This is a genomic window from Enterococcus sp. ZJ1622 (assembly GCF_011038845.1).
Taxonomy (GTDB): domain Bacteria; phylum Bacillota; class Bacilli; order Lactobacillales; family Enterococcaceae; genus Enterococcus_B.
The window spans coordinates 57672-115342 of the sequence record NZ_JAAKDW010000004.1; the positions used below are offsets into that span (position 1 = coordinate 57672).

Here is a 57671-nt window from a genome sequence, read left to right on the forward strand (position 1 = left end):
TTCTATCATAGGGGAAAATAAAAGTATAGCTTACTCCTAATCAATTCTACCATCACTCCGTTGTCAAACGATCGGTCAATAAATGCAAGATCAGGACTGTCCTTTCTCCTGACCTATGATTTCCACGAAAAGCAGCAGCTGTCAAAAAGCTACTTCCTTACAATTCCGTCAATACTTCTTCTGCTAAACTTGGGTTTTTCCCTTTTCCCTTTCCTATCAAAATAAAAAGTTGGAAGGTCGCAAAAACGAAACTGCTTCCCTTCATGTAGGCAAAATAGCGCCCTTCCCATCGTGTCACATATTTTACTTTTTCTTCATAAGCCGATTGGAAGGAATAAAAGAAATTGCCATAGCTGTAAATGATGTGCATGACTTTTTCCTCAAAGAAAGAAAAATCTGTCTCTCCTACATTTGCCAACGGTGCTAAACCGAGATTTGCTTCATGATACCCTTTTTTCTGATAAGTAACAAATAGATTTGCCAATAAATAATCCGCTAGTTCTCTCGGCTGATCAGGAAGTATACGCAAAAGGTCATAGCCGATTTGTTCATCGTCGATCGGTTGTGAAGTGATGAAACCAACGATCTGCTGTTCTTTTCGCACGACACCAACGCCGCTAGACAATACATACGCCTCATCGAAACGTCCTACGGAAAAATGTTTTTCCCGAGCACCTTGCAGCCATTTTTTCGAGACATCGCTGATGGAATGGAACAGCTCTTCCGGCAGTTTCTCATACCATGTGAAATGGTACCCTTCATTTTCTAGACGCTGATGCTCTAGCTTCTGATTCGCCCAAGGCAGCGTTTCAGCTATCAGATCGACAAGACCAGCCTCGCCGACTTTGGTGAAATGGAAACCGACTTCATGCAAGAGGACGACATATTTTTCCGATACTTTGTAAAAAGCAAGCTGGTATCATAAACAATCCGCTCTTTTCATGAAGGCATTCGTTGCAGCACGGACCATCTGAGGATTGCCAATCGGATCGCCCAAAACAAAACATTTGTTTCCTTTGATCTGGTAGCCGAAAACCACTTGGTCTTGATCATTTTCTTTGTAATAAAAATAACTATATCCCGACAATTGGAGATAATGACTGGCTGGCGTACCGCCAAATTTGTTCAGCAACTTCTCAAACCGTTCCTTCTCAAAGTCTTGCCCTAACTGTTCTGTGTTATCCGCAAGGTACTGATAAAGAGCGACTAAAGCCAGTAAAGAGATCCCTAGTCCGATCAAGCCCGAAAACCAGACATCATCTGATGGGAACAGCACGAATCGGCTAGCTGTCACTGTCCCTTTCCACAAACTGCCGTTATGATAGCCTGCGATGGCATACACAATGAATAAAAAACCAAAGAGACAGGCATCAAATAGCATCGCTCCCCAGGAATAAACGAATTTTTTCCGATAAAATTCCTTACGCGACAGCCACACAGCTAGCAAGATCAAAATATAGACGAGGATCAGCTGCCAGGAAAGCGTTCGACTGATCGTGTTTAAGATACCGAATGACAGTACGGCAATCGTCGGCAGGAATGCTTTTTTCACTTTTACCGAAAGTGCCCTAGCTAGCCCAAGAAGCAGGAAGCCGACTAACAGGTTCAGTGTCTGGTCCAGAAAATTGAATGAAAAAGGTAAAAGAATCTGGAACAAACGACTGACCGCCGACAAATTCGTGATCGTGGATAACAACACCATCATGATACCGGCAAAATAGACAGCTGTCACCAAGATGACATGAGCCACTTTCTGGAAAAACAGCCGTGGAATGTTATCAAGAAATCGATTGACCTTCACACCTGTATGAGTGAGGAACAAAACGATCCCTGTAAGAAACGGCACGACATAGTAAAACAGCCGATAGTACAGCAGCCAGACAACGGCGATATCCTGTGGAACAGACAACTGGCTCATCCCTAAGATCATCAAGACATCGAAAGTCCCCATCCCACCAGGCACCATCGTCAGCATACCGATCAGTGTAGCGATGATGAACATCGGGTAGATTGAAAGAAATGAGATATCGATAGCCATCAAACGACCAATCAGCAAGAAAACAGCGAGTGCCCCTGTCCATTGTCCGAATGAGGCAACTAGCAGACCGACCAAGCCTTTGGGATAAAATTCTGAGAATAGCGTTTTTCTTTTCAGATAAGCAAAAAAGAAGATCACAGGCGCTACGAAGCTCCCGCCAAGCAGCCAGATCCAATAGCTTCTAAAAATGCTTTCTGACTGGATGAAAAACACGTCGATAAATGTCACCAGTGACCAGACGGACAATCCAGTCAGCATGAACAAAGCGACTTTTGAAACAGTGGCTAAGACCATCTTCCGGTTCGTTTCTTTTCCGTAAAAGCTTGCTCGGAGACTAGCGCCCACCACACCGCCGAATCCGGCTAAATTATTGATGGTGTTAGTGACCCAGGCAGCAAGGAAAAAATCCTGCCGCTTGATCTTAGGTTTCCCTTGTTTTTCTAACACTCGGATCGTCACCCAATCGTACAAAAGCATCGGCACTACACCTAAGAGACCAATTAGGATCATCAGCAGGATCGTTAGATGGCTCTGCTGGTTCATGGTTTGCCAGATGGCTTGCCAGCTCATTCCATGAGCAATATTTGCGACTTGATTCGCAACAAAGACTAAAACCGAGCCAAAGAAAATCAGCTTTAAAATCAGGCTGTGGTTTTTCATCCATTGAAGTATCAAGTGGATTTTATTTTTCACATTTTCCCCTTCCCCACATTTAAACTTTCCAGATATATCTCAATGTTATCTTATTTACTTTCTTTTTTCCACTTTTGGCGTATTTCTTTACTTGCGCTTCTTTAGAAAGAAAGTTATTCTATGGCTAAAAGGAGAGGATACCATGAAAATAGGATTCATTGGAACAGGAAATATGGCAAAAGCGATCATCACTGGACTGATCGAAAAGAAAACTGTCGCTAAAGAAGAGATTTTTGTCTCAAGCGGACATTTCGAGAATGCTCAGCGATTTGCTAAAAGCACAGGTGTCACTGCTTGTCGGACAAATCTGGAAGTCGCCGAAAAGGTTGACATCCTTTTATTAGCAGTCAAACCTAAAATCATCGATGCAGTACTGAATGAATTACAGGATTTCAGTCAAACCCGATTGTTTATTTCCATCGCTTCCGGGAAATCACTAGAAGATTTGACTACAGCATTGCATGCGCCTGATGCAGCAGTTGTTCGTGTCATGCCAAATGTCAATGTCAGTGTAGGTGCGGGTGTTTCTGCCATCTGCAAGAATGAAGCAGCAACTGACGAGCAGCTTGCACAAGCAACAAAGATTTTTGAAGCAATCGGTAGTGTATATCCTTTGGCAGAATCGGATTTCAGCACATTTATCGGACTTGCCGGCAGTTCTCCTGCATTCATCTATATGCTGATCGATGCCATGGGGCGCACGGGTGTGCTGAATGGCCTTCCTAAGAAAACAGCGACTGAGATTGCAGCAAAAGCGATCATGGGGTCCTGTCAAAAGTTCTTGTCTAGCGAAGAAAACCCATGGGAACTTGTGGATCAAGTCTCATCACCAGGCGGAACAACGGTAGCAGGTGTCGTTGCGCTGGAAGAAGCTGGTTTTATCCCTGCAATCATCAAAGGGATCAACGCAACGATCGAAAAAGATATCGAGATGCTCAATAAAAAATAAGCGTAAAAAAACACGTGATCAAACGGCTCTGCCGTATTGATCACGTGCTTTTGATTTGTTGTCGCATTTATTGGACGATCCGTTTTATTTTGCGTAATCGGTCGCTCTTGTTTCGCGGATCACGATGACTTTAATATGTCCTGGATAATCCAGTTCTTCTTCGATCCGTTTTCTGATGTCACGCACTAATCGCACAGCATCCAGATCGGAGATTTCTTCTGGTTTGACCATGACACGTACTTCGCGTCCTGCTTGTACAGCAAAACTGGATTCTACACCGGCAAAGCTGTTGGAAATATTTTCCAAGCTTCTCAAACGACGGATATAGTTTTCCAAAGATTCGCTTCGTGCACCCGGACGAGCTGCCGAAAGTGCATCTGCAGCTGCTACAAGGACTGAGATCACAGATGTTGCTTCTACATCTCCATGGTGAGAAGCAATGGCATTGATCACCACTGGATTTTCTTTGTACTTCGCTGCTAGCTCTGCGCCGATCTCCACATGGGAACCTTCGATCTCATGATCCAGCGCTTTACCGATATCATGCAGCAGTCCTGCACGTTTTGCCAGTTGGATATCTTCTCCTAATTCAGCAGCTAATATCCCTGCTAATTTCGCTACTTCCACGGAATGTTTAAGGACATTCTGACCGTAGCTGGTTCTGAAGTGCAATCGACCAACGATCTTGATCAAATCAGGATGAAGGGTATGTGCGCCCACTTCAAATGCTGCTTCTTCCCCATATTCGCGGATGCGTTCATCCATTTCTTTGCGAGATTTTTCGACCATCTCTTCAATACGAGCCGGATGGATACGTCCATCTTGTATCAATTTCTCCAATGTCATTCGTGCGATTTCTCTTCGGATAGGATCGAAACCGGAAAGCACGACAGCTTCAGGCGTATCATCAATGATCAGATCGATCCCTGTCAGTGTTTCGAGTGTTCGGATGTTCCTACCTTCCCGACCAATGATGCGACCTTTCATCTCATCATTCGGCAATGTCACAACGGAAACCGTCGTCTCGGAAACCTGATCTGCTGCGCAGCGCTGAATCGCTAACGACAATAAGTTTTTCGCTTTTCGATCGGCTTCTTCTTTTGCACGCTGTTCAGATTCTTTCACCATTAGAGTCAGCTCATGATTCAACTCTTCTTCAGTCGATTTCATGATTACTTCTTTTGCATCCTCTTTTGATAAACCAGCAATTTTTTCTAGTTCTTTTTGTTGATCTTCAATCAATCTTTCAACGTCTTTTTCTCGCTCTTCAATTAATTGCTGTTTTGAACTAAGTGCCTCTTCTTTACTTTCAAGTGAGTTCTCGCGTTTTTCCAACGAGTCATCTTTTCGATTCAGTGTCTGTTCGCGCTGAATCAATCGATTTTCTTGAGATTTTAATTCTAGTTTGCTTTCTCTCAGCTCACTTTCAACTTCAGAACGGTATTTCTGATTTTCTTCCTTAGCTTCTAACAATGCTTCTTTTTTTAGAGTTTCTGCTTCTTTCTTCGCACTATCGATAATACCAGCAGCTGATGATTGTGCACCAGCGATTTCTTTCTCATGACGTGACTTCGCAACCAAAAACCCTAAACCAAGACCGACAATTAAACCGATGATAGCGAGGAGAATGTTGAATCCCATAAAATCCACCTCCATACTATCTTTTTCATTTTTATCATCTATACAGCTTCTATGATAAATTATTCTAAACTTGTCAATATGCGTGTTTGCATAGGTGTACAAAAACATGCACAACTTTATTCTAATGTTTGTACCCCACAGTGTCAACTTTAAATAAACAAAGAAACTGCTTTCCTGATATTCACAAAACGATGGTTTTACAAAATGAAGAGAAAGTGATATGGAGAAAACACTAAATTCTATCTGTTATTTAGGAAAAGTCCTAGAAAATCTTCATCGTCAATAGGCCGCTTCTATCCTATTTGTGTTTTATATCTTTTCCACTTTTTCTGCAACCCAAAAAAGGATAGGACGCATTCAGCCCTATCCTCTCCAATCGCCGAACAAACGGCTAGGTGTTCTTTTATAAAAAATTATGCTTCGTCTAATGGAAGCTCTTCTTGTGCTTTTTCTTCTTCTGGTGCTTCGATTTCTTCGCCGATACCATAAGCTGCACGTACTAATGCAGAAACTTCTGCCATCATTTCAGGGTGGTTTGCCATGTAGATCTTGGCGTTCTCGCGACCTTGTCCGATACGGTCTTCTTTATAAGAATACCAAGCACCGCTTTTATCCACGATGTCTTTTTCTACAGCCATATCCAGCAATTCACCTTCTTGAGAGATCCCCAATCCGTACATGACATCGACTTCAGCGATCTTGAAAGGCGGAGCTACTTTGTTTTTGACTACCTTGATCTTTGTTCGGTTTCCGACGATATCCGTACCTTGTTTCAATTGTTCCGCACGACGGACTTCCAAACGGATCGTTGCGTAGAATTTCAATGCACGTCCACCAGGGGTGATCTCTGGGTTCCCGAACATCACGCCTACTTTTTCACGGATCTGGTTGATGAAGATAGCGATCGTTTTTGTTTTATTGATTGAACCTGAAAGTTTACGTAATGCTTGAGACATCAAACGTGCTTGCAGACCAACATGAGAATCGCCCATTTCGCCATCGATCTCTGCACGAGGTACCAAAGCGGCAACGGAATCCACTACCACGATATCGACCGCACCACTGGATACTAATGCATCAGCGATCTCTAAGCCTTGTTCTCCTGTATCTGGTTGGGAAAGGAGCAATTCATCGATATTAACACCTAATTTTTGCGCATATTGCGGATCTAACGCATGTTCAGCATCGATGAAAGCAGCAGTCCCACCGTTTTTTTGCACTTCTGCGATCGCGTGCAACGCGACTGTTGTCTTCCCTGAACTTTCTGGACCATATACTTCGATAATTCGTCCTCTAGGGTAGCCACCTACGCCTAAAGCGACATCTAATGCTAACGAACCGCTTGGGATCGTGGAAATCTGCTGATCGATCTTCTCGCCCAGTTTCATAATAGAGCCTTTACCATAGCTCTTTTCAATTTTTTTCAATGCAGCGTCTAAAGCTGCTTTACGATCATCTGCCAATACGATAATCCTCCTTATTTTCACAAATCAGAGCAACATTTCATTACACTTATAATATCGTTTTTGAAGAGAAAAAGCAAGAGAAAACCGAACAAATATTCGCATTTATTTCTTTCTTAAAAGTTGGCGTCTCAACAGATCAAATCCTTGCATCACGGCACTTTGTCTGATAGATGCTCGGTCTCTCGGGAAGAGGTATTCTTGTGAGATGACCTCGCCATCTCTTGATGCTACAGCGATCCAGACGGTACCTACAGGTTGGTTTTCCAGCATATCTGGTCCTGCTACTCCTGTAAAGGAAATGCTGTAGTCTGTATCTGCCAGCTTTCTAGCTTGGGTCGCCATCTGTTCTGCACATTCTCTGCTTATTGTTCCATAGGTGGCTAATAATTGGGGATCGATAGACAAGAAGCTTGCTTTCGTTTGCTCGGAATAGGTGATGAATCCTCCAGGGAATACTGATGAAACGCCCGGTATATCACCCAAGGCTGCTTGGAAGGATCCAGCGGTCAAGCTTTCTGCAGCAGTCAATGTCTGTCCGTTTTCTTTGAGAAGTCCGACTACGACTTTCGCTAAAGAATTGTCATCGCCATACCCATAGAAATATTCGCCTACTCGTTCCTGGATCTTTTCTTCCAGTGCAAGCAGTGCCTGGTTTCCAGCATGGGGATCAGTAGTTTTTACTGTCAGACGCAACGTGACTTCGTTTGGTTTGGCGTAAGGTGCGATCGTCGGATTGATCTGTGTTTCGATGAGATCTTTCAGTTCTGTGACTAAGCGAGATTCTCCGATTCCGTAAAAACGCAAGACCTTGGAAATCAGCTTTTCTTCTGATGGGAAATTCGCTTCGATGAGCGGACGCGCTTGTTCGATAAACATCGGCTTCAATTCACTTGGAGGCCCGGGCAATAAAAGATAAGAATGTTCGTCTGTCTGATAAAAGGTCCCTAATGCAAGACCTGTCCTGTTCGGCAGAGGGATACCGCCTTCGATGATCTGTGATTGCTGCAGATTGTTTTCAGTCATTTTGCGCTTCGTTGTTTCAAAGAAAGCCAGAAGCTTTTTATACCCTTCCGTATTCTGGATCAATTCTTTCCCCAGATGGGCCGCTGTAGTTTCTTTTGTCAGGTCATCTTCTGTAGGCCCTAGACCACCACATAAAATGATGAGCTCACTTCTGGTTTCTGCTAACTGGATCAGTTCCTCCAGACGCTTCTGATTGTCTCCTACCACTGTCTGATAGTAAACATCTATCCCAAGATCAGCTAATTGTTCGGATAAAAACGTTGCATTGGTATTCACCACCTGACCAAGTAAAAGTTCGGTTCCGACAGCGATGATTTCTGCTTTCATAAATGATCTCTCCCTTATATATAATACGCTAGTTAACGAAATATTTTTTTAGTGTCAAAAAAGAAGGTGAGAACTTTGCCTCAAACGGCTGCACTCTCTCACCTTACATCTAGGACTCGGGCATCAAAAGCCGACTTACATCGACCCTTTGAAGACACCGCTGTTTTTCATGAAATAATCTACTCCTGAATAGATAGTAAAGACCAGGCAGGCATACAGCATGATCTGATCTAAAGGCAGATTGATCAGGTTGAACGGGATATTGCTGATGAAAAGCAAAATGATTGCAACCATTTGAGTAGCCGTTTTTACTTTGCCCGGCCAAGCTGCAGCCATCACTTCGCCATGTTCGACAAGCAGCAGTCTTAAGCCGGTGACTGCTAGCTCACGACAGACGATAATCGCAACGACCCATCCAGGGGCTCTGCCTTGACCGACTAGCATGATAAAAGCAGTCATCACCAGCATTTTATCGGCTAACGGATCAGCAAATTTCCCAAAGTTTGTGACGAGACCTTGAGAGCGGGCAATCTTCCCATCTAACCAGTCCGTGATACTTGCTAAAGCAAAAATAACTGCACCTACTAGCTGTGTCACAGCCACAGTTGTTGTTCCTACTGTCAACTGCCCCCAATCCAGTGGCAGACCTACGACTAAAATAAAAATGGGGATCATGCAAATCCTGAGTACTGTTAATTTATTTGGTAAATTCACACTATCGACTCCTTTCTTCCCTATTCTACGTGACTCTTTCTAAAGTTTCCACCGATATTATTTACTTTTTCCTAACGAACGGTCAATAAGAACGCTTTATCGGAAAAAATCTAGAACCATCGCCCTTTTTCTCCCTGTTCACTCGGCAATGACAGACAGAAAAAAGGCTGGGATTTCGGATATCGTCCCAGCCTCTGACTATTACATATTTTGAATAAATGGTCGTATCACTGACAGCTGATCCATAAAGATCACTCAGCGTATTGCAAGGCAAGACTGACGTTTTTAGGGCTCAGGTTGTTTTCACCGGCATTCACCGGGATCTCTTCGCCATTTGCCTTGACGGTCGCATTGCTTGCAGCACCGATCGTAATCACCGCATTTGTTGCCGTTTCAGGTAATGGGGTACTTTGCGTTTCATTCGCCGCTAAAGTTGCTTGGTACACGTAGGCATTGTCTACCTGGACGCCGATCCATACACGATCCTTTGCTGTAAATTCAAGTGTGACAGGCTTCTTAGCCTCGGTGATATTCACTGAGATCGCACTGCCAGTGTCTTCCCCAGGGGCGATCGCCATCTTTTTTTCTTCCGTCGTCGATTCGGTCACAGACTCAACAGTCGAAGAGGCTGCCGTACTGCTTTCTTTCGCGGAAGAAGAAGTCTGCTCGACTGTCCCCTCTACTTTCAGTGAAGAAGCAGTGTCGCCGATGATCGGGTCGGATTGTCGATCCTGCCAAGTCATGTAACCTACGACCACGACGATCGCTAAAGCGACTAATCCTAATAAAATGACAGGCAGACTTGTCCAGAATTTACTTGGATGAGCTTCTTCCTGATGCAATGCTTTTCGTGAGCCATTCACCGTTTCAGGTTCGGGCCGGTCAACGATCGCGCCGTCATCTGTCAGCTTTCTTTTGCCATCAAAAACATCAACTAAATGATCACCATCTTCTCCTACTGCTTCTGCGTATTGTCGAATAAATGCACGAACATAGTATTTTCCCGGAAGCTGGTCAAAATCATCATTGTCGATTGCTTCCAGATAACGTTTTTGAATTTTCGTGATCTGCTGTAGTTCATCTAAAGATATTTTTTTATTTAAACGGGCTTGCCGTAGTTTTTCTCCGATGGTTTCAAAAGCCACTCGTTCATCTTCTCCAGTCTTTTTATTCTAGCCTGCTTTTTCAGGCCGTGCTATTGTATTGCATAGCAGGTTTTTCTTCAAAATAGTCGGTTTCTTGATTTTTATCTAACACCGACCTTCTTTTCAACTTACTTAAGAATACCACAAAAGGAAAGGTTCAAGAATCACATTCCCTCAAGTCTAAAATGAAATTTAAAACTTTTCCTGTTTCTTAAGCATATGTCAGTTGATGATCTGAGTTCATTACTTTTCTGTCGGTTTCATGAAGAATTCGCTGAACGCTTCTTCTTTGATGAACGCATGTCCCGCTGCCAAGATATCCTGCAATTGGATCGATTCAATGATCTCAGGCAAATCGAACAGCGTCCGATCACCAAAAAGACTCTGAGTAAACTGGTTTGCGATATATTCGATCGAATTCAAGGATTGGAAATATTGTCCTAACATTTTTTTCTTCAGCAAAGCCAAGTTTTCTTCCGTCAGCTCAGGATCTGTGGCAAAGCCGAGGATGATCTCTTTGACTTTTTCAGCTGCTTTTTCCGGTTCGTCTGTATCCCCGCTGAAATCAGCAAAATGGAATTCGCGATCCAGACTGAATTCAAACCCGAAACTGTCGTCGATCAACCCTTCATTGTACAGTCTCAAATAATTTTGCGAAGTATTCCCCAAAATCAGCTGGAATAGCAGATTGACAGCTGTCTTGTAGCGGAGAAGCTCAGTTCCTTCTTCTGGCAGTTCATCTAGTCCTTTGATACCTAACACGAATTTTTCTCTGGTGATTGCTGTTTCCAACGTATCTTTAGCAATGATGTCATTCGTATTCTCAGGGAAAAAGCGTGTCACTTCCTGTGCTGGTGGAAATTCTTTCGCTTCCTGATTTTCACGAATCAGCGCCATGATCTTTTCCGGTTCCATTTTCCCTACCACGAACAGCACCATGTTGCTAGGCTGATAAAAAGTGCGGTAGCAAGTATACAAGTCGTCCGCGGTGATTTTGTCGATACTTTCTACCGTTCCTGCAATGTCGATATGCAGCGGATGATTGGGGTACAAGTTGTTCAGGATACCAAAAAACAGACGCCAATTCGGATCATCTTCATACATCTGGATCTCCTGTCCAATGATCCCTTTTTCTTTATTGACCGTTTCTTCCGTAAAATAAGGTTGTTGGACAAAATCCAATAACGTGACTAGATTCTTTTCTACTTGATCAGTCGTTGAAAAAAGATAGCTTGTTTTTGTAAAACTCGTAAATGCATTAGCGGAAGCTCCTTGCTGTCCGAATAATTGAAAGACATCTCCTTCTTCTTTTTCAAACAGTTTGTGTTCCAGAAAATGGGCGATGCCGTCTGGTACTTTGATTCTTTTGTCTGTACCATAAGGGATGAACTCATTGTCGATTGATCCGTAATTCGTGCTGAACAAGCCGTACGTTTTATGATAATCGTTTTTCGGCAAAAGATAAACAGTCAATCCATTAGGCAAGACTTCGTGATAAAGGGTTTCGTTGATTTGACTATATTCTGTTTTATTCATTTGTATTTCCTCCAGCTAAAAAGAAGATTGCCTGTAATTCCACTTGTTTTGCCACCTTCTGGATATCTTCGATCGTGACGCTTTCCATACGGCTTAGCCACTCTTCATCCGTCAAACGCGTTTCAGGCAGCCACTGATCCAAATAGGCCGTCTCGACAGCGGCTTGCGGAGAATCTAGGGACAACAGATACTGGTTTTTCAGCATCGCTTTTGTCTGATTCAATTCCATTTCCGTTACCTCACCGTTACGCAAGCTTTCCAGCTGTTCATGGATGAGATGGAGGACCTGGTTCCGGTTCTTCCCGTCGATCCCAGTCTGCACGCTCATGAAGCCGCGGAATGTATCGACATTGCTAGAAGCATAATAGGCCAAGCTTTCCTTCTCACGAACATTCATGAATAGTTTCGAATGAGGGAATCCGCCAAACAAGCCGTTGAAGACCATCAAAGAAAAACGTTCCAGCTGATCGTAATAGATATTCGTTTGATAAGCTAAATTCAGTTTTGCTTGGACGACAGGCTCTTGGATCTGACGTTCTTTGATGATATTCACCTGTGGCTGTGAATAAAAGATTTCAGGATGTGCGGCTTCGCGATCTGCAAAAGGAAGCTGTTCTAAGGCTGTTCGTGCGGCTTCAGGATCGATATCCCCTACGACGAAGAGATCAATCTGATCGTTTGCCATCATTTCCTGATAGTAAGAAGCTAAAGAAGCAGTCGTTATTTTTTCAAGGTCTTCGATCGTACCGAAACTTGGTATCCGTTGTGCCGGTTCCTGCTCGAAGTATAAGTCCTGCAAGGCTAATGAAGCCATTGTCTGTTTGTCTTCATTCAGACTTTCGAGATACAGTTTCAAGTTGGTCTTTTCCAAATCGAAGGTCTGCTGATCGAATTGCTTGTTTTGGATATTCGGATAAAAAAGGACCTCTTTCAAAAATGCCACCGATTGAGCGAAAATATCAGAATCCTTGACGTATTCGCCATTCACAAAACTGATTCCAGCATTTACCCAATGAAGATTTCCCTTCTTTCTTACGGATAATCCGAAGTTCGCACCATAAAGCTCTGCCAGTTTGGCGCTCAACTGTGTCTGGTCAGGATAGTGTAAGCTGTTCGTTTCCAGCATGCTGCTGAGAAGGGATCGTTTTGTGATCACTTCTTTTTGGAGACGTGTGGTGAATCGGACAAAAATCCGGATGGTTTTATATTGCTTTGTCTGCAAGACATGAAGGTTCACACCTTCTGCCAATTTGTAGGTCATATGAAAGACTCCTTTTTGTAGCGGTTATTTAACTTATCTGAATCCCTGCTGTTTTGCTGACGGACGAGAACCGACCGCAGGATTCATTCATCTGATGTCCAGAAGAATCACTTGGTTCACAAACACCAAGTAAAGTTTCACTTTATAGTATAGCATAGAAGTGATGTATCTAAAGGATAAGAAAACTAAAAGCGTCTATTGGTTTTCTAATTTTTTATTCTTCGTTATACTAATATCATCACGAAGAAAAGGAGGAATTTCATGTTCAAGGAATTCAAGGAATTCATCATGCGTGGCGATGTGTTGGATCTTGCTGTTGGTGTCGTGATTGGGAGTGCATTCACTGGGATCGTCAACCAGATCGTCCAAGGTTTGATCACACCTCTTGTAGGCTGGGTCGTAGCTTTGATAACAGGCACTTCTGATTTGGAAGGCGCACTTTCTATTCTTGACTGGTCACCGACAAAAGGTGTGACTTTCGCATTCGGTGATGTGATCAGTGCAATCATCACATTTATCATTACAGGTTTTGTTTTATTCTTAGTCGTCAAAGCCGCCAATCATGCGAAAAATCTGCGTGCGAAAGAAAAAGAACAAGAAGAAGCTGCCGCGCCTACTGCTGAAGAGTATCTTAGCGATATCCGCGATCTTCTGGCAAGACAAGTGGCAGAAGACAATAGTCGACCTGCAGCTCAAGCAACAAAATCCTCAGACGCATCAAAGTAAATCCAAAAGCGCAGGACAACGTTGTTTAAGCAGATTCAGACATAAAAAAGAGGTTGGGATTTCGTTCGTCCCAACCTCTTTTTTTATTTCTCTTGTTTTTTTAACCCTTGTCTTCTTAAGCTTTTCGCATATCGATGTGCGGGATGTCATCTTCTAAATAAACATCAGAGACAGCTTCAAATCCGAATGATTCATAAAAAGAACGCAGATATTCTTGAGCACCGATCAGGATAGGCATTTCAGGATATTTCTCTTCGATCGTCTCGATAGTCTGTTGGACTATTTGTCGGCCCAAGCCATCTTTACGATACTTCTGGTTCACTAACACACGACCAAAGTGGATCGCATCTGCTTCTTCATAGATACGAGTATAAGCCAAGATCGTTCCGTCTTCATCTTCCAGATACGTATGCCATGCCCACTCATCGACTGCATCGACTTCCTGATACGGACAATTCTGTTCTACGACGAATACAGCGATTCGTTCTTGTACGATGCGGCAAAACTCCAATGTTGTTAATTCATCCAATTTCTTCACACGATATTCCAATACACTGATGCCTCCTGAATTTCTTTTTTATTTAGCATACCGATTTGCCTACAAAAAAGCAAACGAACCTTTATGTATCTCTTAGGCTCGTTTGCTTTTTAAACTGCTTCAGTTAAAAATTCGATTTCGACTGTCCGAGTAAGTACATCAGAATAGCTGTAGGATACTCGTTCAAAAGAATTTTCTTCAGGATCCAGATCAACGACGAATACTGAAGAGTAGGTTTCTGTTAAAACGCCGCGGCGTTCTGTTTGACGCTTTCTTCCTGTCTGAGCAACCAACATAATCGGGCTGCCGATACGACCTTCTAAATCTTTTTTGATTGTAGCTAAAGTTGTTGGCATACAGTTCACCTCAACAACTACTATAACATAGATCCTAAAAATTTTCAAGTTTACCATATAAAAAAAAGAAATGCAATAAAAATAATCGTGAGAAATGTTAATATTTTTCTAAATTATTCCTCATTATAATTCCTCAAGTGTTTTTTTATTTTCATCTTCACCCGGCTATAAGCACTTTTTACTTGTTTCGGCTCCATGGATAGCAGCTCTGCCATTTCGTCAAAACCGGCTCCTTGCATGTAGTGATGAAAGATCTGGGATTCTTTTCTAGAGAAACTGACTTCACAGTTTTCGATCGCTTCTTTTATCAGAAGATGCTGTACTGCCCACGGTTCCTGGGCTGTGATCTCTGCTAAAAAATCCGGGCCTTCTGTTTCGATTTTCTGTTCCATGGAAAGCTCGTCTTTCTGATCTCTGCGCTTCAAGGCATTTTGTTTGCGCAGCAAGGAATAGATTTGATTGCTGATGATGCTTTTATAATAGCTTCCAAAGCTCACTCCTTTGTTATTTTCATAAGTTCTCAAAGCTTGATACAAAGCGATCCTCGCTTCTTGTTCCCAATCCTCGCAACCATAATTTCTTAAATAGTATGCGCTTTTCAAGCGTAATAAGAGCGGAAAATATTTTTGATACAGGGTAGCAAATGCTTCTTCATCACCATCACGTGCAGCATGCAACAACTCCTCAGACATAAAATAATTCCTCCATAATTTCGATTATGGAGGAATCTTAACATCAATGTTTCCATTGACTAACCGTATACTAATGTTATTTATCTTTTCCCATTAAATCGTCCAGTTTTTGGGACAATTTTTTTAATTGTTCCTCACTCCAAGGAGAATTTCGTCGAAAATCGACAAAATGCATATCCCTGTTTTCTTGAGCGATCGTTTTTTCTGTTTTTTTAATCGTTTTGTACAGTTCATAGGCAGAGGTCCGCAGAGCGCCTTGGGAAAAGACCATCCACTGTTCCGCCAGATCACTGGTCGCAACCGTTACCTGTGTCAGCCGATCGTTCAGTTTACCGGCAATCCGCTCGATATAACTGTCTGCCGTCTCATCTTCTTTGGTGAAGACGACTTCCAGCTGATATCTCCTGTAATTTTGCTGTATCCCCGGGACTAGCTGTGCATCAAAAACGACGATCACTTCGATCCCTTCATACTTTGCATAATTGGACAAGCGGTGCAGCAGTGTTTCTCTTGCATCTGCCATTTTGTCCTGTTTTTTGAGCAGAACCAATTCTGGCCATGAGCCGATCATATTATATCCGTCTACGATTAGCAGCTGCTTCTTCATGCGTTATTCCCCCTGACGCTGAGTAAACGCCTGATACATCAAAAGCCCTGCTGCCACACCGGCATTTAGACTCTGGACATGTCCGACCATCGGAATGGTCAGTAATTCATCCATTTCCTTTTTCAATCCGGGGCTCATGCCTCGCCCTTCATTTCCTATCACTACGGCAATCGCGCCTTTCGCATTCCATTGTTGGAAGTTGGTTCCAGACATATCTGTGCCGAAAATCCAAAAACCTGTTTCTTTCAACTGCTGCACTGCTTGGACAAGATTCGTCACACGAGCGACAGGAACGTATTCTACTGCACCTGTCGATGTTTTCGTCACGATCGGGGTGATTCCTACAGCCCGATGTTTTGGGATGATGACGCCGTCGACACCACTCGCATCTGCTGTCCGTAAAATCGACCCAAAATTATGCGGATCTTCAATACTGTCCAAAATCAGAAAGAAAGGTGTCTCACTCTTTTCTTTCGATTGCTCGATCAGCTGGTCCAACGAAAGATATTCATAAGGTGTGATAGCTAATACGACACCTTGATGCACACCATGGTCGCTCAATGTCTCTAATTTCTGTTTAGGCACCCATTTGACAGGTACTGCTTGTTCTCGAGCGATCTCCTTCAGTTCTTCCACTTTTTCTCCGCGTGCATCTTCTTGAAGAAACAGTTTATTGCCTCGTCCTTGCTGTAAAGCTTCCACTGCTGCGTGATGACCGAAGACGAAATTGTCATCTACGACTTCCTCTTTGTCTGCATATACGGGCTTTTCGCGTTTTGGCTGTTTGTTTCGATTAAATTTTTCTGTTGTTTTTTTGCCTTCGAAACCACGTTTATTCTGATTTTTACGATTTTTTTCTCTATTCATTTTTCTCACCGACTTTCTGGATACACCAGTTGATTAGTTCTTCCATCCGTTTTGTTTGTTTCGTCAAATGCAGATAGCCCATCAGCGCCTCGAAACCTGTCGCGATACGATAGGTGGTGATATCTGCGTTCTTTGCTCCTGTGTGGCTTTTGGCGTTGCGGCCTCTGCGGTAATAAAGCTCTTCTTCTTCGGTCATCAGGTTTTCTTCCAGCATTTTTTTGATCAAATAAGCCTGCGCATTCGCAGAGACATAGTTTGTCGCTGCACGATGCAGTTTATTTGGTTTTGTTTCGCCCTGATCGATCAGAAAATCCCGGATATAGATCTCATAGATTGCATCACCGACATAAGCTAAAGCCAAACCATTCAATTGCGTGTAATCTCTCATGCTTCTCTTCTCCAACGGGTACCTTGTGGTGTGTCATCCAATAAGATCCCTTTTTCTTTTAATAAATCCCGAATCTCATCGCTTCGCGCAAAATCACGGTTCTTTCTTGCCTGTGTCCGTTCTTCGATCAGCTGCTCGATCTCTTCGTCTAGCAATTCTCCAGCGGTAAATAAAATACCGAAAATCGATAGCCATTGGGTAAACAACTCTTCTCCCTTAGCCAATACCACAGTAGATACCTCTTTTTGTTCCAGATACGTATTCAACCATTTGGCTAACTCGTAGACAACAGTGATCCCGTTTGCTGCATTGAAATCATCATCCATCTCTTCTATGAAACGTTTCTCTAACGCCGCTAAAGCGTCAAGATGATCGGTATCATCTGGCAGAGTATCTGCGGTATTTTGCTGACGGAATTTCAAATTATCGAAGGTATTTCGCAAGCGTTGGAGATTCGTTGCTGCATCTTTCATGGTCGTCTCACTGTAACGGATCGGACGGCGATATTGAGTCGTCGCCATGAAGAAACGCAAGACTTGCGGATCGACTTCTTGGATCATTTCATGTACTGTGATGAAATTCCCTAACGATTTACTCATCTTCTGGTCGTCTTCTCCGATCGTCACATACCCATTGTGCATCCAATAATTAGCAAATTTTTTCCCGGTTTTCGCTTCGCTTTGTGCGATCTCATTTTCATGGTGCGGAAATTCCAGATCTTGTCCTCCGCCATGGATATCGATCGTTTCCCCTAGATGTTTGGTTGCCATGACTGAACATTCGATATGCCAGCCTGGTCGTCCCTTACCCCAAGGCGAGTCCCATGAGATCTCTCCTGGTTTTGCTTTTTTCCACAACGCAAAATCTAAAGGATCTTCTTTTTGCTGCTGCTCTTCTCCTGTACGCTGGCTCGCACCGACTTCAAGCTCGTCGACCGACTGATCACTCAGCTTTCCGTAATTTTCAAAGCGACGGGTGCGGTAATAGACATCTCCTTCTGATTCATAGCCGTATCCTTTATCAATCAGTACTTGGATAAATGAGATGATATCCGGCATGTGGTCCATGACCCTTGGATGCAGTGTCGCTGGTTCAACATTCAAAGCTTTCGTATCTTCTTCAAATGCTTGGATAAATCGGTCTGCAACTTCTGGAGCAGTTATCCCCAACTCATTGGCAGCTCGGATGATCTTGTCATCGACATCGGTGAAATTCGAAACATAGTCCACTTGGTAGCCGCGGTATTCAAAGTAGCGACGAATTGTGTCAAAAGCAATCGTGCTGCGGGCATTACCGATATGGATATAATTGTAAACAGTTGGTCCGCATACATACATGCCGATGCGGCCTTCTTGTATAGGGACAAAGACTTCTTTCTCTCGTGTGAGTGTATTATAGATTTTTATCATTCTGATCTCCTTACCTTTTCTCCTTTTATTCGAACTACTTTTGCTGGAACGCCAACTGCGGTAGCATCATCTGGGATATCTCTCAGCACTACTGCGCCAGCACCAATTTTTGCGTTTTTACCGATAGTTACCGGTCCTAATATCTGTGCATTTGCTGAGAGCATCGCACCATTTTTGACTGTGGGATGCCTTTTCCCGGTTTCTTTACCTGTCCCGCCCAATGTCACACCATGAAATAAAACCACGTCGTCACCGACCTCCGCAGTTTCACCGATCACGATCCCCATTCCATGATCGATAAACACGCCTGATCCGATCCGTGCACCTGGATGGATCTCTACTCCCGTGATAAACCGCCAAAACTGCGCATTGATTTTTGCGAGCAGAAAAAGACGGTGTCGATACAAAAAATGTGACACACGATGCCAAAACAACGCATGGAAACCCGGATAAGTCAAAACGATTTCGATTGTCGAACGTGCTGCAGGGTCGTTTTTCTTTGCAGCAGCAATCGCACGTGTAAACCATCCCATTCTCTCCACTCCTTTCTTTCGCTTTTTATGTACGAATCACTTGTCTAAAAGGTAAATAAATAAGCGTCTTTTAAATAAGTTTCCTTATCAAAAGACGCTATTTGCGTGGTCCCACTTTTCTTCATAATCAAATGATTATCTCTGGCAGTTAACGTCTGCTGCACGTTCTTCGCTACTTTCCCACTTTTTTCGCAAAGCTGCATCGGTTTTGCCGAGCACACCTTTTTCGTGTTTTCGCGAAGACCACTCCCAGAGGCATTTCAACAGCTGATCATTAACGGCTTGCACCAACCGCCGTCTCTCTTGAAAATGATCAACTGTCTACTTTTTTCTGTTCATTGCGTTTCGTTTGTATTTAGTTCATTGCCTGGTTCAGATGTGCCAATGATTTTTCACGGCCGAGCAGTTCGATCGTTTCCGGCAATTCAGGCCCATGCATTTGTCCGGAAACAGCGACACGGATCGGCATGAAAAGATTTTTTCCTTTTACACCTGTTTCTTTTTGGACAGCTTTGATCGCTGCTTTGACAGTTGGTGCATCAACGATTTCCATTTGTTCCAATTGTGCTTTGAAAGCCGTTAGGACGGTTGGAACCGTTTCGCCTGCGAGTACTTCTTTGGCAGCATCGTCTAATACTGGATGTTCATTGAAGAACAATGTAGACAATCCAACGATCTCAGCAGCATAACTCATTTGCGGCTGGTACAAACGGATGATTTTTTTCACCCATTCGATCGTTTTTTCGTCTGGATTTTCATTTACTCGTCCATCTGCAATCAGATAAGGCAAGCACATATCCGTTAATACGTCCAGATCCATTTCTTTGATGTAATGGTTGTTCACCCATTGTAGTTTTTTCGCATCAAAAGCAGCTGGTGATTTGCTTAGACGTTTCGGATCGAACATCTTGATCAGTTCGTCTTGGTCGAAGATTTCGTCTTCCCCGACAGGAGACCAGCCTAACAAAGCGATGAAGTTGAACATTGCTTCTGGCAAGTAGCCCAATTCACGGTACTGTTCGATGAATTGCAGGATAGATTCATCACGTTTGCTTAGTTTTTTCCCTGTTTCACTATTGATGATCAGCGTCATATGCCCAAATGTCGGCGCAGTCCAGCCGAATGCTTCATAGATCATCAATTGTTTTGGTGTATTAGCAATATGGTCGTCGCCACGCAATACATGCGTGATTTTCATCAAGTGGTCATCTACTGCAACGGCAAAGTTGTACGTTGGCATTCCGTCACGTTTTTGGATGACGAAGTCGCCGCCGATGTTATCTGATTCAAAGGAAATATCGCCTTTGACCATATCTTTAAACGCATATTCTGTGTTGCGTGGAACGCGGAAACGAACGACGGATTCTAATCCTTGCGCTTCTTTTTCAGCTTGTTCTTCTGGTGTCAAGTTAGCACAAGTACCAGCATAATGAGGCATTTCGCCGCGTGCGCGTTGTGCTTCGCGTTCTGCTTCTAATTCTTCTTCAGTACAGTAACATTTGTATGCCCGATTGCTGGCAAGCAGCTGATCGATCAGGGGCTGATAAATTTCTTTACGTTCGGATTGACGATAAGGACCATATTCTCCAGGATTTTCAGGAGATTCATCCCAATCCATTCCTAACCATGCTAGGTTTTCCAGCTGGCTTTTTTCACCGTCTTCAATATTGCGTTTTTGGTCAGTGTCCTCGATACGAATAATGAAGTCTCCATCATTGTGGCGGGCAAACAGATAGTTGAATAATGCAGTTCGTGCATTCCCAATATGCAAATGCCCAGTTGGACTTGGTGCATAGCGTACGCGTACTTTCGTCATTTTCTTCCTCTTCTTTCAAACTAGACTTTGACTAACAGCAAAAAATCCGTCAGTTTCGACCTTCAACGAAAAATGATTGAAAGTCATTCACCCCAAATTTTACCTTTTGTAAGGTAAATAGTAAAGCCAACCGGCCGAATTTCCTCACCAGTTGGCTAAATTTATGCTTTATTTTGCTGTTTTTTTCTTATTTCGCCTTTTTTTCTGATTCTTTCTTGTTGTCGATCCCTCGTCCTGCATGTGCCGGCTTCGCAAAGATCATACGTCCTGCAGCAGTTTGCAGCGCACTTGTCACGACGACTTCGATGTGCTCATTCATGTAATGCTGTCCATCTTCTACGACGACCATCGTCCCGTCATCCAAGTAAGCGACCCCTTGTTGACGCTCTGTTCCGGCTTTTACAACCAGTACGTTCATGTTTTCCCCAGGGATCACGACAGGTTTCACTGCATTTGCCAGCGCATTGATATTCAGTACAGGTACATTCTGGAATTCAGACACTTTGTTCAAGTTATAGTCATTCGTCACGATGACGCCGTCCAAAAGCTTCGCTAACTTGATCAGTTTGCTGTCTACTTCACTGATGTCTTCAAAGTCCCCATCGTACATTTCGACAGAGATACCGTCTTCTTTTTGTAAGGCATTCAGGATATCTAGACCACGCCGGCCGCGTACTCGCTTCAAACTGTCTCCGGAATCAGCGATATACTGCAATTCATAGAGGACAAAGTTCGGGATCATCAAGGTCCCTTCCAGAAATCCGGTTTTAGCAATGTCATAGATCCGCCCATCAATAATGACGCTCGTATCTAAAATTTTATATTTGTGGAAGTTCTCGCCTAGTTTCCGTTCCAACAGCTGGCTTTCTACCTGACTGTCCGTTTCCTGTTCTGCTTTTTTGCTGCGCGAACCGAATACTTTCTTCCATTCATCGATCCTCGTTGTCCCCATTCTCATCCCTAGATACCCTAGAACGATCATCAACAAGATCGGAAGGACACTATTGACGAAAGGGATCTCCATATTGTAAAGAGGTGTTGAAATAATCACACCTAATGTCAGGCCGATGATCGTACCGATCGCACCGAACAGCAGATACGTCAAGCTGACCTCACTTAGTTTTTCTTCGATTTGTTTAATTACTGCTGAAATATGTTTTGCCAATAGTAAAGATAAAATAAAGAAAATAAGTGCGCCTAACAAACTATTGGTAAATGTATTATTCAGCCATCCGTTTGACTGCTGATCGACTGCCTGCCAAGCGCTAGGCAAAAATGAGATGCCTAAGCTTGCGCCGACAATGATCATCAGCAGTGTGATGACGCGTTTTTGCATATTCTTTCCTCCGTTTCAATGTATGTTTTTGGTTTAGCGAAATACTCGTTTCAGTGTCTCAGATAGGGTCGCTACCCCGACTACTTCGATTCCTTTCGGCGCTTCCCAGCCGCCAAGATTGTTTTTAGGCAAGTACACTTTGGTGAAGCCAAGCTTCTGTACTTCTTTCACCCGCTGCTCAATATGGCTGACGCGTCTGATTTCGCCTGTCAAACCGATCTCACCGATAAAACATTCGGTGGGCTGTGTTCCTTTTTCCTTGTAGCTTGAAGCGATACTTACAGCGATAGCTAGATCGATCGCTGGTTCATTTAATTTTACCCCACCTGCTGCTTTTAAGTAAGCATCTTGATTTTGCAGCAAAAGGCCCGCACGTTTTTCCAGTACGGCCATGATGAGGGAAACTCGATTAAAGTCTAGTCCTGTCGTTGTCCTTTTGGCATTCCCGAACATCGTGGGTGTCACGAGTGCCTGGATTTCTACCAAAATCGGCCGAGTCCCTTCCATTGCTACCACGATCGCTGAACCAGTGGCACCATCTAGTCGCTCCTCCAAGAAAATCTGCGAAGGGTTCGCTACTTCTTCCAAACCATGCTCATGCATCTCAAAAATCCCGATTTCATTGGTCGAGCCGAACCGGTTCTTGACAGCTCTCAATATACGAAAGCTATGGTGCTGTTCGCCTTCAAAATACAAAACGGTATCTACCATGTGCTCCAGCATCCTCGGTCCTGCGATCGAACCTTCTTTTGTCACATGCCCGACGATAAAGATCGCGATGCCATTCGTCTTGGCGATTTTCAATAACTCTGCAGTCGTTTCTCTTACTTGACTGACACTCCCTGCAACGCTTGTGATATCTGGCTGAGTCATTGTTTGGATCGAATCAATGATAACATAATCTGGGGATATATGTTCGATTGCACGACTGATCTCATTCATATCGGTTTCTGCGTACAAATAAAACTCGGTGTTGATCGAGCCCAATCTTTCAGCACGCAGCTTGATCTGCTCCGCACTTTCTTCACCTGATACGTATAAGACCTTACCACCGATTGCTGCCAGCTGTTGTGAAACTTGCAGCAGCAAGGTGGATTTCCCGATGCCAGGATCGCCGCCGATCAGGATCATCGAGCCAGGAACCACACCGCCTCCTAATACACGGTTCAATTCTGCTAATTGGGTTTTTACACGCGGTTCTTTTTTGGGGATGACATCCGCGATCTTGGTTGGTTTGGCTTTTTCACCTGTCAAGCTTGTGCGTGTTCGCCGGTCACTCGTATCTTGCTCGATCTCTTCTACCATCGTGTTCCATTTCCCGCAATTTGGACAGCGGCCTAAGAATTTCGGCGAAACATAGCCGCAATTCTGACAAACAAATTGGACTTTTGATTTTTTTGCCATACTACCGCCTCCTTCGAATCTATTATATCTATATTAAAAGCAACTTAAATTCATTTATCCTGATCAGAAGAACCGAATCCGCCTTGACGAGCTGTCCCAGTCTGATCCTGATCAGCTTTCAAAAACGGCAGGAAGATCCCTTGACCGATCCGTTCGCCTTTTTTGATCACTACGTCTTTCAAACCGAAATTTGTGAACTGGAACATGATGTGGCCTTCATTTGCCTCGTTATTATAATAATCGCTGTCGATCACTCCGACACCATTTGTCAGAATCAAGAACCGTTTCAGCGGGTTGCTGGAGCGATTCGCTAACTGCAGAAATTCTTCTTCTCCCATATAGGCTTTGATCCCAGTAGGTACAAGTACTGGTTTGATCGCTTTTTCGGCCGAAGAATGGTCTTCTTTTCCTAAAGCATCCGTTACCGCTGCTATGCCTTGTTTCAATCCCGCTTTCCAAACACTTGGGATGACGATTTCTTCTGCTGCCTCAAAATCATAGCCGGCTGCATGATGCGTGGCACGTTTTGGCAGATTGATCTGCTGATCTGCATATTTTGAAATGACTTCAAATCCTCTTTTTTTCACTGAATTTCCTCCCTGAACAAACTACTCCTATTTTAACATATTCATAATGACAAATGACTTTCTTTACAAATTCTTCATGAAAAACTACTAATTGCCCAGCTGCAGCAAAACCAACCGATTATTTTTGAAAAAAAGCCTATTTTACTGAAAAAAACGTCTTTTGCACATGACAGCGAAGCGTAAAACAAGTAGAATAGAACGAAATCATGAGTGTATATAATTAGTTGAGGTGTCCCATGCGTAAAGAAGTAGAAAAAGCAAACAGAATCATTATCAAAGTAGGAACGAGTACTCTGATCTATCCGAATGGAAATATCAACCTGGCAGCGATCGATCAGTTGGCTTTTGTTTTATCCGACCTTCGAAACCGCGGAAAAGAAGTCGTACTTGTTTCTTCTGGTGCAGTCGGCGTAGGCATGCACAAGATGAATCTATCGAAACGACCCGCTACGATCCCTGAGCAGCAGGCCATTGCAGCAATCGGTCAGGCAGAGCTGATGAATATCTATAATCAGCGATTCAATGTCTACAACCAGCAAACAGCCCAGATCCTTGTGACAAGAGACGTGATCGATTACCCCGAAAGCCGGAAGAATGTCATCAATACATTGGAACAGCTTTTAGCCATGGGGACGATCCCGATCGTGAATGAAAATGACACGGTCGCAGTAGACGAACTGGATCATTCGACGAAATTCGGGGATAACGATCAGCTGTCTGCTATCGTGACCAAGTTAATTGCCGCTGATCTTCTGATCGTCCTTTCTGATATCGATGGTTTTTATTCAGATGATCCTAGTACGAATCCTGACGCAAAGATGTATCTTACCGTCACTTCCATCGACAAAGAATTAATGGCACAAGCAGGCGGCGCAGGCAGTACGTTCGGGACTGGCGGCATGCACAGCAAGTTAAAAGCTGCTTTGAGGATTTTCGAAGCTCGGAGTACAATGGTATTAGCAAATGGTAAAAATCCGGCCATCATCTTCGATATACTCGCTGGTAAAGAAATCGGAACATTATTTAAGGAGGACCTATCATGACTGATTTAATTCAACTTGGTGAACAAGCAAAAAGAAGTGCACAGACTCTTGCCTTGATGAGCACAACAGAAAAAAACGACCTGCTCCGTCAAATGGCACAAGCACTCAACAAAAATCAAAATGCGATCTTAGAAGCCAATCAAAAAGATCTGGAAAAAGCAGAAGAAAACAACATCAGCGAAACAATGCAAGATCGTCTGAGACTGACACCAGAACGTATCCATGGCATGGCAGAAGAAATCATCAAAATCGCGCAGCTGGATGATCCGATCGGAAAAGTCGACAGTATGTGGGAAAATGAAGATGGCTTGCTGATCGGCAAAAAGCGTGTACCACTAGGGGTGATCGGCATCATCTACGAATCACGACCAAACGTGACGACCGATGCAGCAAGTTTGGCCTTCAAATCTGGGAATGCAGTGATCCTTCGCGGAGGTAAAGAAGCATTCTTTTCGAATCAGTTACTCGTCCAGCTGTTGCAGCAAGTACTTGTAAACGCAGGACAGTCGCCTCATGCGATCCAGTTTGTCGATGATACTTCGCATGAAACAGCAGAACAGCTCATGAAACTGACCGATTATCTAGACGTCTTGATACCTAGAGGCGGCGCAAAACTGATCCAGCGAGTGAAAGAACAAGCAACCGTTCCGATCATTGAAACTGGAACAGGAAACAACCATGTCTACATCGATAAAGAAGCACAGCTTTCGATGGCGACAGATATCATCGTCAACGCTAAGGCTTCTCGACCATCTGTCTGCAACGCAGCAGAAACGATGCTGATCCATTCAGAGATCGCGCCGTTCTTTTTGCCAACAATCGAAAAAGCATTGGTGGAACACGGTGTTTCCTTGCGGGCAGATGCCCGAGCATTAGACTATTTGGAAACAGCTTCCTTAGCAGACGATTCCGATTGGGATACGGAATATCTAGACTATATCTTAGCCATAAAAGTGGTGGATTCCCTTGACGAAGCAATCGATCATATCAATCGCCATAACACGAAACATTCAGAAACTATCGTGACCGACAGTTATGCTGCCAGTCAGCGATTCTTAAACGAAGTAGATGCTGCAGCAGTATACGTCAATGCTTCTACTCGCTTTACCGATGGCGCGGTTTTTGGCTTTGGAGCTGAAATCGGGATTTCTACACAAAAACTGCACGCTCGCGGACCAATGGGGCTGAATGAACTGACCTCGACGAAGTACGTCATTTACGGGAACGGGCAAATCCGCGACTAATGTTTCTTGTGAAACATTAGTCTGGTTTCCCGATTATAGTATTTCGTCGTTAAGAAGCTGCTCTAATTAAACATACGCATCTTTTTTCCAAAATCATCTAATTATTTTGTTCGATGAATTTCTCGACTGCATCGCAGCCACTGAAAATAGACTACGTATATCCGGCTGTTTATGTAATATACCAAGTTTTATATTTTATTTACGAATCGTTTTTATTCCATAGAAAGGTGCCACTATGTTCGAAATTTTGACTATTTTCATTGTTTATCTGATTTCGCTTAACCTCGCTGCATTTTTAGGTGTGGCTTTCTTGACCGTCTTTTTGCAATTCAAAAAAAGAGGTCAGAAAAGCGGACAGGAAAATCTCATCCGCTATTTGGACAAAATAGGTACAAAAGGCTGGTTTCTTCGATTGAACATCAGTTATATGTGCGCATTAGGTCTCTTAGCAGTAGCCAATTACTATTCTTTTTTTGACCATTCCATCGCATATACCATTACCTTATTGATCGCCGGGATATTCCATTTATCATTTAAATATCAGAAGCGAATCAAGAGGTTGTGACAACTGCGTTCTGCTTTGAGGAATAAGCTTCACTGAACAGAAAATAGCTCCTCATATTTTCTTGTTCAGTAAGCTTATTGCCGAGAAGCAGCAGTTGGAATACCGTTTATCAAGAAGTCGCAAAAAAGCGATTCTGCTTCAAGCAGTAAAGCGGTCAGATAAAAACAGGTTCTGCTGTTTTTTGTCTGGCCGCTTTTATTGTCTCAGTTACAACTTTTTTGCGTTTTTCTTTTAATTTCCGTACAGATCAGTCGTTTCATCTTCTGAAATCGCAAAACCGTCAAATGTTTCTCCATCATAATAACGAAGCAGTTCTTCCATCGACAAATTCATCGTTTTTTCTTTTTCCTGTATTTCAGCTTCTGCTAACAGCTGTTCCCGATAGCTCTGATAAGCGGTCGCCAATTTTTGCTGCATCTTTTGCTTCGATGCTCCTTCTGCATTGATTGTCGGCAATTCTTTGATATATCCGCGGTAAACAGGGCGATCATCTACAAACTCGATCGGCAGTTCAACTAACGTCAGCCCCACTTCACGAAAATCTTCTTCTAACATATTCGTTTCCCGCCTTTTTTGATCTTTACTGGATTGTAGCGCATAATCTCTCTGTTTTCCAGCCTTGCAAAAACAGCCAACATACAAAAAAAGGTTTACTGAGGGACGCAAGATGAAGAGCATCTCACTAACCCATCAATAAACCACGCTTTTTTATTCCTGTCCTTCTACTTCATTCGTTATAAAATATTGACGGTGATAAATGATGCAGATCACACTGATCAACACGATCACTCCAGCAAAGTAAAAGGCATAGCTTTCTCCCACATGTTCACCGATCAATCCTGCAATAAACGGTGCGAGAGCGCCACCGAAGAAACGGACGAAACTGTAGCTGGAAGAAGCCACATTTCGTTGCAGACCTGGGATTTCCATTGCGATCGTCGTTAATAATGTATTGATGATCCCTTGGAAAAAACCAGCCAAAATGATACTGATCGGTACTAAGATCTGCACAGATGCACCGAAACCTAACAGTACCAGACAGATAATGAAAAAGATAAATGCCGTCAGGATCGTTCGATAAGTCGTGAATTTCTTTTCAAGAGCAGGTGCTACGAAAATCGAAGCGATGGCCAACAAGACGCCCCAGCCAAAGAAAACAAACCCGACTTCTAGTTCTGTATAACCAACTAATAAAAATGGTGCATAAGCAAGCAAAGTAAAGAAACCAAAGTTATATAACAAAGCGATCAATCCGACTGAGCGAAGCTTGTGATTGCTCAATGCTTTGACCCCTTCCCAAAAACCGACTTTTTTCTTTGGTTTTTCTGTTTCAGGCAAAAGCAATGCTAATGCTGCAAAGCCGCAGAACATCAAAACTGCTACACCAAAAAACGGATAGCGCCATGAACCGCTACCTAGGATACCACCAACTAATGGACCTACCGCCATTCCGCAGCCAAGAGCTGCTTCATACATCATGATCGCTTTTTCTGTATTGCCAACTAGAATGCTGACGATCGTGGCTAGTGCGGTTGACACGAAAAGGGCATTTCCGACACCCCATCCTGCACGAAATCCGATCAAGGCACCGATCGTATCTGAGAAACCTCCTAGTGCGGAAAAGACAACAATGATCAGCAATCCAGCCATCAGTGTTTTTTTCAATCCGATCCGGCTAGACAAAAAACCAGTAAACAACATCACAACGCCTGTAACGAGCATGTAACTCGTGAATAGCAGCGTTGTTTCGGCTGGTGTCGCATTCAATTGTGCTGCGATCGTTTTTAAGATCGGGTCTACTAAACCTACCCCCATGAAGGCAATCATACAGGTTGCCGCAACGATGAAAGCAGAATTTTTCCCCTTCGTTTGTTCTTGTATCTCTATTTGATTCTCCAATATTCCCATTCCTTTCTTATATTAGAATCATACATGATTTATTTTACATGTCAATATGCACATGTAAACATTGGAAAATTTAATATGATATAATAAAAGAAATCAGACAGGAGGTCTTAGTTTATGAATACTTTAGCCTATATTCTATTATGCGTACTTTTGTCCAAACCTCGTTCAGGCTATGAGTTGAAACAGTTGATCACGATTTTTTGGGAAGCGCATCATAGTCAGATCTATACGACTCTTGCTAAGCTTGATCAAAAAGGATATGTCACTGTTCTAGATAAAGATGAGCATTCCCAAAAGAAAATCTATCACTTAACAGATGAGGGGCGGGCTTTGGTAGAAGAATGGCTCAAAGAAGAAACACCTGCTCCTACGCAAAAAGACGAATTTTTAGCAAAAATCTATGCTTTTTCTACACTAGATAAAACAACCGCTACCGGACTGCTATTTACTCGTGAACAGCAACTCCATAAGATCCTGCAAAAAAACCAGGGAAAACTAGCAGACCTGTCTCCCGATAAAAAGCAAGACTTTGGTCGTTACGTCGTGATCCAACGACGTATCCAGCTTTGCCAGCAAGAAATCCAGTGGTGTCAGCAAGTCAGGGAACAGATGCAGCAGTTTTTCGATTAGTGGACAACTAAAAAACCGCATGCGGTACACTCCTTTTTTGGAGATGTCCGTATGCGGCTTATTTTCCGATCGATGTCAATCGAATGAGCGTTGAATCGTTCGTTTAGTCTGTTACTGCCTGTTTTTCTTGAATCGCTTTTAAGACACTTCGAGAAATCGGTCCAACGATGATCAATTGTAGCGGTAATGCGACGATCACGTTCATTTTCCACGCGTCGACATACGCAGCACCTAATTGATCAGGTATCCCCTGTTCCATGACTACGCCAAACAATGACATACATGTAACCATTCCTAAAACCATCAAACATGAGATAGTTAGGATCATCTGCATCTTGCTTTCTTTGTTCACAGGCAATTTAAAGGCAATTTTTTTTGCTAATACACCGATAATGAAGACATCCAAGATGAACGCCACGACAAAACCAGGTACTAGACCAATCAACAAGCTGTTCATGTGTAGATCTTGATGCAACCATAAGTTGTAAACACTCATCCCCAAGACCATCAGAAAACACATCATTGTTGTAAAAATTATTCCTTCTTTTTTATTTGTAGGCAATCTGTACCACTCCTTTAAATTTGTCACGAAGATCATCGTAGCACATTTGAAAATTTCATGTAAGTATTTTTTTTATTTTTTTGTTTATCCACATAAACCATACCGATTATGTACTTGGCAAGAGGCGGTGCACAAAAAAACAGAGAAAGAGTCATACATCAAAAATGCATCACTTCATTTCTCTGCTCGATAAACAAATTTGACAAAGTATCCTATGGAACCATCACGATCGAATCAGTCGATGATCCTTTGTAACAGGTAAAAACCCCAATTCCTTATTTGAAAGTAGTGATTTTTTCAGGTGCCAAACGTACAGATTCATAGCCTTCTTCGACTGCTTTACCAACAGATAGGATAATCACAGGGACATAACGTTCTTTATCAAGACCGAATGCTTCAGCTAGCTGATCTGCTTCGAATCCTCCGATTGGGTTTGTTTCGTAGCCATGGTCACGAGCAACAAGCATGAACTGCATCGCAGCTAAACTAGAATCGACTTTGACTACATCATTCATGACTTCTCTTGAGAAGCTCTTGTAGTAAGGAATGATCGATGCTAACTGTTGATCGCGGACTTCTTTCGGCATTTTTCCTTCTTCATATGCTTGGTCGTAGATTTCTTCGCCGTATTCATAGCATTGCATGTCTCCAAAAATCATGACCATAGCAGATGATGTATCATTTTGTCTCGTGTTGAAGCGGATCAAAGGACGCAAGATCTCTTTTGCTTCTTCGCTTTCAGCCACAACAAAGCGCCAAGGCTGCATGTTGACAGATGAAGGAGCTGTTGTTGCTTCTTTGATCATTTCAAGCATTTCTTCATGTGGGATCTTATAAGTTTCGTCGTATACACGAACCGATTTTCTTCCTGTCATAATTGATTTGAAGTCTTTTATTTGTTCCATTTTATTTTACCTCTTTCGTTTTGTATTCACATAATTGATTGTTCAGTTTATCTAAAAGAACAAGCAGCTGTTCCATTTCACCTTCTGTAAAAGCTGGAGACAGCACTGTACCAGCTTCCTGATGTTTGGCTTCGCATTCGGCGATTTTTTGCTGTGATTTTTCTGTCAAAGAAACAAAAATTTCACGATTGTTTTTCGGATTGCGGCAGCGTGTGACATAGCCATCTGCTTCTAAGACCTTTAGATGTCTGGTGATCGCTGCCTGATCGATCAGCAGCTTTTCTTGAAGACTGTTTTGTAATAATGGGTTTTCTTCTTTCAAACACATCAGTATCTCATAACGTGTCAAGCTGACGCCGATATTCTCTTCGAATATCTGGACGATTTTTTGATCAGCTAACTTGATTTGATAGAGTACATGGCTGATTTCTTGTAATGACATGAGTGCCTCCCTTCATACGATTGACTAGTCAATGATTGACTTGTCAATAATAAGACACCCTTGAAAAAAAGTCAATAAAAATGCTAAAAAAAGAGCTAGGGAAAAACAAGTCCTAGCTCTTTCATTATTATTATTTAGAAAAGCAATGTTCTAATGCCATCTTTTCAGCGTGAAACTAGATGGCATCGTCGCAACCTCTTTTCTTAATTGCCGTAGAATCCGATACCTTCATATCTCCAGCCCATTGGCGTCAGCCAGTCTCTTTCAGAAGCACTCAATGTATAGTGATGTGTTCCTGTTTTTTCATTTGGATTGAATAAACGATAGATCGGTTTTGAACCGCCTGAGTAGAAGCTCAAGCCTTCATAACGCCAGCCTAATTTCTTCAAGAAGTTGATTTCTGATTGCGCCATTGTGTAGTGGTGGTCTCCGCTGTAAGGATTGTACATACGGTAAACCGGGCTTCCACTATTTGGTGCTTGCCAAGCAACTCCTTCGTATTTCCAGCCAACTGTCGGCAGGTAATTTTTTTCTCCTGCATTCAATGTATAAAAATGTTCTCCTGTATGACGGTTATATAGTCGATACATTGGTGAAGTCGCTGCTGGTGTCGCTGTATCATATTGTGTCAAATTGTATGTTTCGATCACATTGTTCAGCGTAGAACCGTAATTCGGCGCAGTTGCATAACGACCTGTCAGCCAAGCTGTTGCATCTTTATATGATTTCGTATTGCTCTTCCATGCACCTGAATAGTAATAAACGCCTGACTGGAAGGAAGTCGTTTTCAAGACCGTTACGTTATCTTGCAGTGATTCTTTGTAAGACGGGTATTTTCTGAATGCTGCATTGACAGTGATCCACTCTCCATTCACGTATTCAGAAGTCGGCATTGTCACTGATTGGCCGTTATAGCTTCCTTTGATCCCAAATAGATTGTAGTTTGGCGCAGAAGCTAACGTACTGTTGCCCCAGCCGCTTTCTACGATCGCTTGTGCAATCATGACCGAAGCGTACAAGTCATTGGCACTTGCTAAGCTTTGTGCAGTGGAAGCGATACTATCGATAAATGCTTGCTGCGAATTCGTTGAACGTGCTGCAAAGGCAGAACGAGCATAGACATTCGTATTGAATTGGGACAGATCCGCTTGATGCGTGTGAGTGATCGTTTGTCCGTCTTCCAATTGGTTGGTGATTTCTTCTGCTGTCTCCGCATTCGCTGGCGTTTCAGAAGCTGCCTCTTCACTTTGCGCAGGTTCCTGAGTCGCTGATTCTGTTGTTTGTTCTGTTGATTGTTCTATCGTTTGTCCAGCAGATGGATCCGTGGATGGATTTGTTTCTGCAGGAGCTGGCGTTTCGCTCATCACTGAACTGCTTGTCGTCTCTGTACTTTCTGTATTGACATTTCCTTCATTTGCGACAACTTGACCGGAAGCTGAAGTATCGTTTGTTGTAATTGCTTCTTCTGCCAAAGCAACCGTGTTCGTTGTAGCTAAGCTTCCTAAAACAATGGCACTTAACAGTAAATTACTTACTTTCATCATTTTCTCCTTTGTTATGTTTTCATCTTTCTCTACTAGTTTACAAAAGCAACAAAAAATAAGTCAACCGCTTATGACAAATAACATTGATTATTTATACGCAGATGACTGAATTACTGAAAATAAAATCAAATTCATAAGTCAATTATACCTGAATTTTTAATAATATGGGGCAATTTGCTATAAAAACAGATTTTTTTATTCAGCAAGTATCCATTTAAAAAAAGAAGCTGTAACAAATCTGTTGTCACAGCTCCCTGCTTTTGAAAAATTCAGAGTCCCTAATTTTATACTTCTTGAGTCGTTGGTCGCACGATCATATTGCTGACAGACATCCGATCTGGCGTATCGATAGCAAATACGACAGCTGACGCGATATCTTCTGAGGTCAGCCCCCATTCTTTTTGTGCTTCATGTAGTTCCATTGCGGCTTTTTTATCGCTGATCGTTTGATACAATTCCGTTTGAACAGCTCCTGGGGAAATGATGGTTGATTTGATGTTGTTTTGACGCTGCTCCTGACGTAGACCTTCCATGATGGCACGAACAGCAAATTTTGTTCCACAGTAAACAGCAGAATCAGGATAAACGACATGTCCAGCTACGGAATCTGTTGCGATGATATGTCCGGATTTTTGTTTTTCCATGATCGGTAAAACGGCAGAGATCCCATTCAGCACGCCCATCACATTGATGTCCAGCATGTTTTGCCATTCATCGCGACGCCCTTCGCTTAGTGGCGCTGTCGGCATGATTCCGGCGTTATTGTATAAAACATCGATGCGACCGAATTTTTCCATAGCTAAGTCGATCACTGCTTGTACATCTTCCATCTTTCTTACATCTGCACGTTGAACATACAGCTCTGCATCTGGAAGCGAGTCTTTCAATTCGTTCAATCGTTCTTCACGTCTAGCAGCGATCACTAATTTTGCGCCTTTTTCGGCTAATAGTCTAGTCGTAGCTTCCCCGATACCACTTGAAGCGCCCATGATCACGATGACTTTCTCTGAAATATTACTCATTATTTATTCCTCCAATTCGTATTGTTCTTTTACTTATATCTACTATCGCTTATTCCTTGTCTGTCTTCAACTAATCGGTTCGATGTATTTCACTATCTTTGCGGGAGTCCCAGCGACGATCACATGATCAGGCACATCTTTTGTCACGACGGAATTAGCAGCTACGATCGAATTTTCTCCGATCGTCACACCAGGTAAGATCGTGGCGGCTGCTCCGATCCAGGCGTTCTTTTTCACATGGATCGGTTCAACGATCAAACCTCGCCGCTCATTTGGGTCTGTCAGATGATTGACAGTGATCAGATTGGCTCTTGGGCCGATCAGCACTGCATCTTCTAAACGGATCCCTCCTAGATCGACAAACATTGCCTGACGATTGATAAAGACGTCTTTCCCTAAAGAAATATGTCTCCCGAAATCTGTATAAAAAGGCAGCATGACTGTCACTGAATCATCGATTTTTTCTCTGGTGATTTTTTCTAGATAGGTTCTTATCTCTGAAGGTGAATGATAGCCTGTATTCAACTTTGACAGATTTTCTTCGTTGTCTGCCTGAAGTCGGTGGATCTCCTCAAAAAGCGGATCAGATACCCTGATTTTTTTGTTTACGATCAAATTCTGTATCTCACTAGCCATTGTTCTCTCCCCTTTCGCTTTCTAAGATACCTCGAGTGTTCTTACATGTCTAATACTTATAGCATATGCTTAGCTATTCCTTTTAGTTATACTTATGATAGAATTTTGGTAAGTCAGGAGGGAAAAATATGGAGATTCGCGTACTAAATTACTTTTTAGCAGTCGCTAGAGAAAAAAACATCAGTCGTGCCGCAAAGAAGCTGCACCTTACACAGCCTACATTATCCAAACAGCTAAAAGATCTGGAAGAAGAATTAGGGGTGACGCTCTTTGAACGAGGACCACGCGAGATACAGCTCACGCCTTCTGGTCAGTATTTGTTTTCTAAAGCAAAAGAAATCCTTTCACTAGTCGAAAAGACAACCAGTAATCTAGTACAAAATGAAATCGTCTCTGGCGAAATCTATATTGGTGCTGGTGAAACACCAGTGATGTCTTTGATTACAGATACCCTTAATCAATTGATCGATATATATCCTCTTTTGAAATTCCATCTATACAGCGGGGATGCAGATGACGTCATGGCAAAGCTGGATAGCGGGTTATTAGATTTCGGGCTGGTCATCGGTCCTGTGAACAAACAGCGGTACCACTTTTTCCGCCTCGATGCTCAAGATCAGTGGGGCGTACTCTTGCATCGTGCACACCATTTGGCCAAGCAACAAAATGTCCGTCCCAGTGATCTGAAGGATATCCCCTTGCTGCTTTCGCGACAAGCTTCTGCTGATACGCAATTGTCTGAGTGGTTCGGCTTCAATCTAGAACAATTGGAGATTATCGGGACCTATAACCTTCTCTACAACGCTTCTTTGATGGTTCGCAGTCATCATTTTGGTGTCTTGTGCTTAGCGGGGATCATCAATACTCATGGGACCGAGCAGCGCTTTCTCCCCCTTGAGCCACCGTTAACGGCTTCCTTGAATCTTATCTGGAAGAAAGATGAATCGCTTTCGCTTGCAGCGAAAAAATTCCTAGCACTTTTAATGGACAAAGAAAAATGAACAGCGACAGTTTACTTATTTTCTTTGTTAAAAAGGATTGACAAAGTATATACGTCTATATAGAATGATTACGTTAACAATATTTTATTTCATGTGACTAGATCATACTAGGCATGGAAAATCTCTGAGGCGCTCAGGCCCTTTTTGAGGTTTTTCGTGTCTATTTTTGTTTGGCCGCCATTATTTGTTCTAGTCCACGTGGAAGATCACTTCTTCAAAAAGGATGCGCGCATGAAAATCAAAAAGATCTTTAATCAAAATGCTGTGTTGGTAGACGATGATGGACAGGAAAAAGTAGCGATAGGCAAAGGGATTGGTTTTGACAAAAAGAGAAATGATTTAATTTTCAGTCGGGAGATTGAGCGGATCTTCATCATGGAACCGGAAGGACAGATCAAATTGCAAAGTCTGCTGAACCAGATCGATGAACGTTTTTTGTTTGCAGCAGAAACGATCATCGACCACGCAGAGACGGTTCTGATGGAAAAATTGAATGAACATGTACTGATCGCTCTGACCGATCATATTGCGTTTTCTGCCGAAAATATCAAAAACGGCATACTTATCCGTAATAAGTTGTTGAGAGAAATCGAAGTACTGTACAGTGAAGAGTTCAGCATTGCGCAATGGGCTGTCGAATATCTCACCAAAGAGCTAGGGATTCCCTACACATATGATGAAGCTGGGTATATTGCTATCCACATCCACAGCGGACGCAGCGGGCGAAACAACAATCACCGCAGTATCCGCGAAGTGACGATCGTGTCTGACATCATCCATCTGGTCGAGTCAGAGCTCGAGACAGATATCCATTCCGAACCCTTGTCACTGAATTATTCACGATTGGTCAATCACTTGAGACTTCTTTTGCAGCGGACACACGCCCAGCAATATGCTGTTTTGGATACGGAAATCGTTGACATGGTCAAACGAAAATATCCCGAAAGTTACAAAATATCCAAAAAAATACGTGTCTTGTTGACGAAAGATTACCATCTTTCGATTACAAAAGAAGAATTAGGTTACTTGGCTATCCATATCGAGCGCTTAAGAGGCGCTATCGTACAAAAAAACGAGAAGAACATCGAGGAGGAAAAACATTGAAAGCATATTTACAACGAATGGGACGTTCCTTGCAATTACCCGTTGCCGTCTTGCCTGCTGCCGCTTTATTAGTAGGGATTGGGAACTGGTGGGCGTCTTACAGTGACGATATCGTTGCTCATTTTTTACAAGCAGGAGGGAATGCAGTTTTAGGACAGCTCCCGTTATTATTTGCGGTTGGTTTGGCCTTAGGGATGTCTGTTGATAAATCTGGCGCTGCGGCACTTGCTGGATTGGTCGCTTTTGAAGTACCCGTGAACGTATTAAAAACGGATTCGGTCGCTACGTTACTGAATATGAAACCGGAAGCCGTAGATCCGTCTTTTGCGCAAATCAGCAATGTTTTTATTGGGATCATTGCCGGACTGATCGCAGCTGCACTGTATAATCGTTTCCATGAAGCAAAATTACCGATGGCCTTATCTTTCTTTAGCGGGAAACGTTTAGTACCGATTTTAGCTGCTTTTGTCATGCTACTGATCAGTGCCGTCTTATTGATCGTATGGCCGCCTGTCTATTCGGCTCTAGTCTCATTCGCTAAATTCATTCTGAGCTTAGGCTGGGTCGGAGCAGGTCTATACGGGTTCTTCAACCGTTTGCTGATCCCTACTGGACTACATCAAGCAATGAACTCTGTGTTCTGGTTTGACGTAGCAGGGATCAATGATATTGGTAAATTCCTGGCTTCAGAAGGAACAAAAGGTGTAACAGGGATGTATCAGGCTGGGTTCTTCCCGATCATGATGTTCGGTCTGCCAGCTGGGGCGTATGCGATCTATAAAAACGCACGTCCAGAGAACAAGGCAAAAACAGCTTCATTGATGTTAGCAGCTGCCTTTGCTTCATTTTTCACTGGTGTGACAGAACCGCTTGAATTTTCATTTATGTTTGTCGCTTGGCCTTTATATGTGCTCCATGCGATTTTCACAGGGATCTCTTTAGCAGTGAGTGCCTTCTTCCATTGGACTGCAGGCTTTGCTTTTAGTGCTGGATTTGTCGATTACTTCTTATCTTTGAAAAATCCGATTGCTAATCAGCCACTGATGCTGATCGTCCAAGGACTAATAACTGCAGTGATTTATTATTTCGGTTTCAATTTTGCGATCAAAAAATTCCACTTGATGACTCCTGGACGTGAAGAATTGGATGAATCAGAAATAGATGACACAACGGCTGCTGGCACAGACAACAAATATGCGGCACAAGCAGGAAAGATCTACGCAGCATTAGGCGGAGCAGAGAATGTCACTTCAATCGATAATTGTACGACTCGCCTTCGCTTGCAAGTAAAAGATACAGGTCTCATCGACCAGAATAAGATCAAAGCCACTGGTGTTCCCGGCATGAAAATCATTGACGGGAAAAATGCCCAGGTCATTGTCGGAACAGAGGTACAATTCATGGCAGACGAAATGGCTAAATTGCATGGCGGTTCAGCGGTAAACACCGTACAACCTAACACGCCAGCTAAGAAAGAAACAGTCTCTGGTGAACCAGCTGATTCTGATCTGTATGCTGTTTCAAGCGGAAAACTGATTCCGATCACAGAAGTTTCAGACGATGTGTTCGCGGAAAAAATGATGGGTGACGGTTACGCTGTACTGCCGGAAAACGGCGAGATATTCGCTCCTATCGCTGGCACGATCACCACGATCTTCCCGACAAAACACGCTGTAGGGATCAAAACTGATTCCGGTATCGAAGTCTTGCTTCACATGGGCATCAATACCGTAGATCTAAAAGGTGCACCATTCACCTTGTATGTGACTGAAGGTCAGCGAATCGCAAGAGGCCAGCTGATCGCACTAGTCGATCTGGCTGCGATTGAAGCCGCTGGCAAGAATACAGATATGGTTGTCGTATTCACGAACAGCGATCAAGTCCAGCATTTGGATGTCGAATCAGCTAAAGAAGTCAAAGCAAACGATAAAATCGGCTTGGTTTCAAACAAAGCTTGATCGATCGTCTTCCCCAATCCTTTTTATTGTGTAAAAATAAAGCTCAGCTTCCTCATTTGAAGAAGCTGAGCTTATTGTTTCTTTTTGAACTCGTTAGTAAAGTCGTTATTTTATGTTCAATAATTCTTTTAATGCTTCGTCTAGAGATACGAGTGGTTTCCCTAAGACTTTCTCCAGATCCTTCGAAGGAATCGCCAATTGTTCCTTCTTGATATCGTGTTGGATAACTAGAAACATCTCTGCTGCTTCTTGCGGGAAGCCAGCTGCTTTTAGATTCTCCACGAATCCTTTATTATCAGCTGCGATAATTTCCAGTTTCTTCCCTGTCGCTTTTTCCAATGCTTCTGCGAGCTCTTCATAAGTAACTAGGTTCCCTGACAATTCAAGAATCTCAGGAACGTCAACACTTACAAGGACATTTGCTGCCGCTTCTGCATATTCACGTTTCAAGGCCCAGCCAGTTTTTCCGTCAGCTGCAGCATAGACGAATTCCCCAGTTTTCATAGCTTGTTCTATGATAGGAAGCTCGTTTTCAATGTACCAGTTGTTACGCAAGAAGGTGTGTTTGATCCCAGACTGTTTGATCAACTTTTCAGTAAATTGATGATCAGGCGCTAAAATACTCGTCGAATGATCTGCATCAGCAAAACTTGTATAAGCGATATAAGAGACACCTGTTTCTTTTGCTGCTTCTACTACATTCGCGTGCTCTGCTTGTCGATTACCAGGTGCACCAGAAACAAATAAGAGACGATCGATCCCTTCCAGTGCCTGTTTCATTGAATCAATGTCTGCGTAATCGCCAAGACGTACATTGACCCCCGCTGCTCTCAATGCCGCTGATTTTTCTTCGCTGCGAGCTAATGCAAAAATCTCTTCGTTCGGTGCGACTTCCTTCAGATAATGTAAAGCGTAATGGCCAAACCCGCCTGTCGCACCTGTTACTAAATATGTCATACTGCCCACTCCTTTTCTAATTAAAACTTCAAGCTGTACATTTATAAGTTACACCTTTATCATAAAGAGTGTGGTAAGATAAGTCAAGCAGAAAAAACGAAAGGATCTGATACGATGAAATACTCTTTGCAATTTAGTGACGCGATCCACATTCTGGCTTACATAGAAATATTCCAAGACACGAACCTTCTCTCCAGTGAGATGATCGCCAGCAGTATCGAAACCAATCCCGCAAATGTGCGCAAAATCATGAGCCAACTGAAAAAATCGGGGCTGATCCTCACCAAGACTGGAAAAGCACAGCCAACATTAGCCCTTGCTCCAGACAAGATCTCTTTACTCGATGTCTACAAAAGCATCGAAGGGAACACGAATCTGATCCAAGTCGATCCGAAAACGAATCCGAATTGTGTCGTAGGCGCCAATATCCAAGAAGCTTTGGCAGAAAGCTACGAACGACTACAACAAAAAGCAGAAGAAGAAATGGCTCAGATCAAATTAGCCGATCTGATTCAAAAAATCGCGCATTTAGAAAAAGAAAAAAGACCAGAAAACATAGGCCTGATAGAGAGATTTTTATAATTCTCTCTACTGGACCTGTATTTTTCTGATCCTCCTTACTGCTTGATGCAGAACAGCTTTTTTACGACCTCTCGTAAACGGTGTTCAAAAGCTTGCATCTGCGGCACTAAGTCCGCTCAGATGAAAAACATGAGAAGCTATTTTTCTCTGCTCGTCCTTACTGCTTGATGCAGAACAGCTTTTTTACGACCTCTATATTATCATGATTTATTTACTACCGGTATCCAGATCTCACCTGTATATTTGCCGTCAGTGACGCCCATCTCCACAACCGCATTGGGACCTCCGACATAAGCATAACCTTCGACTTCTCTCAACACATGGCCAAAAGCAGTATTCGTCAAATCATTTCGCAATTCTTCGGGTGACTCTGCTGATCCGCTCACGACTAGATAGTTCCCTGCAGGAAATGAGATCGTTTGTGTAGGGATCGAAAGTTCCTGATTTGTCTCAACGCCTGCATAATACATCATTTTATGATCACGCATAGCATTCACAGTGAAGAAGAAACCGTTTTCAGAAGCTTGTTTTAAAATATCCATCGTCCCGTCACTGATCACCTTTTGTTCGAATGCTTGTTTTTCTTTTGCTAACCCGACAAAATCCGTATAATCACTTGTCAACCCCACGCCAACACCCGTTACAGCAAAATCCTGTTTTTCTTCGATCGTGTACTGTGCCATGGTTTTCCACCCTTTCTATTGTGTTAAGCCCATTTTACTTTATCCAATTTCAAAATGACATCATTTCGCACCAGTGAAGTAACAGGACCTCGAGAGGGAATAACAGTGGTGATTCCGGCTTTTATTTTTCCTTTACAGCGATCCAGATCTCACTATAGACATGACTGAAGTCGTCTCCCCATTTCGTAAAAGAGATCTCTGGTGCTTCTACTAGTTCATAGTCCGAAGAAGGAAGCCATTGCGCATAGATATCCCCCCATGTATCCTGCAAAGTTTTGGGAAATGGTCCATTGTTCGGGAAAATCGCCCAAGTAGCGGCTTCTATCTGCAGCTCTTCCAGATCAGCATAAGGATTTTCCTTGCTTGTCGCAAAACCGATCATCTGCATCAAGCTTCCTTTTTCTTCCAAGCGTTCACCCTCAAAATCATAAGAGACATTGATCACCTGATTCGGATAAAGATCTCCTAATTCATGCATCTCTTTTCTTTGCTGTTCTGTAATTGTCTGCGCTAAATCCTGGATCGCAGTATTCACCCCTCCAAACTGGATCGGTACTCTTTTTGTTACACCTACTACATTGAATGGTTCTTTCTTTTCGATACGAAATTCCATTGATTTTCCTCCTCGTACGTCGATATAAAATGTCAAACGAGGAAACGACTTCTGCATCCCTTTTTTTACTGCTTCCGTAGGCAAATAGCCCGACCAGTCACGAAAAGCTCTGGAAAACCCTTCAATAGAGCCATATCCATATTTGAATGCTACATCCGTCACCTTCTGACCTTCTAAAAGATCACGGTTAGCCAAAGTCAGTCTGCGATTTTTGATATATTCGAACAATGACATCCCGGCAATAAATGAGAACGTTCGTTTCAAGTGATATTCGGAAATCAATAACTCCTTCGCCAGTTGAGAGATTGAGAGATCCTCTGTCAAATGTCCTTCGATATAATCGATCAATCGGTTCAAATCCTGCAGCATACGCTTCTCCTCGCTTTCTTTAACATCATAATAACAGATTGCTTTTTTTACTTGACGATTCTAAGACCACTTTTGTCGGATCAAAAGATTAAATAACCTTCATAACTAATAAAAAAGGTTCCATTTCGATTCATTTATCCTTTAAACTAAGAAAAAAGGCTCAAGGAGGAAAACATGGAAAACTGGCAGGGATTATTTTTGACACCTATTTTAGAACGTGGGCTTGACTATTATATCAATGGGCATGTCCACCATCTACGTTATACGAACCAGAAGATCACCGCATCGGTAGAAGGAAACGAGACATATGAAGTAGAAATCGACCCGCTCGACCCGTCTAACTATATGTCTTGTACATGCCCTTATTCAGCTGAAGGATACTACTGCAAACATATGGCTGCTGTGTTATTTGCGTACAATGAAGAACTGCCCGACACCACACTGGATACTTCCGATATCCGCAAACTGATCGATACTGCTGATGAGGATCAACTGAAATATTTTCTATTAACAGTCTTAACTGAGAATGATTATTTAATAGCACGATTTAAACAGTTTTTGAGTCCCGAAACAGTCTATATGGAAGAATTAGTCCAACTCATCGAGAAATATGAAGATGAATACGGCGGGCATATCCCTTATGAGAAAACAAAAAAATTTGCCAATGAAATCATTGCCTTTCTCAAAACCAAGATACCAGAAATGATCGGAAATGATTTGTGTCTAGCCGCCTTTGAGACAGTCAATGAACTTGTTGATACCCTTAATTTATCAGATATAGACAATTCTCAAGGATACGTTGGTCAGATGATGGAAGAATGTTATCTTGCATGGAAGCTGATCCTAGCAAAAGCTTCGGCCCAAGAGAAAAAAATCATGTCTGACTACTTCATCCGTCAGTTAGATAATATCCAAACGATTTACTCTGAGGGGTATATCAGGGATATCCTTGAAAAAAATTACCAAGAGAGTCATTTTAAAGATGAGTGCTTTCAAGAAGAAAAACAGCAACTTTTCCAACTTTTGACAAAAGATGAAAAAATCGATTTCGACTTGCTCCATCAATTGAAAGGCCTGTGCACTCCTGAAGAATGGCTTATTATGCGAGACAAATTACTGGATGAATTAATGAACTACGCCAATGCCGATCATTTTTATGTCGACGAAAAACAGTATGAGCACTTGATGGCTTTCGTTTCTAATGCACAAGGACTAGCTAAAGCATCTCATTATTTTGAACTTTTGAAGGAATCTTATCCAGAAGCCTTATTCCAAAAATATGAATATGAGATCCCTCATTTGGCTGCAGTGGCTAAAAATCGCAAACATTACCAGAAGATCTCGCTTTACATCAAAGAAATGGCCAGTCTTCCGAATAGTGCGATCTCTGCCAAACTTCTCATCACTGAACTGAAGAAGAAATACAGGCGTAAAAATGCTCTGATCGAAGAACTTGAGAAAACGGAAAGAGCGTTGAGGTAATACACCGCAACCGTTTGATCAATCTAAGACAAAAGCAACGATGATCGAGAACGAAAATAAACATCTATCTCGAATTTTCAGTAAAGTTCGCTTTATTTTCCAAAAATACTGTTTTTGACTCACTTTTCATTCCAATATAATGCTAAAAGAGGGCGTGACAAAAATCTTGTCATGCCCTTTTTTCAGAATAAATGGTGTTTCAAAAGTAGTTCCTTGGGAGATGAGCCGAAATTCCACAAAAATTTTAGAAGCAAGTGCTGGAAATACCTTCCTATTTCTTGAATATAACCACTTCTGCTACAACTTCTTACATCACTAATTGAATGAAATCAAAAATGAAAAATACTTGCTTCTATTTATTTTCTTGCTCCATACATATCCCCCGCGTCGCCGGATAGATTTCACGGTATCGCTGATAGATTTTTTGATATTTCTCAACGTTTTCCTTAGCTGGATAGATGGCAGCTTGATAATCCACGATACTTCCACAGGCGCTCTCAAAGGAATCGAACCAATTCCGACCTACTGCTGCAATGATTGCCGCACCTAATGCTGGCCCTTGTTCTGCTTGTAAGCAGACGATCTCTGCATCAAAAATATCTGCTTGCATTTGAAGCCATGCTTTGTTTTTTGCCCCGCCACCAACAGAAATGATACGGGAAAAACGGCGATCCGAAACTTCTTCCATCAGTACCTGAGAGTCTTTCAATGAGAAAGTGATCCCCTCTACTACTGCTCGTACGAAATGCTTCATTGTGTGCTGCGTATCCATGCCGATAAAGCTTCCGCGAATCTGGCTATCTGCGTACGGTGTCCGTTCACCCGAAAGGTAAGGTGTGAACAGCAGGCCCCCTGCGCCAGGCTCGATTTTTTCAATACCAGATAACAGTTCTTCAAAAGACTGTCCACTGGCAAACGTATCCCTGAACCACTGCAAACTGCGACCCGCAGCTAATGTGACGCCCATCGAATAATAAGCCTGATCCACCGCATGACAGAAAAAATGAAGCTGTCCATCATATTCTGTATCCGTTGTTTGTTCGTAAGAAAGAAAGACCCCCGATGTCCCGATACTTGCCATCGCACAATCCTGGCTTACGATCCCAGCACCTAAAGCAGCACAGGCATTATCTGCACCGCCGGCAAATACTTGTACTTCTTTTTTGAATCCGAAATGTTTCGCTAAATCCTCTCGAACAGTTCCTGTAAGCTGGGAAGAAGGAACTAATGGCGGTAAGATCCCAGCAGCAATATGATATTTCTGCAAAATCATTTCTGACCATTCTCTTTTTTCTATATCCAACAATAACGTACCTGCAGCGTCTGAAGCATCCATATGCTGCGTTCCTGTCAGCCAAAAGCCAAGATAATCCTTCGGTAACAGGATATGTCGTGTTTTTGCCCAGATTTCCGGTTCGTTTTCTTGCAACCATAAGATTTTCGGCAAAGTGAAGCCTTCTAGTGCTTTATTTTTTGTGATTTGCAGAAGCTCTTCCCCAAAATCCGCCATGATTTCTCGGCATTGGGCAGTCGTCCGTACATCATTCCACAAAATGGCATTTCTTAAGATCTGATTTCTTTCATTTAGCACAACTAAACTGTGCATCTGTCCCGAAAAACTGATTCCTTCCAGCTCTCCAGTGAAATCCGGGATTTCTTTCGCCAAAGACTCGATCACCCGTTCACACGCCTGCACCCACTCTTTTGGGTCCTGTTCATTATAGCCTGCTTTTGGCTGGATCAGTGGATATTCTGCGCTAGCACAGCCTACGACCTTCCCGTTTTTATCCAGCACTAGTCCTTTCAGGGAACTCGTTCCTAAATCGATACCCAAAATGTAAGGCATACTTATTCCTCCTATTCTTTGATCCCTCCTGCTGTGACGCCACCCACGATGTATTTCGATAAAAATAAATAAATGAGCAGTAATGGCGCAATGCTAAGAGATATCCCTAGATACATACTGCCGAATTCTGTCCGGTACACATCCGTTTTCAGTAACTGGATCAGCATAGGCAATGTGAATTTTTCTGTGTCATTGATCAGGATCAATGGCATCAAGAAGTTATTCCACGAAGTCACAAAAGCAAAGATCGCCATCGTAGCAAGCCCTGGCTTCATCAACGGAATCATGATCTGATGAAAGATCTTCAACTCTCCAGCACCATCCAATCGAGCAGAATCCGCCAGATCAGGATGGAAAACTGTTTCCAAGTATTGTTTCAAAAAGAAAACCGTTGTCGGAGAAGCAATGGCAGGCAAAATCAGTGGAAGAAAACTATTCAGCAGACCAATTCGGCTCATGAACTGATAAAATCCGATCATGCTGATCTGCTGCGGGATCATGATCAGCCCTAAAATGAGTATGAACGCCATCTTTCTGCCTTTGAATCGATAAGCGATGATCCCATAAGCGGTCAAAGCAGAAAAGTAAATATTCAATAGCGTCGCCCCAGCAGATATCAGCAAACTGTTCTTAAATCCGCCAAATACATCAAAGCCTTTGTTCATCAGGACTTCCCAATTGTAAGCCAGATTCTGCCCTGGAACCAGCGATAATCCTTGTTGGATCTGTTCTGCTGACCTCGTAGCATTCACTAACACGACCCAAAATGGAAGGATACTCAAGAACGTCAGGAACAAGAGGAACAGATAGATCAGTAAACGCTGGCCGTTGTATTTTTTATCCATTCTTTCCCCTCACTTTGCTCGACTCCTTGAAGAAACGGAACAACAATGTACTCAGTAACACAGACATCAATAATAGAATCACAGATGCAGCGGCTGCCATCTGAAAATTCCTGCTGCCGGTAAAGGCTTGCTTATAGATGAACATCGTCAGTGTATTCACACTGTTATCCGGATTGCCATTAGTCAGTAAAAACGGAATATCGAACATCTGCAAGCCACCGATCAGCGAAGTGACGAATGTATACAATAAAATGGGCTTCAGCAGAGGCAGTGTGATCTTACTAAAAATCTGATTGTCACTTGCTCCATCTACCATCGCTGATTCAAAAAGCGACTGGTCGATACTGAGTATTCCGGCGACTAAAACGATCGTCGTTTGACCATACCACATCCAAAATTGAATAAACGAGACAATCAAACGAGTGCCTGTGACACTTCGGAAAAAATCGAATGGCTGACCTAAGACGCCCATACGTGTAAGCACTAGATTCATCGGCCCCATCGGAAAGCTGAACAAAGCATAGAAGAGAACAGCTACAGAAGCAGCTGTAATGATATTCGGCAAATAAAAAATGATTTTGAAAAAACCTGTCCCTCTCAGTTTCAATTTCAGATTCGTGAACCAAGCGGCTAGAAGCAACGCCAATCCGATTTGGGGAATAAAATTGACCCCCCACAAAATAAATGTGTTCTGAACAGATTTGATAAACAACGGATTGCTGAAAATACTCCGATAATTTGCCAGACCAACAAAAGCGGCTTCAGTACTCCATCCTTTCAGATCCGTGAAGCTCAAAAAAACAGTATATAAGATTGGATAAAGCTGAAAGACAATAAAAGCAGTAAAAAAGGGCGCTATAAAAAACCAGCCACAGCGATTGTACCGTTCGAATCGTGTCGTCTTCACGTAACTCTCCTTTCTGGATCATTTCCATCGCTTGCTTCAGTCGACTTGTAGATCTGGATAAGCATTCATAACAGCTGTTTTGAAGCTTTGTATCGCTGCTTCTTTGTCGATCTCCCATTTTGAATACGGAGTCAGGCAATGGTCGATAAACAATAATTCGATCGTCTGGTCATATTCTGTCAGAATCTTCGCATTGACTGATTCGACCATTTCCGAAAATTCGTTGTAATGGTTTTGTCCACCTAAAAAGTCTTCCTGATAAGAATCTTTGATTGCTTCAACTACTGCTTCATTCGATACGAAATCTCCTGTCTCTTCCGCCCAGCGCGTCAAGAATTCTTTATCCGTTGTCAAATATTTGATCAAATCAGCCGCAGCTTCTTTTTGATCAGAAGAGTCGACCGCACCGATCCATGTGCCTCCCCAGAACCATGAAGACGGCCCTTGTACCATACGCCAATCGCCATCTGTCGTCTTGCTTCCATCAGCTGCTGTCGCATTGGGTTTCAGCCAATAATGAAGTCCCCAAGTAGGCAGGCTGTATCCGAAATCCGATTCTCCATTCATCCCGGCAAACCAAGCTTCTGACTGTCCTTCTGTGTCTTTTGTCAGCCCTTCTTCCACAAATTTTCGAGAAATATCCAGCAGATCATACAGTTTATTGTCGATCACCAGCTTCTCCTCTTCTACCCAGCCGGATTCTCTCATACCGAAGAACGGTTTAGCTAAATCTTGGATGCTTGAGATCATATGGACTTCACCATTGGATGTTTCCCTGATTTCTTTTGCTGTCTCATAGAACTGATCGTAATCAGTTAGCTTGTCTTGCATGTCATCTGCTTCATTCACTCCGAGCAGACGGTCTGCGAGTGATGCCCGATAATAAAATCCGCCAGGCGCCGCTTGCCATGCCAACGCATGCAAGACACCTTCTTGGCTCGTACCAACATCTTTGACATATTGATACGTGTCCTTAGCTGCTTCCTTTACCCCGTATTCTTCTAAATCAGCCATCAAGCCTGATTCCACATATTTTTTTACAAACGCAGATTCTAACGCAATCACATCCGGTGCATTTTTTGTCCCTAATACAGGATCGAGCTTGGTCTCGAATTGATCAGAAGGGATCTCCACCACTCTAATTTTGTACGCTAATCCTTCGTGAGCCGGCAAATAATAGTCATTGATCATCGTCGACAGCTCATCTGTAAATGTCCAGACGATCAATTCATCTCCGCTGGTAGAACCTGCTGGATCCGTGCCGCAGCTCGCTAATACAGCTGCGCCCACTAACACGACACTTCCTTTCAGCCATTGCTTCATTGAAAGCCTCCTTTTTCCTCGTACGTGAAGAAATCAAAATCTGCCGCCATTCTCCTGCCAGAAGTATCGATGGCAAACATCCCGACAAATGCACCCGTAAAGAATCCTTCTTGTGTCTCTGCCGCATAATCGTCCGAAAGTATGAAACTGTCAAAAACAGTGTCGATCATCTGCCAGTGATGCCCATCGAAAGAATATGCGTAATGATATTTCTCATAGGAAACAATTGTTTTGAAATAAACAGCGCTTACATTATCAGGCACGCATATCTCGTTGCTAACCATTGTTATCTTTCCATTATCACTAGACATAGAAGCAATGATCTTTCCTTTTTCTTCATGATGGGTCAGGTGGATACTCGACCAGTTTTTTGTGTTGTAATAATTCGTCAGTCCTGCCAATTGCATGAAATTCCTCGGCGTACATTCCACCTTCGTCACCGCTTCAAAAGCAAAGTGCTGCCATCTTCTAGCTACAAGGGCTTTGTAGAAAAGGGAATTGAAGGATTCTCTCCCATACAGTCTTAAATGACCTCTTCTTTCTGTTAAACTACCGATTTCTTCTGTAAAAGGGATTCTCAATGTCTGGAAGTGCAACGGCAAAGCTTCACGATCAAAGGATTCTGTCGTCGAAGGATGTTCCCATTTCTGCTCAGGCATGTCGGGACTCTCTACTTCGACTTGAGGGTGATTCCCGCCGACTAGATATGGCCACCCATCTTCCCATTCCAATTTTTGGATCGCTGTTTCCCGCCCCAACGGACAATAACCTCTGTTCTCCAAAAGTGGCATTTCTTTATGTTTAAGTGGTCTAGCTGTCAAATAAGCAAAGTACCATTCATCCGTGTGTGTATGGACGATAGACCCGTGGCCAGCTTTTTGCAAAGACAGTTCCGGTTCTGACCAAGAACTGATCAAAGGATTTTCCGGATGGACTTCATAAGGACCATCGATCGTTTCTGCTCGAGCGATCGTTGACGCATGTTCGTACTTCGTCCCACCTTCTGCTGTCAGCAGATAATAGCAACCATTTATCTTGTAAAGATGCGGCGCTTCTGTCAATTTGCGAGCAGTTCCTTTGAAGATGATCTTTACTTCTCCGACAAGCTTTTCTTCAGTCGGTGAATATTCCTGCAAAGCGATCCCGTAAAACGGATGATGTGCCGGACGGTAATCCCAGACCATATTGACTAGGTACTTTCTTCCATCTTCCTCATGGAACAACGAAGGATCGAAACCAGCGCTGTTCAAATAGACCGGCTCTGACCATTCTCCGTCGATCGTCTCACATGTAATCAGATAATTGTACACATCTTTCCAATTGTTGTTCTGGACTTCTTTTACATCCGAATAGATCAGCCAGAATTTCCCGTCTCGATAACTCAAAGCAGGAGCCCAGACACCTCCAGAATCAGGATTCCCTAGCATATTCAGCTGGCTGACCCGATTGACAGGCGTACTCACAAGTTGCCAGTTTTTTAAATCTCTCGAGTTATAGATCATCACACCGGGAAACCATTCAAAAGTAGAAGTAGCGATATAATAGTCTTTTCCAACACGACAGATACTGGGATCCGGATGAAAACCAGTTAAGATCGGGTTATTTATCATAGAGAATTCCTTTCTATACCAGATAATCGTTCAATCGCGACTTGATAGATTCTAAGTGACTGGATTCGTTCATGATTTGGTCGTGTGCCAACGCATAGTCCGTAAGTGAATCAAGGTCTTCCTGATCACTGATGATCTTTTTCCCGACGCCTTCTTTGTAACTTGCATAACGTTTTTCTTTGATCTCATCAAAAAAACGATCTTCTTTCAATCTGGCCGCAGCTTTCAATCCTCGTGCAAAAGTATCCATTCCCGCGATATGCGCAAGAATCAGATCTTCCATCGCAAAAGAGGAACGTCTCACTTTCGAATCAAAATTGATCCCGCCTGGTGCGATTCCGCCATTTTCCAGAATCTCGTACATCGCAAGTGTCGTATCATAGATATTGGTCGGAAATTCATCCGTATCCCAACCTAAAAGGAGATCGCCCTGATTCGCATCGATCGAACCCAGTGAATCATAGCAGCGAGCCACAGTCAATTCATGTTCGAAAGTATGTCCAGCAAGCGTGGCATGATTTGCTTCAAGATTGAGTTTGAAATCACCAGTCAGATCATATTTCTGGATGAAAGCCATAGTCGTTGCCGCATCAAAATCATATTGGTGTTTCGAAGGCTCTTTAGGTTTCGGTTCGATCAGGAACTGTGGTTTGTGCCCGATTTTTTCGCTATACGCTACGACCATTTTGAATAATCGAGCGATATTGTCCTGTTCGAATTCCATGTCCGTATTCAATAAGGATTCATATCCTTCACGACCACCCCAGAATACATAATTTCGTCCATTCAGTTTTTTACTTATATCCAATCCTTTTTTCACTTGGGCTGCTGCATATGCAAAGACCTCTGCATTGCTGGAAGAGGCAGCTCCATGGACAAATCGCGGATGAGAAAACAGATTAGCGGTATTCCACAGCAGCTTGATGCCTGTCTGATCCATTTTTTCTTTGATCAGATCCGTGATCGTATCGAGATTGGCAAAGAATTCTTCTAATGAGTCCCCAGCTGGAGCGATATCCACATCATGAAAACAGAAATATTCCATATCCAACTTTTCAAGGATCTCGAAAAATGCTTCTACACGGTTGATTGCCGTTTCCATCGGTGTCTTGCCTTCCCACAAACGGATATTCACTGGATCGCCAAACGGATCTGAACCATCTTGTGTCATCGTATGCCAGTAAGCTGCCGCAAATCGCAAATGCTCCTTCATCGACTTGCCCATGATCATTTGTTCTGGATCGTAGTGACGGAATGCAAATGGATTTTCCGTCTCCGGTCCTTCGTACTTCACTTTATCAATCGCTGGAAAATAACTCATAAAAAACCCTCCTCATTTTAGTTTGTTAGTACGATAAACTAACTTGCACCATGAATCATAGAACACTCCTGCTGTTTTGTCAAGCGCTTTCAAAATAAATGATTTTATTTAGTTTAGAGAAAAAATCGTACGCAAAAGTCCTAGTAATCACTTAAACTTTATTTGTGAAGTGGTTCGTTTCACGCTATACTGAAACATATAACGTTGGTTTTGCTATCTATTGAGCAGAGAAAGGAAACTTTATGATTTCAAGCAAGTACACCATTCGAGAATTGAATCAGGCAACCCTTCTAAAAACGATCATTGATAAAAAAGAAGTCTTTCGCGCAGAACTAGCTGCAGCGACCGGCTTGAACAAAGCTTCTGTTTCAGATATCACTAAAAAACTGTTAGAAGAGCAGCTCATTCTGGAAACACGCATGGGAGACGCATCTACAGCAGGCGGACGAAAACCGATCATGCTGACCTTCAACGGCCAAGCAGCGACCGCCCTTTCCTTCGATGTCGGCTATAATTATCTGGAAGGCATGCTTTCTTATATCGACGGTCAAGTGATCGCTACTGTTACAAAACAGCGGATAAGCGTCACTTCAGAAACGATCCTTCCTTTATTAGAAGAATCAGTGGTCGATCTGTTGGCGAATGTACCGGATACTCCTCATGGGATCGCCGGAATGACACTTGGTATCCACGGCGTTGTTTTCCATGATCAGCCAGTATTCACACCTTATTACGATCTGGATACTATCGATTTACAGACAGAATTGGCAAACCATTATGACTTCCCGATTTTCATACATAATGAAGCAAATTTAGCAGCGTTGGGGGAATACACCTTTTCTTCACATTATCAAAATCTGATCAGCATCAGCATCCATAGCGGTATCGGCTGCGGTATCGTAGAGTCTGGGAAACTGCAACTGGGAAAACATGGGAAAGCCGGCGAACTGGGCCACTCGATCTTATATCCTTCAGGCAGACCTTGCCCTTGCGGAAATGCAGGCTGCTTAGAACAATACGCTTCAAGTAAAGCTGTCTACGAAGAGTTTGCCCGTGTGAAAAATCTCGACTATGTCAACTCAGATATCCTTGCTGATTACGTCAAAAAAGAGGACCCACAAGCAAACGAGCTTATCCGAAAAAATGCCGAACTCTTGAGCATCGGCATCAATAATATGATCATGATGTATGATCCGGACGTCATCGTCATCAACAGCTCGCTTTATCAAAAGATCCCTGAAATGACCGATCACGTCAACGATGCACTCACTAGCCGCTTCACCAGAGATACATTAGTCCGTACCACTCGCCTTGAAGGCAATGCGATCTTATTCGGCGCATTAGCTATCACCGCGCAGCACTTTTTGAATATACGGAAGTTGAAATTGGGAGATTTTTAACGATCAATCTAAAGTATTAAAAGTTCAATGCAAAAAAGAGGCTGGGACTTATCATCCCCGCCTCTTGATTATGATCTAACTTTGCTTATTTTTGTTCCAAGGATAAATTTATTTCAGCATTCCATTTTGGGCAGCTAATAGTGCATTTCTTAGTTCTTCATCTACAGCATATATATATAAACCATTGACACCACGAGTAAGAAGAACATTTAGTTCGTTTTTTAGTAAAAATTCTGAGACGTCTATTTTGCTACCGTCTTTTATCTGTCTTTTATATATTGCTTTCTTATTTTTGCTTTTGCTACCATCAAATATGATTTTCCCATTTCGATATTTGACAGAAGGACCGATGACCACTCCAGCATAATTCAAATCGAATCCTTGTATAGTGAATGTAGAACCTACCTCATTGATTGTATGTGGTTGTTCTGCCCATGCACGGTCGCGATTTTCATGTTTTTCTTTTCTTGTTTGCGGAAGTTGAAGATTCCAAGGGAGTTTCCAATCTCCGACTTTTACGTACCACATATCATCTCCATTATTCGGCTTTTTGTTATTAATATAATCCCAATCAAAAGTGGCTAATATTCGTGAAATGCCAAGATTTTCATTTTCAGCTTTTAAAGAGATTTGCTTGTACATTTTATTCGGATCATCGAATATTTTTATTTCATAGTTTTTTGAATCCACCGGAATATTTGTAATTTCATTATTGTCAATTATCTTTCTTATCCAGTCAACTGTTTGTCTGTCTGCATTAATCCTCATTTGATTTTTCAACTGTATATAGTTTTTATTCAAATTTGCTCCATGTATTTTTTCTAATAAATCTTGTTCTTCCCAATATTGTTCACGTGAGAGTATCTGATTTCTATCGAATACGGCCACTACTACCTTCGCACGGGTTAAAAGATCTTCCAACTGATTTGTTCCACGATAAGATTGCTTTCCTTGCGTCCAAAGTAGATGTGCTTCATCTACAATCAATACGTCTACTTTTTCTTCTTCAGAATGGTTATTTATAAATCGAGTAGGTTTTAACACTGTTTCTCGGTTGTGTTTTTTTGAAATACCAAGTTTAGAGGAAATTTGCTGATACACCTTCAATTGTTCATCGTGGTTCACTAACAGATACTGATCTGTGTTTTGAATAACAGCATTTTCAGAATCTGATGCAGATAATTGATTCAGTTCATAAAATAGGCTACTCATCAAAACCGTTTTTCCAGACCCTGCCGCTCCTTCTACAATGATCAATTGGCTTGTTTTCTGACGATTCAATGCCTCAGTTATCTTCAAAATTATTCTTTCTCGTGCAATCATCTGTTCTTCTGTCAACTTATGAAAAGGAGACGCTTTAAAAATCGCAGAATCTTTGATTATCTGTTCTAGCGGAAATAGATTCTTATTCTTTTTATGTAATTTTCGCCAAATTTCGGAAAATATCGAATCTAATTCGTCAGAGGTATAATACTCATTCTGCGGATTTGTTCTTCTATTATTTACTTTTGTCACTTTCTCAACACTAGTCAAATATTGCATCATGCGATTTTCAATATCTAATGTCAGTGATTTATTGAAATACTTATGTCCTATGATAAATAATCTTGATGATTTCGAATCCGAAAATTCTTTCCAATCTTTTCGAGAAATAATGTCAACTGCTAAATGTTCGGTTGTTCTGCGTTTGATATCGGTTGTTTCCCCAATATACACTGAGTATTTATCTTTTTCCTTTTCATCGTTCACGATATATACAGTTGGATAATTGAAAATAAGATTTTTATATTTTTTATTTTTATCGTTCATGTCCTTTTCAAGTTTATTTAAATTTTCTTTAGAATAACCAACTTCGTAAATGATAGGTGATGGAAGTTCCACTGACGATGCACCTCTTTTTCTATATATGTTTATATTTTATTATAGCTTATGTAATTATAAAAAAATATATTCATTACTTTCTTTTTTATTTTATATAAAGGCAAAAACTATTGTTTACATCTAACTTCCTAAAATAAGTTTCAACGTAGCAATTGCTATTGATAAGGATAAAAATAAAAAAAAGCCCCCCGTTTTCTTTCGGAGGGCTAGCTTCGTATATGTTATATACTGAACTGATTTACTTAATCGACATAGACGACCAATGCTCTGCTAACTTTTCTTTAATAAAACGGTTGGACATCCCACTTTCAACTATTCTTTCTGGTTTATTCATTGTTCATTATTTGACCCCTACCATCAAATCTGTATAGACTAGTTCATTTATCACTTTGGGGCGATAAAAAATCGGAGAAACGACGGTCAAGTCTTCTTGAACTATTACTACTATCAGTTCTTCTAAGGCCTTCGTAAATTCAGAAAGCATCTCCCCCTTTGCCCTAGTTGCCAACATATTATTGACTTGGAAGTAGGAGTGGAAACGATATTCTTCAGAAAGGTCGTCACGCCATTCTTCGTTGACTGGCAAAAAGACTTGGATCAGCACTTCTTCTTCTCGAATATCCGAATTCATGGAATAAAAAAAACTATCTGATAAGGAGTAATCTGCTTCAAAGATCGTTTCTAATGCATCTTCTAAACAACCACCCAATTCTTCTGTATTCGTGACATAATAGCGGCTGATGACGTTTTGATAATGTAAAGACTGTTTGTATCCAATCGTTTTTCTCATTTGTTCACCTGCTCTTTTATCGGAATCAGTACATCTACCCAATATTCATCATAGACAAGTGTCATTACCAGCAATAACTTATCTTCAAATTCAATCTTCTGCTCCTGCAAGTAGTCAGTTATTTCTTCAATATTTGCCCCTAATTCCTCATCGAATGGGATGCGTTTACGTACCAAATGATCATAATGGATGTTCTCAATGGTGAAGATATCCCCGCCTTCAACTGGTTCATTTACCGGTATATAAAATTTGTAAGTCTGCTTCTCTTCCCTCATTTCTGTCGGTTTCAATTCGATCATCGTCGGACCATTTTTATAAAATCCTTCTTCATAAACTAATTCTTCGGACTGCAAAATCAAGTCGACTAACTGGTCTGTGGTTGCTTTTTTTTCGATATACACTAAATTGTTCATTTCAAATGATACTTTCTCAATCATCTTTTTTCCCTCTTTTCATTAAATTAATTTTGTTTCTATTGTTATTATTTCTTTACTCTAGGAAATAATGTTATATTCAGCCCTGGGATGATCTTCGCTGCTCCTTTTTCCGAATAAACGGTGTTCCAGAAGTAACTTCTTCGGAAATAAGCCGAAATTTCACAAAAATTTGAAAAGCAATTTTCGTAAATTCCTTCTTATTTCTTGAAGCTGCCCACTTCTGTCACAACCTCTTGGCATCTTTGATCACGCCATTGATGCCGAAACTTGCACTTTTCTTCAAGGCATTCCCTGCACTCTTCAGCGTGCCTTTCGCAATTCCTTTGACCGTTTCTTTGAATGCGAGCTTCGTCCCTTTTAGAGCTACGTTCTTGTCTACTAGTTTCAATTTGCCAGATTTATTTCCTCTGTTATCTGTCTTATTTATTGTACTTTGGTAAATGTTTGTTTGAATCTTTCAAATATCTAACATACGAAAAATTGTGATTTATTTTTTATTTTTCATCATCTTAATTGAGTCACCGTAGATTGATATATTTGTATCTTGATCCGGTTCTTTTTTCCAATATTGTTGTACTCTTTGAAAATCAAATGTTACAAAAAATATAACAACAATTACGATTAAAATTGTTGAGAGAAAAATCAAATTTTCATTTTCTGTAATATAAGCCATTCCAGCCAGTACAATACCCACGATCCCAATCAGATTAGAAAAATAGTTAGTATACCTATCCCTTAACTTAAGATTATTGCGTTTTAAAGCCCACCATACTAATACTCCATGAATAAACATCTCTAAAGACCAGCCAATCCATATCAGAATTGTACCTAACATAAAATTATGAAATGGTCTTTCCGTAATTAAAGCTACCAAAGCTATCCCACTAAAAATACCTAACACACTAGAAAAATACACAACAAAAACTAGATACTTCTGTAGTTTTCTTTTATGGAATTGAGTGCTACATATTCCATTTATACAAATTATCACTATGTTATATATTATCTGACTGTACATGAATACTTGATTTTTTTTATAATTCGCTTCACCTCCTATTGTAAAAAGAATAATCAAAAAAAACATTAGTAGAATTACATAACCGGTCATAACTTTATTAAAAGAATTTTTTTTAAATATCAGTTCTTTTTGTTTTTTAAATTGATTTGGTATAAAGTGTTTCATGACTGCTTTCATTTAAACCACCCTGAAATTCCTTTAATCATCGTATTAACTCCTTTTTTAACTTTGTTAACTATACCTGTTTTATTAAAAATAAATTCTGATACCATTCCAACACCTATTCCTGTGCCGACCACTGCAGCTACTGATGCAGTGGCTGGTAACGAAGCAACAAAAAGTCCTACTGTTGTTGGCACTTTTTCTTCTTATTGAACTATTCCATGTGACTCTTTTATTTTTAGAGGTTTTATCTGAAATGGTTAATTATATATCTATTTTTTGTTTTTCTTATTCTTCATGAGTTCAATTGAATTTCCATAGAGGGATACATTTTTATTTTTTTCTGATTCTTTTTTCCAGTATTGTAATACCCTTGGGATTTGAAAAGTTAAAGCAAATTGTAAAGCAGATACCATTAGTATCAATGCCACAAAAAAAAGATTAATATTACTTAAAGTGGTCGAACACATGGCACTTACTATCGATAAAATTGATAGACAATTAATGTAGTAGTTTGCATATTTATCTCTTATGTTAAAATTATTATTTTTAACAGAGAGATGCACTAAAATACTATGCACAACTATTCCTAATACCCAAAATAAAATAACAGTTATTTCACCAACAATAAATTTTCGTATAGGATTATTAAGTAGTATTGAAAAATACGATACTACGAAAAATAATAATATTCCCAATGAAATATAAGGAATCATCACAACATATTTTCTTTTTCTATTATTTTTAAAAATAACTATACCGATAATTATTAATATAAAAATAAATATAAGAATGACTAACTGAATATTAACAAAAACTATTGTCTGTG

Annotated in this window: 55 protein-coding genes, 1 pseudogene and 1 other annotated feature (1 of these 57 only partly in view); of the genes and pseudogenes, 12 read left to right on the top strand and 44 right to left on the bottom strand. The window is 41.9% G+C overall.

What is annotated here, in order from left to right; genetic code table 11:
• Nucleotides 1–157: 157 nt before the first annotated feature.
• Nucleotides 158–2731: pseudogene (gene mprF / locus G7Y42_RS04870) on the bottom strand (bifunctional lysylphosphatidylglycerol flippase/synthetase MprF).
• 142 nt (nucleotides 2732–2873) lie between these two features.
• On the opposite strand from mprF, the gene proC reads away from it, so the two are divergent.
• Nucleotides 2874–3680: a pyrroline-5-carboxylate reductase gene (gene proC / locus G7Y42_RS04875; RefSeq protein WP_165005206.1), complete on the top strand. Its 807-nt coding sequence runs from the start codon at nucleotides 2874–2876 to the stop codon at nucleotides 3678–3680.
• 84 nt (nucleotides 3681–3764) lie between these two features.
• On the opposite strand, the gene rny is transcribed toward proC, so the two are convergent.
• The 7 genes from rny to G7Y42_RS04910 form a co-directional block, all read right to left on the bottom strand.
• The gene (rny, locus tag G7Y42_RS04880) at nucleotides 3765–5321 is read right to left on the bottom strand and encodes a ribonuclease Y (RefSeq protein WP_165005205.1); all 1557 of its coding nucleotides are present in this window, start codon (nucleotides 5319–5321) and stop codon (nucleotides 3765–3767) included.
• A 413-nt stretch (nucleotides 5322–5734) separates the two neighbouring features.
• Nucleotides 5735–6784 (bottom strand): recombinase RecA, encoded by a 1050-nt coding sequence (gene recA, locus G7Y42_RS04885; protein ID WP_165005204.1) that lies wholly within the window; start codon nucleotides 6782–6784, stop codon nucleotides 5735–5737.
• A gap of 105 nt (nucleotides 6785–6889) precedes the next feature.
• Nucleotides 6890–8137 carry a competence/damage-inducible protein A gene (locus G7Y42_RS04890; RefSeq protein ID WP_165005203.1) on the bottom strand — a complete coding sequence of 416 codons (1248 nt, stop codon included), beginning with the start codon at nucleotides 8135–8137 and terminating at the stop codon, nucleotides 6890–6892.
• A gap of 135 nt (nucleotides 8138–8272) precedes the next feature.
• Complete coding sequence (gene pgsA / locus G7Y42_RS04895) at nucleotides 8273–8851, bottom strand: CDP-diacylglycerol--glycerol-3-phosphate 3-phosphatidyltransferase (RefSeq protein ID WP_165005202.1); 579 nt, start codon at nucleotides 8849–8851, stop codon at nucleotides 8273–8275.
• 251 nt (nucleotides 8852–9102) lie between these two features.
• On the bottom strand, nucleotides 9103–9996 hold the full coding sequence (locus G7Y42_RS04900; RefSeq protein ID WP_165005201.1) for a RodZ domain-containing protein: 894 nt from the start codon (nucleotides 9994–9996) through the stop codon (nucleotides 9103–9105).
• Nucleotides 9997–10239: 243 nt separating this feature from the next.
• Entirely contained in the window at nucleotides 10240–11532 is a 1293-nt protein-coding gene (locus G7Y42_RS04905) for a pitrilysin family protein (protein WP_165005200.1), read from the bottom strand.
• Nucleotides 11525–12793, bottom strand: coding sequence for a pitrilysin family protein (locus G7Y42_RS04910; protein WP_165005199.1), 1269 nt, complete (start codon nucleotides 12791–12793; stop codon nucleotides 11525–11527). The genes G7Y42_RS04905 and G7Y42_RS04910 overlap by 8 nt, the downstream gene beginning before the upstream one ends.
• Nucleotides 12794–13054: 261 nt before the next feature.
• Here G7Y42_RS04910 and mscL point away from each other — a divergent pair, with 261 nt between their 5' ends.
• The gene (gene mscL, locus G7Y42_RS04915; RefSeq protein WP_165005198.1) at nucleotides 13055–13519 is read left to right on the top strand and encodes a large conductance mechanosensitive channel protein MscL; all 465 of its coding nucleotides are present in this window, start codon (nucleotides 13055–13057) and stop codon (nucleotides 13517–13519) included.
• A 115-nt stretch (nucleotides 13520–13634) separates the two neighbouring features.
• On the opposite strand, the gene G7Y42_RS04920 is transcribed toward mscL, so the two are convergent.
• The 12 genes from G7Y42_RS04920 to G7Y42_RS04975 form a co-directional block, all read right to left on the bottom strand.
• On the bottom strand, nucleotides 13635–14069 hold the full coding sequence (locus G7Y42_RS04920) for a GNAT family N-acetyltransferase (protein WP_165005197.1): 435 nt from the start codon (nucleotides 14067–14069) through the stop codon (nucleotides 13635–13637).
• Nucleotides 14070–14167: 98 nt separating this feature from the next.
• The gene (locus G7Y42_RS04925; protein WP_010750133.1) at nucleotides 14168–14413 is read right to left on the bottom strand and encodes a Veg family protein; all 246 of its coding nucleotides are present in this window, start codon (nucleotides 14411–14413) and stop codon (nucleotides 14168–14170) included.
• Nucleotides 14414–14526: 113 nt separating this feature from the next.
• Entirely contained in the window at nucleotides 14527–15105 is a 579-nt protein-coding gene (locus tag G7Y42_RS04930; RefSeq protein WP_165005196.1) for a sigma-70 family RNA polymerase sigma factor, read from the bottom strand.
• Between the two features lie 76 nt (nucleotides 15106–15181).
• Complete coding sequence (locus G7Y42_RS04935) at nucleotides 15182–15712, bottom strand: NYN domain-containing protein (RefSeq protein WP_165005195.1); 531 nt, start codon at nucleotides 15710–15712, stop codon at nucleotides 15182–15184.
• 3 nt (nucleotides 15713–15715) lie between these two features.
• Nucleotides 15716–16579 (bottom strand): 23S rRNA (guanosine(2251)-2'-O)-methyltransferase RlmB, encoded by an 864-nt coding sequence (gene rlmB, locus G7Y42_RS04940; RefSeq protein WP_165005194.1) that lies wholly within the window; start codon nucleotides 16577–16579, stop codon nucleotides 15716–15718.
• Nucleotides 16572–16967 carry a Mini-ribonuclease 3 gene (locus G7Y42_RS04945; RefSeq protein ID WP_165005193.1) on the bottom strand — a complete coding sequence of 132 codons (396 nt, stop codon included), beginning with the start codon at nucleotides 16965–16967 and terminating at the stop codon, nucleotides 16572–16574. Before G7Y42_RS04945 ends, rlmB begins: the two co-directional genes overlap by 8 nt.
• Nucleotides 16964–18376, bottom strand: a complete 1413-nt coding sequence (cysS, locus tag G7Y42_RS04950) for a cysteine--tRNA ligase (protein WP_165005192.1) — start codon at nucleotides 18374–18376, stop codon at nucleotides 16964–16966. Before cysS ends, G7Y42_RS04945 begins: the two co-directional genes overlap by 4 nt.
• Nucleotides 18373–18909: a serine O-acetyltransferase EpsC gene (gene epsC / locus G7Y42_RS04955; RefSeq protein WP_165005191.1), complete on the bottom strand. Its 537-nt coding sequence runs from the start codon at nucleotides 18907–18909 to the stop codon at nucleotides 18373–18375. Before epsC ends, cysS begins: the two co-directional genes overlap by 4 nt.
• A gap of 87 nt (nucleotides 18910–18996) precedes the next feature.
• Nucleotides 18997–19257: a binding site (T-box leader), on the bottom strand.
• Nucleotides 19258–19264: 7 nt separating this feature from the next.
• A complete protein-coding gene (gene gltX, locus G7Y42_RS04960; RefSeq protein ID WP_165005190.1) occupies nucleotides 19265–20725 on the bottom strand; it encodes a glutamate--tRNA ligase in 1461 nt (486 codons plus the stop codon).
• Nucleotides 20726–20912: 187 nt separating this feature from the next.
• A complete protein-coding gene (locus G7Y42_RS04965; RefSeq protein WP_165005189.1) occupies nucleotides 20913–22061 on the bottom strand; it encodes a PIN/TRAM domain-containing protein in 1149 nt (382 codons plus the stop codon).
• 33 nt (nucleotides 22062–22094) lie between these two features.
• Nucleotides 22095–23465 (bottom strand): DNA repair protein RadA, encoded by a 1371-nt coding sequence (gene radA / locus G7Y42_RS04970; RefSeq protein WP_165005188.1) that lies wholly within the window; start codon nucleotides 23463–23465, stop codon nucleotides 22095–22097.
• 50 nt (nucleotides 23466–23515) lie between these two features.
• Nucleotides 23516–24052 carry a dUTP diphosphatase gene (locus G7Y42_RS04975; RefSeq protein ID WP_165005187.1) on the bottom strand — a complete coding sequence of 179 codons (537 nt, stop codon included), beginning with the start codon at nucleotides 24050–24052 and terminating at the stop codon, nucleotides 23516–23518.
• A gap of 236 nt (nucleotides 24053–24288) precedes the next feature.
• On the opposite strand from G7Y42_RS04975, the gene proB reads away from it, so the two are divergent.
• The 3 genes from proB (at nucleotide 24289) to G7Y42_RS04990 (ending at nucleotide 26904) form a co-directional block, all read left to right on the top strand.
• Nucleotides 24289–25095, top strand: a complete 807-nt coding sequence (gene proB, locus G7Y42_RS04980) for a glutamate 5-kinase (RefSeq protein ID WP_165005186.1) — start codon at nucleotides 24289–24291, stop codon at nucleotides 25093–25095.
• Nucleotides 25092–26339 (top strand): glutamate-5-semialdehyde dehydrogenase, encoded by a 1248-nt coding sequence (locus G7Y42_RS04985; RefSeq protein ID WP_165005185.1) that lies wholly within the window; start codon nucleotides 25092–25094, stop codon nucleotides 26337–26339. Before proB ends, G7Y42_RS04985 begins: the two co-directional genes overlap by 4 nt.
• Nucleotides 26340–26574: 235 nt before the next feature.
• Nucleotides 26575–26904, top strand: coding sequence for a hypothetical protein (locus G7Y42_RS04990; protein WP_165005184.1), 330 nt, complete (start codon nucleotides 26575–26577; stop codon nucleotides 26902–26904).
• Nucleotides 26905–27135: 231 nt separating this feature from the next.
• On the opposite strand, the gene G7Y42_RS04995 is transcribed toward G7Y42_RS04990, so the two are convergent.
• Both G7Y42_RS04995 and G7Y42_RS05000 read right to left on the bottom strand, forming a co-directional pair.
• A complete protein-coding gene (locus tag G7Y42_RS04995; RefSeq protein ID WP_165005183.1) occupies nucleotides 27136–27459 on the bottom strand; it encodes a hypothetical protein in 324 nt (107 codons plus the stop codon).
• A gap of 153 nt (nucleotides 27460–27612) precedes the next feature.
• The gene (locus G7Y42_RS05000; RefSeq protein ID WP_165005182.1) at nucleotides 27613–28812 is read right to left on the bottom strand and encodes an MFS transporter; all 1200 of its coding nucleotides are present in this window, start codon (nucleotides 28810–28812) and stop codon (nucleotides 27613–27615) included.
• A gap of 114 nt (nucleotides 28813–28926) precedes the next feature.
• Between G7Y42_RS05000 and G7Y42_RS05005 the strand changes: the two genes are divergently transcribed.
• On the top strand, nucleotides 28927–29442 hold the full coding sequence (locus tag G7Y42_RS05005) for a PadR family transcriptional regulator (RefSeq protein WP_165005180.1): 516 nt from the start codon (nucleotides 28927–28929) through the stop codon (nucleotides 29440–29442).
• Nucleotides 29443–29545: 103 nt separating this feature from the next.
• Here G7Y42_RS05005 and G7Y42_RS05010 read toward each other — a convergent pair whose 3' ends face one another.
• The 6 genes from G7Y42_RS05010 to G7Y42_RS05035 form a co-directional block, all read right to left on the bottom strand.
• The gene (locus tag G7Y42_RS05010) at nucleotides 29546–30004 is read right to left on the bottom strand and encodes a DUF2798 domain-containing protein (RefSeq protein ID WP_165005178.1); all 459 of its coding nucleotides are present in this window, start codon (nucleotides 30002–30004) and stop codon (nucleotides 29546–29548) included.
• A gap of 275 nt (nucleotides 30005–30279) precedes the next feature.
• Nucleotides 30280–30909, bottom strand: a complete 630-nt coding sequence (locus G7Y42_RS05015; RefSeq protein ID WP_165005176.1) for a nitroreductase family protein — start codon at nucleotides 30907–30909, stop codon at nucleotides 30280–30282.
• Nucleotide 30910: 1 nt separating this feature from the next.
• The gene (locus G7Y42_RS05020) at nucleotides 30911–31351 is read right to left on the bottom strand and encodes a MarR family transcriptional regulator (protein WP_165005174.1); all 441 of its coding nucleotides are present in this window, start codon (nucleotides 31349–31351) and stop codon (nucleotides 30911–30913) included.
• Nucleotides 31352–31554: 203 nt separating this feature from the next.
• Nucleotides 31555–32892: a glycoside hydrolase family 73 protein gene (locus G7Y42_RS05025; RefSeq protein ID WP_165005172.1), complete on the bottom strand. Its 1338-nt coding sequence runs from the start codon at nucleotides 32890–32892 to the stop codon at nucleotides 31555–31557.
• A gap of 287 nt (nucleotides 32893–33179) precedes the next feature.
• Complete coding sequence (locus G7Y42_RS05030; protein WP_165005170.1) at nucleotides 33180–33917, bottom strand: SDR family oxidoreductase; 738 nt, start codon at nucleotides 33915–33917, stop codon at nucleotides 33180–33182.
• Between the two features lie 66 nt (nucleotides 33918–33983).
• Nucleotides 33984–34553, bottom strand: coding sequence for a DapH/DapD/GlmU-related protein (locus G7Y42_RS05035; RefSeq protein WP_165005168.1), 570 nt, complete (start codon nucleotides 34551–34553; stop codon nucleotides 33984–33986).
• A gap of 128 nt (nucleotides 34554–34681) precedes the next feature.
• On the opposite strand from G7Y42_RS05035, the gene G7Y42_RS05040 reads away from it, so the two are divergent.
• From G7Y42_RS05040 to nagE, 3 genes are all read left to right on the top strand, one after another.
• Nucleotides 34682–35554 (top strand): LysR family transcriptional regulator, encoded by an 873-nt coding sequence (locus G7Y42_RS05040; protein WP_165005166.1) that lies wholly within the window; start codon nucleotides 34682–34684, stop codon nucleotides 35552–35554.
• A gap of 231 nt (nucleotides 35555–35785) precedes the next feature.
• On the top strand, nucleotides 35786–36658 hold the full coding sequence (locus G7Y42_RS05045; RefSeq protein WP_165005164.1) for a PRD domain-containing protein: 873 nt from the start codon (nucleotides 35786–35788) through the stop codon (nucleotides 36656–36658).
• Nucleotides 36655–38616, top strand: a complete 1962-nt coding sequence (gene nagE / locus G7Y42_RS05050) for an N-acetylglucosamine-specific PTS transporter subunit IIBC (RefSeq protein WP_165005162.1) — start codon at nucleotides 36655–36657, stop codon at nucleotides 38614–38616. The genes G7Y42_RS05045 and nagE overlap by 4 nt, the downstream gene beginning before the upstream one ends.
• A 105-nt stretch (nucleotides 38617–38721) precedes the next feature.
• On the opposite strand, the gene G7Y42_RS05055 is transcribed toward nagE, so the two are convergent.
• A complete protein-coding gene (locus G7Y42_RS05055) occupies nucleotides 38722–39573 on the bottom strand; it encodes an SDR family oxidoreductase (protein ID WP_165005160.1) in 852 nt (283 codons plus the stop codon).
• 114 nt (nucleotides 39574–39687) lie between these two features.
• Between G7Y42_RS05055 and G7Y42_RS05060 the strand changes: the two genes are divergently transcribed.
• Nucleotides 39688–40155, top strand: a complete 468-nt coding sequence (locus G7Y42_RS05060) for an Rrf2 family transcriptional regulator (RefSeq protein WP_165005158.1) — start codon at nucleotides 39688–39690, stop codon at nucleotides 40153–40155.
• A 200-nt stretch (nucleotides 40156–40355) separates the two neighbouring features.
• On the opposite strand, the gene G7Y42_RS05065 is transcribed toward G7Y42_RS05060, so the two are convergent.
• Nucleotides 40356–40838 carry a GyrI-like domain-containing protein gene (locus G7Y42_RS05065; RefSeq protein ID WP_165005156.1) on the bottom strand — a complete coding sequence of 161 codons (483 nt, stop codon included), beginning with the start codon at nucleotides 40836–40838 and terminating at the stop codon, nucleotides 40356–40358.
• Nucleotides 40839–40959: 121 nt separating this feature from the next.
• On the bottom strand, nucleotides 40960–41820 hold the full coding sequence (locus tag G7Y42_RS05070) for an AraC family transcriptional regulator (protein ID WP_165005154.1): 861 nt from the start codon (nucleotides 41818–41820) through the stop codon (nucleotides 40960–40962).
• 174 nt (nucleotides 41821–41994) lie between these two features.
• On the opposite strand from G7Y42_RS05070, the gene G7Y42_RS05075 reads away from it, so the two are divergent.
• On the top strand, nucleotides 41995–43302 hold the full coding sequence (locus G7Y42_RS05075; RefSeq protein ID WP_165005152.1) for an SWIM zinc finger family protein: 1308 nt from the start codon (nucleotides 41995–41997) through the stop codon (nucleotides 43300–43302).
• Between the two features lie 352 nt (nucleotides 43303–43654).
• Here the strand turns inward: G7Y42_RS05075 and xylB are convergent, their stop codons facing one another.
• Genes xylB through xylA form a run of 6 tightly spaced genes read right to left on the bottom strand, consistent with a single transcriptional unit; the run spans nucleotide 43655 to nucleotide 51154 of the window.
• Nucleotides 43655–45148, bottom strand: a complete 1494-nt coding sequence (xylB, locus tag G7Y42_RS05080; protein ID WP_165005150.1) for a xylulokinase — start codon at nucleotides 45146–45148, stop codon at nucleotides 43655–43657.
• An 11-nt stretch (nucleotides 45149–45159) separates the two neighbouring features.
• A complete protein-coding gene (locus G7Y42_RS05085) occupies nucleotides 45160–45993 on the bottom strand; it encodes a carbohydrate ABC transporter permease (RefSeq protein ID WP_165005148.1) in 834 nt (277 codons plus the stop codon).
• The gene (locus tag G7Y42_RS05090) at nucleotides 45986–46900 is read right to left on the bottom strand and encodes a sugar ABC transporter permease (protein ID WP_165005145.1); all 915 of its coding nucleotides are present in this window, start codon (nucleotides 46898–46900) and stop codon (nucleotides 45986–45988) included. Before G7Y42_RS05090 ends, G7Y42_RS05085 begins: the two co-directional genes overlap by 8 nt.
• Before the next feature lie 36 nt (nucleotides 46901–46936).
• Nucleotides 46937–48223, bottom strand: coding sequence for an ABC transporter substrate-binding protein (locus G7Y42_RS05095; protein ID WP_165005143.1), 1287 nt, complete (start codon nucleotides 48221–48223; stop codon nucleotides 46937–46939).
• Complete coding sequence (locus G7Y42_RS05100; RefSeq protein ID WP_165005141.1) at nucleotides 48220–49833, bottom strand: glycoside hydrolase family 43 protein; 1614 nt, start codon at nucleotides 49831–49833, stop codon at nucleotides 48220–48222. The genes G7Y42_RS05095 and G7Y42_RS05100 overlap by 4 nt, the downstream gene beginning before the upstream one ends.
• Before the next feature lie 13 nt (nucleotides 49834–49846).
• Entirely contained in the window at nucleotides 49847–51154 is a 1308-nt protein-coding gene (gene xylA, locus G7Y42_RS05105) for a xylose isomerase (RefSeq protein WP_165005139.1), read from the bottom strand.
• Between the two features lie 242 nt (nucleotides 51155–51396).
• Here xylA and G7Y42_RS05110 point away from each other — a divergent pair, with 242 nt between their 5' ends.
• Nucleotides 51397–52554, top strand: coding sequence for an ROK family transcriptional regulator (locus G7Y42_RS05110; protein WP_165005137.1), 1158 nt, complete (start codon nucleotides 51397–51399; stop codon nucleotides 52552–52554).
• Between the two features lie 108 nt (nucleotides 52555–52662).
• On the opposite strand, the gene G7Y42_RS05115 is transcribed toward G7Y42_RS05110, so the two are convergent.
• The 7 genes from G7Y42_RS05115 to G7Y42_RS05145 form a co-directional block, all read right to left on the bottom strand.
• Nucleotides 52663–54435 (bottom strand): DUF2075 domain-containing protein, encoded by a 1773-nt coding sequence (locus G7Y42_RS05115; RefSeq protein WP_165005135.1) that lies wholly within the window; start codon nucleotides 54433–54435, stop codon nucleotides 52663–52665.
• A 340-nt stretch (nucleotides 54436–54775) separates the two neighbouring features.
• Entirely contained in the window at nucleotides 54776–55225 is a 450-nt protein-coding gene (locus G7Y42_RS05120) for a DUF5085 family protein (protein WP_165005133.1), read from the bottom strand.
• Nucleotides 55222–55662, bottom strand: coding sequence for a hypothetical protein (locus tag G7Y42_RS05125; RefSeq protein ID WP_165005131.1), 441 nt, complete (start codon nucleotides 55660–55662; stop codon nucleotides 55222–55224). Before G7Y42_RS05125 ends, G7Y42_RS05120 begins: the two co-directional genes overlap by 4 nt.
• Before the next feature lie 223 nt (nucleotides 55663–55885).
• The gene (locus G7Y42_RS05130) at nucleotides 55886–56050 is read right to left on the bottom strand and encodes a hypothetical protein (RefSeq protein ID WP_165005129.1); all 165 of its coding nucleotides are present in this window, start codon (nucleotides 56048–56050) and stop codon (nucleotides 55886–55888) included.
• A 99-nt stretch (nucleotides 56051–56149) separates the two neighbouring features.
• Nucleotides 56150–56857, bottom strand: a complete 708-nt coding sequence (locus G7Y42_RS05135; protein WP_165005127.1) for a hypothetical protein — start codon at nucleotides 56855–56857, stop codon at nucleotides 56150–56152.
• On the bottom strand, nucleotides 56854–57039 hold the full coding sequence (locus tag G7Y42_RS05140) for a hypothetical protein (RefSeq protein WP_165004952.1): 186 nt from the start codon (nucleotides 57037–57039) through the stop codon (nucleotides 56854–56856). The genes G7Y42_RS05135 and G7Y42_RS05140 overlap by 4 nt, the downstream gene beginning before the upstream one ends.
• A 75-nt stretch (nucleotides 57040–57114) precedes the next feature.
• Nucleotides 57115–57671, bottom strand: partial view of a hypothetical protein gene (locus G7Y42_RS05145; RefSeq protein WP_165005125.1) — the 3' portion only. The gene runs 163 nt beyond the window's last position; only the last 557 of its 720 coding nucleotides appear in the window; its start codon lies beyond the right edge, outside the window; its stop codon occupies nucleotides 57115–57117.

Bases quoted from the DNA above. Each gene is read 5' to 3' on its own strand.
- G7Y42_RS04965 (WP_165005189.1), bottom strand. From the start codon at position 22,061: ATGCAAAAACGCGTCATCACACTGCTGATGATCATTGTCGGCGCAAGC.
- G7Y42_RS05125 (WP_165005131.1), bottom strand. From the start codon at position 55,662: ATGATTGAGAAAGTATCATTTGAAATGAACAATTTAGTGTATATCGAA.
- G7Y42_RS05040 (WP_165005166.1), top strand. From the start codon at position 34,682: ATGGAGATTCGCGTACTAAATTACTTTTTAGCAGTCGCTAGAGAAAAA.
- G7Y42_RS05000 (WP_165005182.1), bottom strand. From the start codon at position 28,812: ATGGGAATATTGGAGAATCAAATAGAGATACAAGAACAAACGAAGGGG.
- proC (WP_165005206.1), top strand. From the start codon at position 2,874: ATGAAAATAGGATTCATTGGAACAGGAAATATGGCAAAAGCGATCATC.
- G7Y42_RS05085 (WP_165005148.1), bottom strand. From the start codon at position 45,993: ATGGATAAAAAATACAACGGCCAGCGTTTACTGATCTATCTGTTCCTC.
- G7Y42_RS04990 (WP_165005184.1), top strand. From the start codon at position 26,575: ATGTTCGAAATTTTGACTATTTTCATTGTTTATCTGATTTCGCTTAAC.
- rny (WP_165005205.1), bottom strand. From the start codon at position 5,321: ATGGGATTCAACATTCTCCTCGCTATCATCGGTTTAATTGTCGGTCTT.
- G7Y42_RS04935 (WP_165005195.1), bottom strand. From the start codon at position 15,712: ATGAAGAAGCAGCTGCTAATCGTAGACGGATATAATATGATCGGCTCA.
- G7Y42_RS04910 (WP_165005199.1), bottom strand. From the start codon at position 12,793: ATGACCTACAAATTGGCAGAAGGTGTGAACCTTCATGTCTTGCAGACA.
- G7Y42_RS05075 (WP_165005152.1), top strand. From the start codon at position 41,995: ATGGAAAACTGGCAGGGATTATTTTTGACACCTATTTTAGAACGTGGG.
- G7Y42_RS05110 (WP_165005137.1), top strand. From the start codon at position 51,397: ATGATTTCAAGCAAGTACACCATTCGAGAATTGAATCAGGCAACCCTT.
- cysS (WP_165005192.1), bottom strand. From the start codon at position 18,376: ATGATAAAAATCTATAATACACTCACACGAGAGAAAGAAGTCTTTGTC.
- G7Y42_RS05120 (WP_165005133.1), bottom strand. From the start codon at position 55,225: ATGAGAAAAACGATTGGATACAAACAGTCTTTACATTATCAAAACGTC.
- epsC (WP_165005191.1), bottom strand. From the start codon at position 18,909: ATGGGATGGTTTACACGTGCGATTGCTGCTGCAAAGAAAAACGACCCT.
- G7Y42_RS05060 (WP_165005158.1), top strand. From the start codon at position 39,688: ATGAAATACTCTTTGCAATTTAGTGACGCGATCCACATTCTGGCTTAC.
- G7Y42_RS04890 (WP_165005203.1), bottom strand. From the start codon at position 8,137: ATGAAAGCAGAAATCATCGCTGTCGGAACCGAACTTTTACTTGGTCAG.
- radA (WP_165005188.1), bottom strand. From the start codon at position 23,465: ATGGCAAAAAAATCAAAAGTCCAATTTGTTTGTCAGAATTGCGGCTAT.
- G7Y42_RS05020 (WP_165005174.1), bottom strand. From the start codon at position 31,351: ATGTCATTACAAGAAATCAGCCATGTACTCTATCAAATCAAGTTAGCT.
- mscL (WP_165005198.1), top strand. From the start codon at position 13,055: ATGTTCAAGGAATTCAAGGAATTCATCATGCGTGGCGATGTGTTGGAT.
- G7Y42_RS05135 (WP_165005127.1), bottom strand. From the start codon at position 56,857: ATGAAAGCAGTCATGAAACACTTTATACCAAATCAATTTAAAAAACAA.
- G7Y42_RS04930 (WP_165005196.1), bottom strand. From the start codon at position 15,105: ATGTCTGAGGAGTTGTTGCATGCTGCACGTGATGGTGATGAAGAAGCA.
- G7Y42_RS04985 (WP_165005185.1), top strand. From the start codon at position 25,092: ATGACTGATTTAATTCAACTTGGTGAACAAGCAAAAAGAAGTGCACAG.
- gltX (WP_165005190.1), bottom strand. From the start codon at position 20,725: ATGACGAAAGTACGCGTACGCTATGCACCAAGTCCAACTGGGCATTTG.
- G7Y42_RS05065 (WP_165005156.1), bottom strand. From the start codon at position 40,838: ATGGCACAGTACACGATCGAAGAAAAACAGGATTTTGCTGTAACGGGT.
- G7Y42_RS05100 (WP_165005141.1), bottom strand. From the start codon at position 49,833: ATGATAAATAACCCGATCTTAACTGGTTTTCATCCGGATCCCAGTATC.
- G7Y42_RS05070 (WP_165005154.1), bottom strand. From the start codon at position 41,820: ATGCTGCAGGATTTGAACCGATTGATCGATTATATCGAAGGACATTTG.
- G7Y42_RS05030 (WP_165005170.1), bottom strand. From the start codon at position 33,917: ATGAGTAATATTTCAGAGAAAGTCATCGTGATCATGGGCGCTTCAAGT.
- G7Y42_RS05035 (WP_165005168.1), bottom strand. From the start codon at position 34,553: ATGGCTAGTGAGATACAGAATTTGATCGTAAACAAAAAAATCAGGGTA.
- G7Y42_RS04905 (WP_165005200.1), bottom strand. From the start codon at position 11,532: ATGAATAAAACAGAATATAGTCAAATCAACGAAACCCTTTATCACGAA.
- G7Y42_RS05005 (WP_165005180.1), top strand. From the start codon at position 28,927: ATGAATACTTTAGCCTATATTCTATTATGCGTACTTTTGTCCAAACCT.
- G7Y42_RS05025 (WP_165005172.1), bottom strand. From the start codon at position 32,892: ATGAAAGTAAGTAATTTACTGTTAAGTGCCATTGTTTTAGGAAGCTTA.
- G7Y42_RS05015 (WP_165005176.1), bottom strand. From the start codon at position 30,909: ATGGAACAAATAAAAGACTTCAAATCAATTATGACAGGAAGAAAATCG.
- xylB (WP_165005150.1), bottom strand. From the start codon at position 45,148: ATGCCTTACATTTTGGGTATCGATTTAGGAACGAGTTCCCTGAAAGGA.
- rlmB (WP_165005194.1), bottom strand. From the start codon at position 16,579: ATGAATAGAGAAAAAAATCGTAAAAATCAGAATAAACGTGGTTTCGAA.
- G7Y42_RS05055 (WP_165005160.1), bottom strand. From the start codon at position 39,573: ATGACATATTTAGTAACAGGTGCGACAGGCGGGTTTGGCCATTACGCT.
- G7Y42_RS05095 (WP_165005143.1), bottom strand. From the start codon at position 48,223: ATGAAGCAATGGCTGAAAGGAAGTGTCGTGTTAGTGGGCGCAGCTGTA.
- G7Y42_RS05045 (WP_165005164.1), top strand. From the start codon at position 35,786: ATGAAAATCAAAAAGATCTTTAATCAAAATGCTGTGTTGGTAGACGAT.
- G7Y42_RS04995 (WP_165005183.1), bottom strand. From the start codon at position 27,459: ATGTTAGAAGAAGATTTTCGTGAAGTGGGGCTGACGTTAGTTGAACTG.
- proB (WP_165005186.1), top strand. From the start codon at position 24,289: ATGCGTAAAGAAGTAGAAAAAGCAAACAGAATCATTATCAAAGTAGGA.
- G7Y42_RS04945 (WP_165005193.1), bottom strand. From the start codon at position 16,967: ATGAGAGATTACACGCAATTGAATGGTTTGGCTTTAGCTTATGTCGGT.
- xylA (WP_165005139.1), bottom strand. From the start codon at position 51,154: ATGAGTTATTTTCCAGCGATTGATAAAGTGAAGTACGAAGGACCGGAG.
- G7Y42_RS04925 (WP_010750133.1), bottom strand. From the start codon at position 14,413: ATGCCAACAACTTTAGCTACAATCAAAAAAGATTTAGAAGGTCGTATC.